Consider the following 56942-nt stretch of genomic DNA (forward strand, 5'->3'; position numbering starts at 1 on the left):
TCATGATGGTACGTGTATAAGCCAAACCAGTAGCAAAACGATAACACTATCAGATACAGATCATATGGCGCGCATCGGCCGGGATCGCCAGCCCGCGGGCGCCACACTCAATAACCAAGATTTACAAAAATGTCATCCCAATTGCCATCAAACTGGGTCACTCAGCACTGTCCCACGCCAAACCCTACCCCCAATCGCGCGCTTGATCTTGCGTGCGGCAAGGGACGGCACAGCTTCTGGCTGGCGGATCAGGGTTGGCAGGTGACGGCAATTGATCGCGACCTTTCACAAACCGATACCGATACGAACCATGCAATCACTTGGATCGAAGCCGACCTTGAAACCGGCAGCTGGTCATTGGGCGATAAACAGTTCGATCTGATTGTTGTTGCCAATTACCTGCATCGGCCGCTGTTTGAATATCTGCGCAACGCCGTCCGACCGGGCGGCACCCTGATTTATGAAACGTTCATGGTCGGGAACGAGGCATATGGCCGTCCGCGATCACCGGATTTCCTGCTGCGCACCGATGAATTGGCAGATACGTTTGCCGACTGGACGATCACAGCCCATCAGCAAGGACCGATCACAGCGAAACCGGGTGATGAAATTACAGCGATAAAACAATCTATTGTGGCGCAAAAGCCTGAATGAGGCTGATTAGCTGAACGGCATGGATGATTGAAACAAATCCGTAACATATTGTTTTTGCAAAAAGAAACACAACTTTCATAATTAAAACGTGTCGTTTCTGGCATCTTCCCTGCTGCTGTTTCAGGCATAGGCGTTAAGAGAGAAAAGCCATGAACGATAAATACGAAATCATCGAAGATAGCGACGACATCCCGTCCAACCCGACCAACAATCCGTGCATCGACGATCTGATCAATGCACGCTTTTCCCGCCGCGGCTTTTTCAAAGGCCTGATGGCGACGTCGGCAGTTGTGGGCGCAGGCATTGCGACCAGAGGCGTTGCCAAGGCGCAGTCACCTTCGACCCTGACCTTCAAATCCATCCCGCAGAAAATCACCGAAACCCACGCAGTTGCTGATGGCTATGACGCCAGCGTCCTGATCCGTTGGGGCGACAAGGTTGTCGCCGATGCACCGGCATTCGTTCCGGGTCAGGTCGATGCCAACGCGCAGAACAAGCAGTTCGGTTATAACTGCGACTATGTCGGCTATATGCCGCTTCCGGTTGGTTCGCAGAATTCCGACCATGGCCTGCTGTGCGTCAGCCACGAATACACCAATGCCGAACTGATGTGGTCGGGCCTTAAGGACGCGATGGATGCATCCGAAGAACAGGCACTCCATGAAATTGCTGCCCACGGTCATTCGGTCATCGAAGTCAAGAAAACCGGTGGCAAATGGCAAGTTGTTGACGGGTCCGATTATGCCCGCCGCATTTCCCCGATCGACACCGAAATGCAGATTACCGGCCCGGCTGCTGGTCATGACCGCCTTAAAACCAACACCGATCCCACCGGCACCCGTGTTATCGGGACGCTGAACAACTGTGCGGGTGGCAAAACCCCGTGGGGCACGGTTCTGATCGCCGAAGAAAACTTCAACGGATACTTTGGCGGCGATATCGCCAAAACCAGCGAAGAACGCAACTACAAGCGTCTGGGCATCAGCCAGGACAGCTGGTACTCGTGGGTTAAATATTTCGACCGCTTCAATGTTGAAAAAGACCCGAACGAGCCGAACAAATTTGGCTGGATGGTTGAAATCGATCCGTACGATCCGACCTCGATGCCGAAAAAGCGCACCGCCCTTGGCCGCTTCAAGCACGAAGGTGCCACCGTCATCATCAACAAGGACAACTCCGTTGTTGCCTATTCCGGTGATGATCAGCGCTTTGACTATCTCTACAAATTCATTGCGGCAAACAAATACAATCCGAATGATCGCGCCGCGAACATGGACCTTCTGGAAAACGGCACGCTCTTTGTCGCCCAGTTCCACGAAGATGGCAGCCTTGACTGGATGCCGCTGATCTTTGGCGAAGGCCCGCTGACCGCTGAAAACGACTTCCACAGCCAGGCTGATGTTCTGATCGAAGCACGCCGTGCGGCCGACCTTCTGGGCGCAACCCAGATGGACCGCCCGGAAGACGTCGAACCGAACCCGGTCAACGGCAAGGTCTATGTCATGCTGACCAACAACTCCAAGCGCAAGGAAGGTAACGCAGCAAACCCGCGTGCGGCCAACCCGCATGGTCACGTGCTGGAACTCACCCCTCCGGGTGGTCGCGGCAAGGATGCCGATCACACCGCTTCGCGCTTTACCTGGGACATCATGATTGCTGCGGGTAACCCGGCGGTTGCAGATGACAAGGCGGTTTACCATCCGGCGGCAGAATCTTGGGTTTCCTGCCCGGACAACATGGCAATCGACCATCGTGGTCGTCTGTGGATTTCAACTGACGGCGCACCGAAGTCCGACATTCCTGATGGCATGCACGCCACCGATGTCGATGGTCCGGGCCGTGCGCTGACCAAATTCTTCTTTGCGTGCCCGGTTGGTGCGGAAATGTGCGGTCCGGAATTCACCCCGGATGGAAAGACGCTGTTCCTTGCCGTTCAGCACCCGGCAGACGGTTCATCCTATGACGCGCCAAGCACCCGCTGGCCGGACTTCCAGGCAGCAATGCCGCCGCGTCCGTCGGTTGTGGCTGTGACCAAAAATGACGGCGGTGAAATCGCGGGCTAACCGCCTGCTTCACTGTCCTGAAATGCAAAACGCACCGGCCAGTTTGCCGGTGCGTTTTTGTTTGTCTGCGCGCCACCAATATTACTTGATCGGGGCTGCCATATCATAGGTGCCGTCATTATCTGAAATCGCCATCCAGCTTTTGTCCGACGCGGACTTGCTTTCAAGGTCGGTCCAGTTGCCTTTGGCCGCACTGATGTTGCCTGAAATATCTTCGTTCCAGAAACCAACGACGGCCGGCGTTATATTCAGATAAAGTTTCCCGTCGACAATCCGCCACAGGTTCGGGTTGGCCGGCACTTTGCCGCCCTTTACAACCCCGTATGCACAATGCCCATCAAAGGCCGGCGCGTATTTCGCCGGATCGGCCAGAAACATGTCGCGGTTTTCCTCGGACGCAAATGCCCAGGTCGCGCCGTTATATTCGGCGGTAATGTCGGCCCGGCCCGGAACGGCATGGGGCTGCATCATGCCGACATCCTTTTGCGGCAAGTTGAAATAAGCCACCGCGTCATAGCCACTGATCGCAAAGCCAGTTTCATCGACATATTGCTCGCCCGCAAGGGCGGCACCCGAAAGGCTAAAAACAAATGCCGTACCGATCAAAAACTTTTTGAACATCATCCCTGTTCCTCCGTTTGAAAATCCCTGATGAACCGAGTTTGCCCGGGAAGGGCTTCAAAGCGAAATGACGTTGCGACACTGTTTCGTGAGATCGCGTGAGCCTGTGAAAAACCGCTCAACGCTTCCTATATCAATCAAAGAGAATTACCCCTTGACCTCAACTATAGTTGAGGAATTACCAAGAAGGGAAACCGGAAAACAGACACACCAAAACAAGGATAAGCCATGACTGCTGCATTTCTCGAACACGTGAATTTTACGGTCGCCGATCCGGCGAAAACCGCCCAGAACCTGCATAACTGGTTTGGCTGGCACACCCGCTGGCATGGGGAAGCCATCCATGGCGGGCTGTCCTATCATGTTGGCAACGACACAAGTTATGTCGCGATCTATGCCCTTGGCACACCAAAGGACGGCCAGGAAAACTCCTATGCCACCATCGGCGGGCTGAACCATATCGGGATTGTCGTCGATGACCTTGATGCGACCGAGGCAAAGATCAAGGCCGACGGCATTGAAACCTTCAACCATGCCGATTACGAACCCGGCCGCCGGTTCTATTTCCGGGACGAAAACAACATCGAATTCGAAGTGGTCAGTTACGCCTGACCACTTCGATCAAAGATGACTAGCAGGGTTTATATTCCCGATCATTGCCAAGTGATGGCACCATCCGGCGGATTTCATCAACGCGCGTCAGATCAATCTCGGCGGTGATGAAACCCGGATCGGTGCCACCATCGGCCAAAACCTGTCCCCACGGATCAATGATCAGGGAATGACCAAATGTCTGGCGGTCGCCCGGATGATCACCGCACTGGGCCGCCGCAATCACAAAGCATCCGTTTTCAATCGCACGCGCCTTCAAAAGCGTATGCCAGTGCGCCTGCCCGGTGGTGCGGGTAAAGGCCGCCGGGATGCTGAGGATCTTTGCCCCCGCCTTGGCGTAATCGCGAAACAGATGCGGGAACCGCACGTCATAACAGATCGATATTCCGACCTTGCCAAACTCGGTGTCGGCCAGTCGGGCCGCATTGCCGGGACGGAATGTTTTGCTTTCGCGGTAACTTTCGCCATTGGCCAGATCGACGTCAAACATGTGGATCTTGTCATAGGACGTGATGACCTTGCCATCCGGACCAATCACAAAACACCGGTTCGCAACACGGTCTTCATCCGGCACTTTGACATGCAGCGATCCGACAATCAGCGTTGATCTCAGTTCTTCGGCCAGGTCGCAAAAGAAAACCAGACCGGGATGCTCATTCTCGGGAAAGGCAGCGGCACGGACATTTTCGCCGCCAAACGACATCATCGACACGTTTTCAGGAAAGGCGATCAATCTGGCCCCGGCCGCATGGGCATCGCGGGCATAGGTTGCCGCCCGTGCAAGGTTATCAGACATCACATCGCGCGAATTGACCTGCACGCAGGCCGCAATGAAACGGGTCATGACGCAGTCTCCTTTTTATCATTATCCGTCTTCATGATGCGTCTCATCCCAGCCTGCCGCAATAGACAATTGGGATAGCGCAGCCGCGAACAAGGCCCGCAAAAAGACCCGCGCCTTAACGCACACATTGCTCATTTCCGCATCAACAACCGACATCACGCACATCCCAAATTCGGTCTTTTCATCCTCAAAATTAGTGTATACAGTATTCCGTACACCTAACGAGGATCGAAGATGGAACCTCTTTCCGGCCGAAAAAGTCTGACTGACGAAGTGCATGACCGTTTGGTTGATGCCTTGTGTTCCGGTGCTCTCCCTCCCGGGACACCTTTGCGTCAGGAAGCTATTGCCGAGGAACTCAATGTCTCGCGGCAACCAGTGTTGCAAGCTCTGGGGTTGCTGCGTCGTGACGGACTGGTCGAACCGATGGGACGGCGCGGATATCGCGTTGCGCCTGTCGACAGCGACCTTGTCCGTCACGTTTATGACCTGAGAGAAGCATTTGACGGGCTTGCGGCCCGCCTTGCTGCTGAAACCAAGGCACCGGATCGGGAACCGGCTTTGCGGGCTGCCATTATACAGGGACACCACGCTCTGGGCAGCGGCGACACCGCAAACCTTGTTGCAGCCGACGTCGCATTCCATCAAACGATCTACCGTTTGTCGGGTAACCCCCTGTTGCCCGAAGCATCAGCCGCAGTTTGGCTTCAGATCAGACGCGTGATGCATGCCTACCTGCAGATCGGGTACCCCCGTGATCCGATCTGGACGGAACATCAGGCCATCGCCGATGCAATCTGTGTCGGCGATGGTCCTCTTGCCGAAAAACTGGCGCGCGATCATGGCCGCAATGCACGTGATCGCCTGATTTCCCGAATGGAAAAGCCAAGCTGACCTTCCCCTCGCTGCCACCAACAGCCCGCCTTTTCGTCGCCCTTCGCACCAACAATCCCCATCGACTTCAAAAAATCTGCCAATGACCCGTCCGCGTTGCCAAAGGCAGAACCATATAAGAACGACAAGTTTCCTGTCTGGGAGGAACGCCAATGAACCTTGATACAAAGCTCCGCAAACGGGCTGATGAAGGCAATCCCGTCCGGGTTGGCATTATCGGTGCTGGCAAGTTCGGATCGATGTTTTTAAGTCAGGCCGGCCATCATCCGGGCTATCACGTTTTGGGTATTGCCGATCTTAGCATTGATCGTACCAAGGCCGCCCTGCGCCGTGTTGGATGGTCGGATGACCAGTTTGCCGCAAAGGACGCTGCATCGGCCTATCGCGACGGCACCACATGGCTGACCGAAGATGCCGACGCCCTGATTGCTGCCGACGGGCTTGAAGTCATCATTGATGCCACCGGAAGCCCCGCGGCCGGTATACGCTTTGCGCTTAAGGCCATCGAACATGGCCGTCATATCGTCATGGTCAATGTCGAGGCCGATGTGCTTGCCGGACCGCTGCTTGCCAAACGCGCCGAGGCCGCAGGCCTTGTCTATTCCATGGCCTACGGCGATCAACCGGCGCTGATTTCGGAAATGGTTGATTGGGCACGCGCGATTGGCCTGCCGGTAACGTGTGCTGGCAAGGGCACCAAATATCTTCCGATCTATCACCATGTCACGCCCGATGATGTCTGGCATCACTATGGCCTGACACCCGAACAGGCACAGGCCGGCGGCATGAACCCGCAAATTTTCAACAGCTTCCTGGACGGCACCAAATCGGCCATTGAAATGGCGGCCGTGTCCAATGCCTGTGATCTTGTGCCACAGGATTGCGGATTGCAGTTCCCGGCCTGTGGCGTTGACGATTTGCCCCGCCTGCTTTGCCCGCGTGAAAGTGGTGGCATATTGGATCGCAAAGGCACGGTCGAGGTGGTTTCAAGCCTTGAACGTGACACCCGTCCTGTGTTCCGCGATCTGCGCTGGGGCGTTTATGTGACCTTTGAGGCCCCCAGCGAATATGTTGCGCGCTGCTTTAACGAATATGGCCTTCTGACCGATCCAAGCGGACAATACTCCACCATGTACAAGCCCTATCACCTGATCGGGTTGGAACTTGGCATTTCGGTGGCCTCAGCCGCCCTGCGCGGGGAGGCCACCGGAACATCACGCGCATGGTCGGGCGATGCGGTTGCCACCGCCAAACGTGATCTTAAACCCGGTGAAATGCTGGATGGCGAAGGCGGCTATACGGTTTACGGTAAACTGATGCCTGCCCTGACGTCAAAGTCGCGCAATGCCCTTCCGATCGGGCTTGCGCACCATTTGAAAATCAAGCGCACCGTCGCGATGGACCAAACCCTGACCTGGGACGATGTCGAATTTGATGCCAAGGACCCGGCGATTGCCTTCCGCAAGGAAATGGAAGCCACCTTCGGCTAAGATTGCAATCATCAGACAAATAAAAACCCCGGCCAAACTGGCCGGGGTTTTGTATGACAATTGCCGTTAATCAGCTAATTGGCGATCAGGCAGACAGCTTGGCTTCGAGCTTGTCGGCAGCTTCCAGCGCCATCAGCTCGTCACAGCCGCCAATATGTTCGTCATTGATGAAGATCTGCGGCACGGTATGACGGCCATTGGCACGGTCCATCATTTCCTTTTTGCGACGCGGTTCCATCATCACATCGATCAGCTGGTATTTGGCACCCTTTTCCTCAAGCAGCTTGCGCGCACGCTTGCAATACGGGCACCATTCGGTGGCATAGACTTCAACTTTTGCCATGAGGCAGTCATCCTTTCTTTGGCAACCGATCATCGCGAATGCCCCGGATTATCGGGTCCACTGCGTCTGATACGGTGCGGAATTTCAGTCCGATGACGGCTATATAACAGAAATCTTGCAGCGCGTCATCGCACGACACGTGCAACGGTGATCACAGATACGTGCATAACGCCTGATTGCTTTAACGCCCGAACACAGGCATTGGCCGTCGCCCCGGTGGTCAGAACATCGTCAACCAACACCACCCGCGCCCCGGCAAGATTGCGTTTCTCAGCGCGGACTTCATCGACAACAAATGCCCCGCCAACTTCGCGTTTGCGCGAAGACGGGCCAAGCCCGCCAAGGCTTCTTGTATTGCGCTGCCGCCCCAAAACCAGCCCGTCCCAAGGCACGCCTGTCATCTGCGAAAGCTTTGCCGCTAAAAGGCCCGACTGGTTATAGCGCCGTTTCAAAAGCCGTCTTCGATGCAAGGGCACCGGCACGATCAGATCGGCCTGATCCCAGATCCCCCTGCCCGCCTGATAGACCCAGCGCGCAAGAAGCGGCGTCAGATCACCGCGATCCGCATGCTTGAACCGCAACAGGTATTCGCGGCTGTGATCGTCATACACCAGTGCCGCCCGTGCCTGATCAAAGGCCGGTTTCTTTTGCAGGCAATTGCCACACAAAATCTGTCCGCTTTCATCAGGATCACCGCCGATGTTAGCGCTATCATCAAGTTCGAACGGATAGCCGCAACAAGCACATTGCGGGGCCGTGATAAACCTTAAACCCGCCCAACACGCGGCACAGACCGCATGGGTGGTATCGGTCACATCGCCACAGCCCCCGCACCGCGGTGGTAAAATGGCGTTAACGCCCATGGTTGCGACGGTGCGGACCCATTCGATCATCTGCGATGCTACCCACGATCACCTTAAGGAAAAGGCAGCATAGCACACGCAGGGATTGAATTAGCCAAAATCAAATAACGGATTTTTCCGTAAGGTATCCGCCGCCAGATCAATAAAGGCCCGGACCTTTGCCGGGGCATGGCGGCCTTCGGGATGGACTAGATGGATTGGCACCGGATCGGGATCATATTCGCCAAGCACGGCCACCAATCGCCCGTCCGCAAGATAGGGGGCCGCCTGATAGGACAGCATGCGCACAATCCCCCAACCATCAAGGGCGGTATTTCGTGCGGCCTCAATCGAATTGGTTTGCCATCTGGCATCCGGGGAAAAGCCGATCTTGCGCCCGCCATCCGGGGATCTGAATTGCCAATCAAGCCGCGCGGACGATCCGGTGGTGGCAATGAGGCGATGGGCACCAAGATCAACGGGTGTTTGCGGCGCTCCAAACCTCGCAACGTAACCCGATGATGCGCAAAGGATCTGGCTGACCTCTCCGACCCGGACGGCAGTTAATGATGAGTCGGCAAGATCACCGATGCGCACCGCAAGGTCGATGCCCTCCTCGACAATATTGACGATGCGATCAAACAGCAAAAGACGTGCACGCATGTCGGGATATTCATCCAGATACGCGCCAACAATCGGGGCGACATGCATCTGGCCGAACTGAACCGGTGCGGTGATGGTCAGCATCCCGCTTGGTTTGGCATAGGCCCCGCCGGCGGCGGCCTCGACCTCTTTAAGGTCGGCGAGCAATCTTTTGCAGTCTGCATAATACCGTGCACCGGCCTCTGTCACCGTGACCGAACGGGTTGTGCGCGTCAGAAGGCGTGCGCCTGTTACATCCTCCAGATACGCGACCGCGCGGGTCACGGCAGGTGGACTTTGACGCAATGTGCGGGCAGCGGCGGCGAAGCTGCGCGCCTCTACCACATGCACAAACACATTCATTGCTTCGAAACGGTCCATCTTGCGCCATATGATTATTCCACTTATCGGAATACTAAATTTCCAATAAACGGAATTCCATCATTAAATAGAAATAATCACAATATCCTCCGTTTTCGCCCCATGCGAACCAGTAACTCGGAGGATGTTTCATGAAATTGTATTATTTCGCGCTGTCGGGACACGCCCATCGCGCACACCTTTTCCTTAGCCTGCTTGGCATTGATCACGAACTGGTTCATGTCGACATGGTCAATGGCGAACATAAATCCCCGGAATTCCTTGAACTGAACCCGTTCGGGCAGGTTCCCGTGCTTGAAGATGGCGACCTTGTCATCGCGGATTCCATCGCAATCATGGTCTATGCCGCCAGAAAGGCCGGTGCGACCAGCTGGCTCCCCGAAGATGCAGCGGATCTGGCACAGGTTCAGCGATGGCTTTCGGTTGCAGCGGGTGAAATTGCCTACGGCCCGTGTGCGGCACGTCTGTTGACGTTGTTTGGCGCCAAGTTTGATGCAAACGATGTTATTGCCCGTGCGCATGGCGTTCTGAAACTGATCGATGATCGCCTGTCAAACCGCGAATGGATTGCGCTTGATCATCCGACCGCCGCCGATATCGCACTTTACAGCTACATCGCCAACGCCCCCGAAGGCAATGTCGAGCTTAGCACCTACACGCATGTCCTTGCTTGGCTCAAACGTATTGAAGCACTGCCGGGCTTTGTCCCGTTTGAAACGTCGTCGGTCGGTCTTCGGGCGGCTTCGTGACGATATGGGCCGGTCGTTGATCCCTGCGCGTAGCGTGCAAGAACTCAAAGCACCGGCCCCACCGGATTTGCCCCGCCTCGATACCGTCTTTCCTATGGACAGGAGCACGAGATGAACACGGCCAACACCTCAACATCCACACCAGTGATGCCGCCAAAAGACAGTGAGGCCTGGCACCAAGGTGAAATCGAGATGCAGGAACGCGTCGGTGTCCGTCAACAAATGGCGGATGTCGGCAAACGTGTTCTGCGTGATCACCTGATCGATCAACATCGCCAGTTTTATCCGCAACTGCCCTTTGCCGTGTTCGGAACTGTCGACGAGAACGATGATGTCTGGGCGACATTGCGCGCCAATCATCCCGGGTTCCTGTCGGCATCTGATCCCTATCACCTGTCCGTCAACTTGCCGCGCGACGCCGATGACCCGGCCGATGCCGGGATGGGCGACGGCAAGCCGATTGGCATGATCGGCATCGAATTGCATACGCGCCGCCGCAACCGGTTGAATGGGCGCATTACCGCACAGACTGATACGAAATTTGACATTCGGGTCGGGCACAGCTTTGGCAATTGCCCGCAATATATCCGCCTGCGTGATTTCGAATTTGTCCGCGCCCCGATGTCTGCGCCGACATCCAAACCCGAAATATCCGGCAAACTTGATGACCGGGCGCGAAACCTGATTGCTAAGGCCGATACCTTTTTCGTTGCGACCTATGTTGATCGTGACGGCGGGCATCGCGAAGTTGATGCATCCCATCGTGGCGGCAAACCGGGCTTTGTTCATGTTGATGCCGATGGCACGCTGACAATTCCTGACTTCGCCGGAAACCAGTTTTTCAATACGCTGGGCAATATCCTGTGCAATCCCAAGGCAGGGCTTGTCTTTACCGATTTTGCGACCGGTGATGTCTTGCAAATTACCGGTGACGCAGAAGTCATCACCGAAGGCCCGGAAATCAGTGCTTTCAAAGGTGCCGAACGGCTGTGGCGTGTTTTTCCGCGCAAAACAGTCTGGCGGGCATCGGTATTGCCAATTCGCTGGCGCCCGCAGGAAGAAGGCATGTCCCCCAACAGCCTTCTGACCGGGGACTGGGAAAGTGCCGAGAAGAAGCTCGCCGCGATGAGCGCCGCGCAACAATGGCGCTCGTTCAAAGTGGTGCGGATTACAGAAGAAAACCATCTGATCAAATCCTTCCACCTCGAACCGGCTGATCAGGGTGGTGTGGTGTCATTCAACCCCGGTCAGCATTTGCCAATCCGGGTGAATGTGGCGGGCCATGACAAACCGTTGATCCGAACCTATACACTTTCAAGCGCACCGTCAGATGCGCACTATCGGATCAGTGTCAAACGCGAAGGCGTCGTATCCGGCCATCTTCATGACAACTTGAATGTTGGCGATACCCTTGAGGCACGCGCCCCTGCTGGTGATTTTTCCCTGCTGCCGGATATCAAACGGCCGATGGTTTTGATGGCAGGCGGGATTGGCATCACGCCCATGATGTCGATGATGCGCCATGCGGTTTACGAGGGATTGCGCACACGCAATTTCCGCCAGATCTGGCTGTTTTATGCAGCGCGGAGCCTTGCTGACCGTGCCTTTGATGCGGAAATTATCGAACTGGTCAAAGCCGCCCAGGGCAATATCCGGATCATCCGGGTTCTTGGTGATCCCGATGGTGCAACACCGCGCAAGGATTACGAAGCAGCGGGTTATATCGACATGAACCTATTGCGGGCCGTTTTGCCGTTTGATGATTTTGACTTCTACCTGTGCGGCCCGCCGCCCTTCATGCAAGGCCTTTATGACGGGCTGCGCGGGCTGAACATCGCCGACAAACGCATTCACGCAGAGGCATTTGGCCCCGCGTCATTAACCCGCAGCCGGGACAGCGATGACGACGTTCCCGAATTGCCTCGCGCAAGCAGCAAGCCCACCAAGGTCGTGTTTGCCCAATCGAACCGGTCGGCCGTCTGGCAACCGGATGCAAACAAGACGTTGCTCGAACTGGCCGAGGATGCCGGTCTCACGCCTGAGGCAAGTTGTCGGGGTGGGAATTGCGGCACATGTCGCACCAAAATCACCCAGGGCAGCGTGACCTATAAAAACCGGCCCAGCGCAAAAGTCGGCCCGGACGAAGCCTTGATCTGTTGCGCTGTCCCTGCCGAACCGGAAGATGGCGAACCAACGCCACTGGTTCTGTCGATATAGGCTGAATGGATTTCAGGTTCTTCGATTGCAAGGGCGGGATCAAAGCTCTATCTAGATCGTAACTTTTACAACGATTTTAGCCGGAGCTTCCCGCCCCATGGCCGATCCGATCACCGTCTTTGATCGAGACATCCTGAAACTGCGCCGCGACCGCGCGGCGACCAAGGCGCAGGATTATAATTTCCTGTTTGCCGAAACCGCCGAACGCCTTGCCGATCGCCTTGATGACACCACCCGTAAATTCCCGCTGGCGGTCGATCTTGGCTGCCATAGCGGTGAGCTGGGCCAGATCATCGGCACCCGCGGCGGCATTGAAACGCTGTATCAAAGTGACATTTCGCGGGGCTATGCCAAGGCCGCACAGGCCAAGAACGGCAAAGGCACGCTGGTGGCCGACGAGGAATTCCTGCCCTTTGCCGAAGGATCGCTTGATCTGATCCTGTCCAACCTGTCGCTTCACTGGGTCAATGACCTGCCCGGCATGTTGCTTCAGGCGCGTCGTGCGTTGAAACCCGATGGGCTGTTTCTGGCCTGCTTGCTGGGTGGTGAGACGCTTAAGGACTTGCGCGAAGCTCTGATGACGGCGGAGGCCGAGGAAGAAGGCGGCGTATCCCCGCGCGTTTCACCGTTCGTCGACGTCAAGGATGCCGGGGCGCTTTTGCAGCGCAGCGGCTTTGCCCTGCCGGTGGTCGATGCCGATGATATCTATATCGACTATCCCGATGCGCTGAAACTGATGCGCGATCTGTCAGGGATGGGTGAAAGCAACCTGATTGCCAAACGATCCAAAAAGTTCACCAAACGCAGCACCCTTGCGCGGGCGGCAGCAATTTATCACGAACGCCATGCGCGTACTGATGGCCGCATCCATGCCAAGTTTCAGGTGATATATCTGACCGCCTGGGCCCCGGATGAAAGCCAGCCCAAACCGCTGCGCCGTGGGACGGGTCAGGTCAGCCTTGTTGATTTCCTCGGTGATGACGCGAAAAAGCAATAAAGCCGGATCAAGCCGGGATCACTTCCCGGCTGAAACCATCTCGCGGATTTTGGTCGCCTTTTCAAAGTGGTCAAGTTCGTGGGTTTTGATCCACCAGGTTGCGGCCTCCATCAGTGTTTCCGGGTCATCATTGCGATTGGCAAAGAACGCATAGAAGGACAGCCCAACTTCCGGCCCCTTTTGCGCGATTTTCCGATCGCAAACGGCAATGATTTTATCGCGCAGGCTTTGACGCATGATGGCTCCGCTAAAGGGTTGAGGCTGCAAGGGGTTGATGTATGACCTGTTTGCCGCGAAATTGGCAGTCTGATAACGCCCGTCACACGACAGTTTCTGTCAGGATAGAATTCCCGAAAGGTCGACATGCAACTTCCCCAACCGCTGATCCACGGCAAGCTGATCAAACGTTACAAACGGTTTCTCGCCGATGTCGAACTTGATAATGGCGAAGTGATTACCGCCCATTGCGCCAATCCGGGCGGGATGATCGGACTGAAGGAGCCGGGCATTGATGTCTGGCTGTCGCAATCAGACAATCCCGAACGCAAACTGAAATATAGCTGGGAGCTTTGCCAGATCGGCGATGCGTGGGTCGGCATCAATACCGCGCACCCGAATGCCATTGTCGAAGAAGCAATCCTTGCCGGGAAAATTCCCGAACTGGCGGGCTATGAAAGCCTCAAGCGCGAGGTCAAATACGGCAAGAATTCCCGTATTGATATCCTGCTATCCGATCCTGAGCTCGGGCTTTGTTACGTCGAGGTCAAGAACGTTCACCTCAAACGCGACGAAGACGTTCCAGGTTTTGCCGAATTCCCCGATGCCGTCACCGCACGCGGGGCAAAGCATCTGGATGAAATGGCCGATATGGTTGCCGACGGCCACCGGGCGGTGATGTTTTATCTGATCCAGCGCACCGATTGTGACCGCTTTACCTTGGCCACCGACATTGACCCGCATTACGGTGAACGGTTCAAGGCAGCCCGCGCGAACGGGGTTGAGGCGATTGCCTATGATTGTTCGATTGATACCAGTGCGGTGACGGTGCGCGACACATTACCGATCACCGGCTTATAAGCATCAAACCCCGCGCATATCAGCCAATCCTTGCCAATTCTGGCCGGTGGCTTTATGTCATTGGGCTATACATCGAATATAGATATTGCCGAGTTTAAGGAGATTTTCGGGTGGCGAACGGAACAGTCAAAATTCACGGCCCCGAAGCTTTTGAAGGCATGCGCGCCGCTGGCAAGCTGGCAGCAGAAGTGCTTGATATGATTACCCCGCACGTGGTTCCGGGTGTCACCACCGGTGAGCTTGATCGCCTGTGCGATGAATATATCCGCGATCATAATGCGATCTCGGCCTGCCTTGGATATCGCGGTTTTCCGAAATCGACCTGCACGTCGATCAACCATGTGGTCTGCCATGGTATTCCGGGCGACAAGAAACTCGCCAATGGCGACATCATGAATATTGATGTCACCGTGATCCTTGATGGCTGGTATGGCGATACGTCGCGCATGTATATCGCTGGCACGCCCAAAGTCATGGCGCAGCGTCTGGTGGATGTGACCTATGAGGCGCTTTGGCGCGGAATCAATGCCGTCAAGCCGGGCGCAACCCTTGGCGATATCGGCCATGCCATCCAGTCCTATGCCGAAAGTGAACGTTTTTCGGTGGTGCGTGATTTCTGTGGTCACGGGCTTGGTCAGGTATTCCACGATGCACCAAATATTCTGCATTACGGCAAGCCAGGCGAAGGTATGGTGCTTGAGCCCGGCATGATCTTTACGATTGAGCCGATGATCAATCAGGGAACCTATGCGTGTAAAATTTTGCCCGATGGCTGGACAGCCGTGACGCGAGACCGCAAACTGTCTGCACAGTTTGAACATTCGCTCGGCGTGACGGATGACGGGTTTGAAATCTTTACCCGATCCCCGGCCGGTCTGGAAAAGCCGCCTTACGATCTCAGCAAAGCTGCCGAGTAACGGGCACCTAACAAGGGGAAGCAGATTTGAGCGAAAAACAGGATCGCAAAGCTGCTTCCACTCCTGCCCAAAAAACCTCATCAGAAATCGATGATGGCACGCGGGTCTTTTTCGATCAGGCCCGGACAGTGCATGCATCGGGCACGCTTGGCGCATCCGGCACCGACGCAGTGGACGCCGAAAAATCCAAATCCGCAAAACCCCATTATCACGGGCATCGCCAACGGCTGCGCGATCGGTTTATCAAGGGGGGGGCCACCGCCCTTGCCGATTACGAGTTGCTTGAACTGATGCTGTGCATGGCGATGCCGCGTGGGGATGTCAAACCACTGGCAAAATCGCTGATCGCGCAATTTGGCAGCTTTGCCAGTGTCCTGGCCGCCCGCCCCGAAGACCTCAAAACCGCCAAGGGACTTGGCGAAGCCGGGATTGCCGCGATCAAGATTGCCGAGGCAAGTGCCCTACATCTATCACGTGAACGGGCCATGGAATTGCCGGTTATCGCCAGCTGGGAACAGCTGATTGATTATTGCCGGGCCCGGATCGGGCACCTTAAGAACGAGGAACTGCATCTGCTGTTTCTTGATCGCAAGAACCGGCTGATTGCCGATGAATGCCATCAACGCGGTACCGTCGATCACACACCGGTTTACCCGCGCGAAGTCATCAAGCGTGCGCTTGAACTGCATGCCTCGGCCCTCATTCTGGTGCATAACCATCCAAGCGGCGATGCCACCCCGTCAAAGGGTGACATCGACATGACCCGCAAGATTGTTGATGCCGCCAAGGCGATGGACATCACCGTTCATGATCACATCATCATCAGCCGGGCGGGATATAATTCCTTTAAGACGCTTGGCCTGATATAGCTGCCACCCCTGATCCATTTCCCACCATGAGATAACCATGCCCCATATCGGTTTGTTCGCCCTTGTCGTGCGCGACTATGACGAAGCCATCGCATTTTACACCGAAAAAGTCGGCTTTGAGTTGATTGAAGATACCGACATGGGCTGTGGGAAACGGTGGGTGGTGGTCTCCCCGAAGGGAGCTCGTGAAACACGTGTTTTGCTGGCGAAGGCAGGCAATGACGACCAAGTCAGCGCGATTGGCAATCAAACCGGCGGTCGCGTTGGCTTTTTCCTGAACACAGATGACTTTGAGCGCGATCACAAACGCATGGTTGATGCAGGGGTTCATTTTCTTGAAGCTCCCCGCGATGAGCCCTATGGCATGGTCGCCGTGTTCGAGGACCTCTATGGCAACAAATGGGATTTGCTGCAACTGAAGGTATCAGGGTGAAACTGGCTGCTATCCCGATACCCGCCACCGATCAGGAACGAAATCGCGCCAAAAGGTAACGGACCGGCAGTTGGTTGCAATAGTGGGGGATGCCGGTCCGTCTCGTCGGCAAAGCCTGATTGCTTACCGACAAGTTCGAGGTAAGATGATGACAGGGAGACGGTTCAGGGTCAGAAGGTGTAGACCAGCACCAGACCAGCACTGAGCACATAGTCCTCATCAATGATCGGACTGTCGGTATATTCATCAAGCAGGAATTTAACGTCAGTGGTCCCGACGACGGCAAAACTTTCGGTCACCGGATAGGTCACACTGAAATCAAGATGCGGGATAAAGGTGGCGTCGGGGGAATAGAAGCCACGATCACTGCGCACTTCATTGCGACGTACGCCGACGTTGTAATCAACCAGGTCTTCGCTTTGCCAGGTCACACCACCGCCGACATTGAAGCTGAACTTTTCGTATTCGGTTGGGAGGTAATAAGCAACATCCACCTCATGCCCGCCATGAGCATTGTTGAGATCAGTCTGATAGCTTGCCTGAAGCTCGCCGTGCCAAACACGCAACGATCCGCCGATACCGGCCTCGTATGCCATATCGCGTTTTTCAAGCCCGCTCAGATAGCTTGAGTCACCCGGGTCAAACGGCTCCATCCGAAGGCCACCGATGATCGAAACGCTGGCAAAGTCATTCATCCAGACTTTGGCATCAATGCCGTCAATACCAATACGAAGACGTTCGGCATCATAGGCCAATACCGGAAGCGCGTCTAAATCTGTACTATCGGCCCCGCGATAGGGATTGCTGCTGATCTGGCCGAAGGCACCGATCTGCCAATTGCCACCAAGCCAGGGTTTAAGTGGGTCTTCGGTCTGCGGATTTACCTGTTCGCGGATAATTTCCCTTTGTCCAGGCGTTGCAGTCTGGGCGTGTGCGCTGCTGGCAAGCATGATGATGATGGCTGCCGTACAGATGCCAAGTCCGCCCAGCACCATTGCATCCCCCAAACGACGAGAACAAAAATGCGATACCATAATGTCTAAACATCCCAATTATGTTGTTGATGTCGCGACATTGCCCGAGCGTACGAAGGAAGGCGTCCGGTTTTATAGCCTTGTACCTACAATCCGCACCAAACAGGTACGAATGCGCATTCATACGCCCTAACTATCTGATTTTGCGAAATTGTTCTGACGATAGTTACTTGGTGTATGACCGGTGATTTTCTTGAAAGCCTGATTGAAGGTCGATTTCGAATTGAAGCCGACCTCAGTTGCGATATCGAGGATCGTGCGATTTGGTTCCTCGATCAGCAGGCGAGAAGCCTCGTCAACCCGGACTTCATTAACGAAATCAAAGAAGCTTTTGCCCAGATGCTGGTTCAAGACAAAGGAAAGCTGATTGGGCGTTGCCCCGACAGCAGAAGCCAGTTTCGGCATGGTGAGCAATGGATCAAGCATCACTTCACGGTCTGCGACGATCCTTGCAAGGCGGGTGCGAATACGGGCGATGCCGGGATCATCAACAATTGCACGCAACATCGGGGTCTGTTGGGCGTCGGTCCCTTGGCCGGTTTCCTGACGTTCAGGCAGATTGTCCTGGGCGCCGTCTTCGGTTTCCGCTTGCACAAAGATCGCCGGGTTCTGGGCGATAACCTGGCACATGCGGAAGAACACAACCACAAACCCCACCTTGACACCAAGCGACAGCCATTCCGCGTGAAAGACAAACAGATCCAGCAAATTGGTCAGGGTGAAGACCGTAAACAACACAGTCATCCCGACAAGAAGCTCGATAATCCAGCGACGCATTCGTTCACTGTCGGCCTGGAGTTGCCAATTGGCTTGTCGCAAATAACGCCGCGCGAGCCGCCATATCCCGGCCATGTAACCGACAAACGACACGCAAAACAGGATGACAATTGCCAGGAGCACCAAATTGGCAAGCCCTTGCGATGAAAACGCAATCTGCAACCCGACATCACGCACATGATCCTGATTGGCGACCATCCGCGTGCTTTTTAGGTAAACCATAAGCCCGATCGCTGCGGTCACCGGGATTAATACCAGAAAATGCCGATAGGGCCGGGAAACCGGGCTGCCGGAAACTTCCCGAAAATACAAATATATCGACGGTATAAAGGCAAAAAAGAAAGGCGCAAAAACCGGCACAAGATACAGGTTCACAATCGGACTGATGAACGGGTCGAACGTATCGTCGATAAAACTCATACCGACCGAAAACCCGAACACCATGAGCCAGCGATTGGCGCGAAAAGAACGCTTTCCTTCGTCCATCAACAGGACAATCAGGAAAATCGCCTGCGATACGCCAAGAACCGAAACGATCAAAAAAAGAATGTCGAATGTTTCAATCATTCCTGCGCCTTCAGTGGCGGTTTCTGTTGGTGGGATATGCTTGGCCGAGCAGAACGCAAGGGCCGCAACGAACTCTACGGAAATACGCGACTATCAGGCACGCTGCAACCAAGACTTACTTGAAGGGCCTCAGCAAGATGGATGCAGGCACTTCGATCCAAACAGCCCGATTTATGCAATATCGCCTTGATCGCACTATTCTTCACGCACTTATTTTCACCCATATTCTTGATAGGTTCCACGCGTTCGTAAAATCACGATCAGATCGCCACAAGGCCTGCAAAAGAGTTCGCTGTCCAATATCTGCTGTTTTCAAACCCGTCCTGTGACCACCATATGGGCCGGGTTTCTTGCGATTCGGTCGCATCTTGTGATGTGCGAGACGGTCGAATGGGAACGATGCCAGCGCAGATCACCACTTTTGCGCGATCATCCACCGAAACCATACCGTCCTGACGGTTTTCGGACGATTGGTGTTAAGAATGCCAAACACCGTAATAAATTCGACACAATTCGTAATGTGCACAACAATTAACGATTGAAAACGTTTTCCCGCGCAAGCATTAATCTATCTGCCCCGTTGTGTAGAATCTGCCTTGCAGTAAGCGCATACCCGGATCAGTATTTTCACGTACGTACTTTCTGGGAGGTACGTAACGAAAAATCAAAATGACAAGGGAGACATTTTAGATGTCAGACAACGCGATGACTGCAAAAGGTCTCGTGAACGGGTTGCTAAAATCCTCACGTGCTTTTGTATTGGGTACCGCCTTGATTGCCGGTTCGATGACGATGTTGTCGACCAGCCATGCGCAGGCCGAAAAGATCCTGCGAATTGGTAACGACGGCGAACCGCAGTCAATGGATCCGCATTTCATCTCTACCGTTCAGACCAGCCGCATCTCCGATGATATGTCGCTGGGTCTTCTGACATATGGCCCGGATGGCCAACCGGTTCCCGGTGCAGCCGAAAGCTGGACCGTTTCCGAAGACGGGATGACTTACACCTTCAAAATCCGCGACCATAACTGGTCGGATGGTACCCCGGTTACGGCGCAGGACTTTATCGCCGGCTGGGAACGTCTTCTTGATCCGGCACTGGGCGCGGAATACGCATCCCTGCTTTACATCATCGAAGGCGCTGAGGAAGTTAACACTGGCAAGGATGGCGCGAAACTCGCAGCCAAGGCTATTGATGACCATACCCTCGAAGTTAAACTGACCGCACCTGCGCCCTATTTCCTGGCGCAGCTGACCCACCAGACCGCCTTCGCCATTCCACGTCATGTCGTTGAAAAATATGGCAAGGATTGGGTAAAGCCGGAAAATATCGTTGTGAACGGCGCTTATAAACTTGTCGAATGGGTGCCAAACGTTCACACCAAACTGGTCAAGAACGAAGAATTCTATGACGCTGCAAACGTTCCGATCGACGAGGTGATCTATTACACCTACGAAGATCGCACGGCGATGCAGAACCGTTTCCGTGCCGAAGAACTGGACGTTGCGCGCGACATCGCATCCGAACAGATTTCCTGGCTGCGTGACAATTTGGCCGACAGCCTGCGCATCGCGCCCTATGCCGGGATTTATTACTACGCCGTGCGTAGCGACAAAGAGAAATTCCAGGATCCGAACGTCCGCAAGGCACTGTCGCTTGCGATCAACCGCGAAGCAATCACCGACGCGGTTCTGAAAACCGGCGAACTTCCGGCTTATTCCTTTGTTCCGCCGGGAACCGGTAACTATACCGAGCCTGCATATGTTTCATGGAAAGACCTTTCGTATGGTGACAAGGTTGCCGAAGCCAAGAAACTGATGAAAGCAGCCGGTTATACTGCTGAAAACCCGCTTAAATTCACGCTGCGTTACAACACATCTGAAAACCACAAACGCATTGCGATTGCGGTTCAGAACATGTGGAAACAGATCGGCGTCGATGCAGAGCTGTTTAACACCGAAGGTAAAATCCACTATGCCGACCTGAAAGTCGGTGACTTTGAAGTCGCCCGTGCTGGCTGGATTGCCGATTACAACGACGCGCAGAACTTCCTGTTCCTCGGCGAGGAACGCACCGGCCCGCTGAACTATGCAGCATTTGATAACCCGCGCTACAACGAATTGATGCTGGCCGCCGAGAATGAAGGCGACCTGAAAAAGCGTGCAGAACTGATGCATAGCGCAGAAGCCATCATGATGGAGGCACAGCCCTACATCCCGATTTACTACTATGTCTCGAAACAGCTGGTCTCACCAAAGATCAAGGGCTGGATCGATAATGCCCCGGATCGTCACCTGACCCGCTGGCTCGACATCGCCGAGTAAATCCTGCCTTCGTGTCGCAGGCTGTGTGGTGTTCCTCCCGCCCGCAGCCTGTGACCACCCCGACGGGGATGAGAGAAAATGTTATCTTACGCCATTCGGCGCCTGCTGATCGCGATCCCGACATTGTTCATCGTGATCACAGTCGCCTTCTTCATGATGCGTATCGCACCGGGCGGCCCGTTCGATCAGGAACGCGCATTGCCGCCGGAAATCGAAAAGAACATCAAGGCTGCCTATGACCTTGATAAGCCGCTGGTCGAACAATACGCGATCTATATCGGCAAGCTTTTCCAGGGCGATTTCGGACCATCAATTAAAATCCGCGACTTTTCGGTTGCCGAACTGATCATGGCAGGCGCCCCTGCCTCGATGCAGCTGGGCCTGAGCGCGATTGCCATTGCACTTTTGTTTGGTGTCGCGTTTGGCACCTACGCCGCCATTCGACAAAACAGTGCGGTTGATTTCGTTGTCATGGGTGTCGCGATGATTGGCATCGCCATTCCGAACTTTGTCATGGCGCCGCTATTGTCGCTGGTATTTGGGCTTTATCTGTCGATCCTGCCGACCGCTGGCTGGGGGGACGGGGAACTTGAATATAAAATCCTTCCGATCATCGCACTTGCCCTGCCCCAGATTGCCTATATCGCACGTCTGACCCGCGGGTCGATGGTCGAGGTTCTGCATTCGAATTACATCCGAACCGCACGCGCCAAGGGCCTTCGCGAAACGCTTGTCGTCAATCGCCACGCCATCAAGGGCGCGCTGCTACCGGTTGTTTCCTATCTTGGTCCGGCAACGGCGGCCGTCATGACCGGCTCGGTCGTGATCGAAAGCATCTTTGGCGTGCCTGGTATCGGCACCTATTTCATCAAGGCAGCGCTGAACCGCGACTACCCGCTCGTGATGGGGGTGGTGATTGTCTATGCGGTGATGATCATTCTGCTGAACTTCCTGGTCGATATGATTTACGGCCTTCTTGATCCCAAACTGAAGTCACGCTGATGATGAATAAATCTGAAAAAACAGCTCTGCTGCAATCAGCCGGCGCGGCCGAAGAAATCGAAGGTCGCAGCCTGTGGCGCGATGCCCGTATCCGGTTGTTCCGCAACAAGGCCGCTGTCGGCTCCATGATCATTCTGGGCATTATTACGTTACTCGCAATCTTTGCCCCGCTTCTGAGCCCCTATGCCTATGACCAGATCGACTGGGGCTATATCCAGGAAGGTCCGAACTGGGAAAACGGCCATATCTTTGGCACAGATGGCAATGGTCGCGATCTGTTTATCCGGGTGCTTTATGGCGCGCGTGTATCGCTTGCGGTCGGGCTTCTGGCAACCACGGTGTCGCTGATCATCGGCGTTACGTACGGCGCAGTTGCCGGATATTTCGGCGGCAAGATCGACAGCATCATGATGCGGTTTGTCGATGTGCTTTATTCCCTGCCCTTCATGTTCTTTGTCATCATGTTGATGGTGGTGTTTGGCCGAAACATCTTCCTGATCTTTGTCGCCCTTGGCGCGGTTGAATGGTTGACCATGGCACGTATTGTCCGCGGTCAGACATTGTCGCTACGTCGGCGCGAATTTATCGAAGCCGCCCACGCAACGGGTGTTTCGAACTTCAAGATCATTTTCCGCCACATCATTCCCAACGTTCTGGGCCCGGTCATTGTCTATATGACGCTGACCATCCCCCAGGTGATCCTGACCGAGAGCTTCCTGTCCTTCCTTGGACTGGGCGTGCAGGAGCCGCTGACAAGTTGGGGCGTTCTGATTTCCGAAGGGGCCAAGGTGATCGAGGCATCGACATGGATGCTGATCTATCCGGCTGTGTTCCTGGCGCTCACCCTGTTCTGTTTTAACTTCATCGGTGACGGTCTGCGCGATGCGCTTGATCCGAAAGACAGGTAAGGGAGGGCAAGGAAAAACCATGACAACAAATCATATTCTGACTGTCGAAAACCTGACCACGCGCTTTCAGACCCCTGATGGCGAGGTCGAGGCCGTCAATAACGTCAACTTCCATATCGATCCGGGTGAAACGCTTGGTGTTGTCGGGGAGTCTGGGTCCGGCAAGACACAGATTTTCCTGTCGCTGATGGGATTGCTTGCCAAAAACGGCGCATCTACCGGATCGGTCCGATACAAGGACAAGGAAATCCTCAATCTGCAGCCCCGCGAATTGAACAAAATTCGTGGTGTGTCGATGTCGATGATCTTTCAGGATCCGATGACATCACTGAACCCGTTTCTGAAAATCTCCCGGCAGATGACGGAAGTTCTGGTCGAACATCGTGGCATGTCTGAAAGCGATGCCTTGGCGCGCGCAATCACCATGCTTGATCGTGTCGGAATTCCCGGCGCGGCCCAGCGCGTTCACATGTATCCGCATGAGTTTTCCGGCGGCATGCGCCAGCGTGTCATGATCGCCATGGCACTGTTATGTGACCCGGAAGTTCTGATTGCCGACGAACCGACCACCGCCCTTGATGTAACGGTACAGGCACAGATTCTTGATCTGTTGCGCGATCTGCAAACGGATTTCAACACAGCCACCGTCATGATCACCCATGATCTGGGCGTGGTGGCGGGTCTTTGTGACCGGGTGATGGTGATGTATGGCGGGCGTGTTGTCGAAACCGGATCGGTCCGCGACATCTATTACGACAGTCATCATCCCTATACCGAAGGCCTTCTGAAATCGATGCCACGGATTGATCGCGCCGACGAAGAAAGCCTGTTTGCCATTCCGGGCCAGCCGCCCAACTTGCAAAACCTTCCAAAAGGCTGCGCCTATCAGGAACGTTGCGAATATGTGTTTGATCGCTGCTGTGCGGAACGCCCGCTTTTGAGGGAATTTGGCAATGGCCGGGCCAGCGCCTGTTTCCGGGAGGATGACCAATGAGCGTGATGAACAAATCCGCAAAAAAAGATGCTTCACCAATCCTGTCGGTCCGCGATCTCAAGGTTCATTTCCCGATCCCGTCCAAGGGGTTGTTTGCCCCTGACCGGCAACTCAAGGCCGTGGATGGTGTCAATTTCGATCTGTATCCCGGCGAGACGCTTGGTGTTGTCGGGGAGTCCGGTTGTGGCAAATCGACGCTTGGCCGTGCGATCCTGCAATTGATCCCGCCAACCGATGGCCAAGTTGCCTGGCTTGGCAAGAACATTGTCGGCGCGCCACATCGTGACATGCAGCCATTGCGTCGGGACCTGCAGATCATTTTTCAGGATCCGTTGGCAAGCCTGAACCCGCGCATGACGATTGGCGAAATCATTGCCGAACCGCTGGTCACCCATAAGCCGGAACTCGGCAAGGAAGAGATCAAGGCACGGGTCAAACGCATGATGGCGCGCGTTGGCCTGTTGCCGCAAATGATCAACCGGTACCCGCATGAGTTTTCCGGTGGTCAGTGCCAGCGCATCGGCATTGCGCGTGCAATGATCCTGGAACCCAAACTGATTGTCTGTGACGAGCCGGTATCGGCCCTTGATGTTTCCATTCAGGCCCAGATCGTCAATCTTTTGCAGGAATTGCAGCGGGAATTTGACCTGTCGCTGATTTTCATCAGTCATGACCTGTCGATTGTCCGCCACATCTGTCACCGCATCATGGTGCTGTATCTTGGCAATGTCGCCGAACTCGCAGACCGTGACAGCATCTATGCCACACCACGACATCCCTATACCAAAGCCCTGATTTCCGCCGTTCCGATCCCCGATCCCGAGATCGAACGCAACAAGGAACGCATTGTTCTGACCGGTGACTTGCCAAGCCCTCTGTCACCGCCATCTGGATGCGTGTTCCGGACCCGCTGCCCATTTGCCAAGGATAAATGCGCACAGAAGCCACCGGTACTGGAACGCGTTTCAGACAGTCAGGAAGTCGCCTGTCACTTCCATGACAGCATCTAGTTCAACAAGAGCCTCCCAAGAAACTGCACCCGAACTTGTAAGACCGTCCTTGTGGCGGTCTTTTTTTTTGATCCGTGCGCGGAGAGCTGACTAGTCAGGATTGGAGATGATGAACTGTGCGATATCGACCTCGTCGCGCTGGTCTTCACGCAAATACTTGCGCCCGTATTCGTGATAGGTGCCGCTTGTCAGGAAAAGCTCGAACAGATCGCTATCGATCTGCCCCTTGTCGCGCATATCGGCCAGGATCGAGATACATTCAGACAATGTTTTTGGCCGTTTATAGGGGCGATCCACTGCTGTTAGCGCCTCGAACACATCGGCAATCACCATGACCTTTTCGAGGATCCCCATATCATCGCCCGTCAGGCCACGCGGATACCCGGATCCGTCCATTTTTTCATGATGGTTGCCTGCAATATCGGGAATGCGTTGCAGCTCCTTGGGATACGGCAATTGGGCCAGCATATCCTGGGTAATGACGACATGATCGTTGATCACCTGGCGTTCTTCGGATGTCAGGGTGCCGTGCGGGATCGACAGGTTATAAAGCTCGCCGCGGTTAAAACCGTTATAGATGTCAGTTTCACGATCCATCAGAAGCTTTTCAGTGCCGGTTGCACGCAGTTCGGCCAGTTTCGCATCATCAAGGCGCTGTTGTTCCGACCAGGACAAGCCGATTGTGCGATCAAAATACCGCGTCCATTCCTGCTCTGCGATGTCATGCAGGCCAAAGATGGTGTCGGTATCTAGTTCGGTATCGCCAATATTGGCATCCGCGACCATGGCAAACTGGGTTTCAAGTTCGGTCACCCGGCGCGCAAAATCGGCCTCGCACTGAAGTGCGTCTTCGCCATCAAGCTTGCGTTTGAGCATCTCGATCTCGGCATCACGACGCAGGACTTCAAAGCGCGTGCGGACTTCGTGAATACGGTTATGGATGGTTTCAAGCTTGGTGGCTTTTTCCATGACATGATCAGGGGTGACGATCTTGCCGCAATCATGCAGCCAAGCCGACAGGTCAAGCTCGTACCATTCCATATCTGTCAGATAGAAATTGGAGAATGTGCCATCCCGGTCATCCACAGCCGCCTGCGCCAGCATGCGGGCTATGATCGGAACCCGCGAACAGTGGCCTGCGGTGTGCGGTGATTTGGCATCAATCGCCTGACCCAGCACACGGACGAAACTTTCCATCAGGTCGCGCTGAGCCACCAGCAACCGGCTGTTTTCAATGGCAACCGCCGCCTGACTTGCCAGCGCATTGATGATTGGTTCAATCGTCGGATCAAAGGAAATCACATTGCCCGCATCGTCACGCGCATTGATCAGCTGCAAAACGCCGATCACAACGCCGCTGGTATTTTTAAGCGGCACGGTCAGGAAGGATTTCGACCGATACCCTGTTTTGGCATCAAATGCCCGGGTGCCGGTAAAATCAAATCCCTCGGCACTGTAGGCATCATCAATATTGATCGCCTTGCCGGTCAGCGCGACATAGGTCGCGATATTGGCGTAGTTCGGGCGGCCTTCGTCGTCATAAAGTGGCAAGGGTGGGAATGGTTTTTCGGTCTCCCGGCCCGAGACAAAGAACGTCTCAAGCGTATCATTAACCATGATACGGAAATGAAGCTCGCTTTCGTCCTGATTGACGACATAAAGCGATCCACCATCGGCGTTGGTGAAGTTGCGCGCGGCCATCAGGATTTTCTGGTTAAGCTCTTCGCGCCCCTGCTGTGCCGACAGGGCGATACCCAGTTCAACCAGTTCCGCCAGATAGTTTGCGTCTGTATTGCGGACCTGTGTCACATCTTTCTGATGATTGTTGGCCCCGTCGCGTTCACGCGCCATAAAAATTCTGCCCACTTCGCATTCGGATTAACCGTGCCGTCGAAGATACATCCTGCCTGCTTACACGATATATTCTCAATAAGTTGCTATTTTTCTAAGATTAGGCTCAGGACAGACCCTAAACAAGTTTCTCGGTGGCAAAATCGCCTTCACAATCCTGCTATACCCGTCTGCAGGGTTGCCAATTTGCCCGGAATGGACTATCCGACCCCGTGAAAGCGTGCCGGCGCCGTGATCGTGCAATCAACTACGCATTCCGATCATCGAGATCTATTTCCGGCACCCAACCATCTTGCCCGGAGGCGACCGCATGATCCCCCGTTATTCCCGTCCGCAGATGACATCCATCTGGGAACCGGCGAACAAGTTCCGTATCTGGTTCGAAATCGAAGCCCACGCTGCAGACAAACTGGCCGAACTGGGTGTTATCCCGGCCGAGTCCGCCAAGCTTGTCTGGGAAAAAGGCGACAAGCCGTATACTCAAGACCGCATCGACCGCATTGATGCCGTCGAAGCCGAAGTCAAACACGATGTCATCGCGTTTCTGACCGAACTGGCCGAACAGGTCGGCGAAGAAGCCCGTTTCGTTCATCAGGGCATGACCAGCTCCGACGTGCTTGATACCTGCTTTAACGTCCAGCTTGCCCAGGCAACCGACATCCTGCTTGAAGATATGGACAAGCTTCTGGCTGCGCTTAAAAAGCGCGCCTATGAAACCAAAGATGTCCCTTGCATGGGGCGTTCGCACGGCATCCACGCAGAGCCGGTGACCTTTGGTCTGAAGCTTGCGACCTTCTATGCGGAATTCAAACGTAACCGTGATCGCCTTGTTGCCGCACGTGATGAAATCGCGACCTGCGCAATTTCCGGCGCGGTCGGCACGTTTGCCAACATCGATCCGAGTGTTGAAGAACACGTTGCCGCCAAGCTTGGCCTGAAACCGGAACCGGTTTCGACCCAGGTGATCCCGCGCGACCGTCATGCCGCCTATTTCGCAGCCCTTGGTGTGATCGCATCGTCGATCGAACATCTGGCAACCGAAATCCGTCACCTGCAGCGCACCGAAGTTCGCGAAGTTGAAGAATTCTTCTCCAAGGGGCAGAAAGGCTCCTCGGCGATGCCGCACAAGCGTAACCCGGTTCTGACCGAAAACCTGACCGGTCTTGCCCGTCTGGTGCGTTCAATGGCCATCCCGGCAATGGAAAACGTTGCCCTGTGGCACGAGCGCGACATTTCGCACAGCTCGGTCGAACGTAACATCGGCCCGGATGCGACCGTCACGCTTGATTTCGCCCTGATGCGTTTGACCAACGTTGTTGAAAACCTGGTTGTCTATCCGGAACGCATGGACGAGATCCTGAACCAGATGGGTGGTCTGGTCTTCTCGCAGCGTGTTCTGCTGACCCTGACCCAGTATGGTGTTTCGCGCGAAGATTCGTATCGTATCGTTCAGCGCAACGCGATGAAGGTCTGGAACCGCGAAGGCGATCTTCTGTCGCTTCTGAAAACCGACGAAGACGTCACCAACCGCATTCCGATGGATAAGCTCGAAGCGCTGTTTGACCTTGGCTACCACACCAAGCATGTCGACACGATCTTTGCCCGCGTCTTTGCCGACTAAGCAAAACACGGCAATCTGCGATTAAAGCCCCGGTCCATTGGCCGGGGCTTTTTTCGTTGTAACCTGCGGCAATACAGGCCTTTGACATTGCGCATCATTGATGCTGAGCTATATCGGACACAGCTAACACATCAAAAAATGTCAATTACAGGAAAGGCATAGCAATGAAACTGAGCATCAAAGGATGGGAAGACGGCGCGCCGATCCCGGCCAAGTTCGCGTTCGGTAAAATCCCGGCAGAGGGCCGGTTTGAAATATCGGACAATATCAGTCCCGCCATTTCCTGGAGCGACATTCCCGAAGGCACCAAATCCTTCGCCCTGATCTGTCATGACCCGGATGTCCCGTCATCGGGTGAGGACGTCAATATCGAAGGCAAGCAAGTCCCGGCAAGCCTGCCTCGTGTTGATTTCTACCACTGGGTTCTGGTCAATATCCCGACCAGCATCACAATGCTTGAAGAAGGTGTCGCGTCCAATGGTGTGACGCCAAAGGGCAAGATGCCCGGCACCAAGCCATATGGAACGGCGGGCCTGAACAACTATACCGACTGGTTTGCCGGCGATACCGATATGGGGGGTGATTACGGCGACTATGACGGTCCCTGCCCGCCATGGAATGACTCGATCATTCACCACTATCATTTCACGGTCTATGCGCTTGATACCGACAAGATCGACCTGCCAGAACCCTTTACCGGCCCGGATGCCCTTGCCGTGATCGAAGGCCATGTCCTGGACAAGGCAAGCTATATGGGCACCTACACCATGAACCGCGATCTGTAATCCGCGCCGTAATTCTTTTACAACCCCGGTCGAAACCTTTCGGCCGGGGTTTGTTATTTGATGGCAAGGTCGCTGGCTTCTGCCAACAGCCAGTCGCGGAATTCCTTGACCGGTGCACGCAGATCACGGTTCTTCGGCCAGACCAGATAATAGCCTGACGGCACTTTCACGACCTGATCTGGAAACAGGTGGATCAGCTTACCTTCGGAAATGTCTTCCTCGGCCAGAAGCGGGTTGGCCAGAACGACGCCCTGCCCATGAATGGCCGCCTCAATCGCCATGGATGTCTGGTCGATCTCCACGCGTTTTATGGCGCTAATTTCGGGCGCCGTCAGGGTTGAAAACCGGCCCAACCATTCTTCCCACCACGGATGCAGGATATCATTAAGCAACGTCGCCCGCGCAAGGTCATCGGGGCGATCCAACTCCAACCCGTCGCGATAGGACGGCGCGCAAAAGGCTGCGGCCTGCCCTTGATACAGCAATATGGTTTCGAGGCTTTCATCGACGCCATCGAAATAGCGCACCGCCAAATCGACCGGATCATGTTCAAAATCCAAAAGGACCGATGATGATCCGACATGAAGCGACGTCTCAGGATGGGCGATCAAAAACCGTGACATCCGTTTGGAGAACCATTTTGCCGCGAAGCTTGGTGGCATAACGAACCGCACCGCATGATTTGACTGATCACGCAACTGATGGCTGGCATCACGGATCTGCTGCAAGGCCGGGGCAATGCGCGCAGCATAAGCCAGACCATCCGCCGTTGGCGTGATCTGACGGACCGTGCGCGTGAACAGTTCAACGCCAAGCCAGTCTTCAAGCTTGCGGATTTGCTGCCCCACCGCACCGGGCGTGACATTCAATTCATCCGCCGCCAGCGCAAAGCTTTTCAGGCGCATGGATGCCTCGAACGCTGGCAATGATTTAAGTGGCGGATATGATCCCATAGCGCAGTTTTTCTATTTCATGATCCAGATAGTATGATTTGTGAAAACTACCGGGAATTATGACAATGGGCCATGATTTTTCCAAACTGGTCCGCCACCATGAAAAACAAAGCCTATATCGTGTTCGGGTTTTTGGCCCTTGCCTGGGGCATGACGTTTCTGTTTAACAAAAGTGCTAGCACCCTGATCACCCCGACACAGATTGCCGCCGTTCGCGTGTTTATGGGGTTCCTGCCGGTTTTTGCCGCAGCCCTGATCGGGCGAAAACTTAAATGGCGGCACTTGCGCTTTACCCACCATTTTATCGTGATGTCGGTTCTGGCGGGCAGTCTTTACTATTTCAGCTTTGCCAAGGGCATTCAGCTTTTGCCATCAAGCCTTGCCGGGATGCTGAGTGGCGCCATTCCGATGATTTCCTTTATCACCGCTGCGGCCTTTTTGCGCGATGAGCCTGTTAATCGTCGTTCCCTCGTTGGATTGGGGGTTGGCTTTATCGGGGTTGCGATGATTGCGCGGCCCTGGGACGCAAGCGTTTCGGCAAGCGATCTTGCCGGGGTTGGCTATATCGGACTGGGGTCCCTATGCGTTGGCCTGTCCTTTGTCTATGCCCGCCGGTTCTTAAGCCCGCTTGGCATTTCGCCCCTTGCACTTTGCACCTATCAATTGGGTATTGCCGCGCTGACATTGCTTATTACCACCGACTTTGACGGCGCCAGCGCGATCTTTGACAATGGCTGGATCGCCCTTGGCCTGTTCTTTGGGCTTGGCCTGTTTGGCACCGGCTTTGCGTATTTGTGCTATTACTTCGTTGTCGAAAATCTTGGTGCGGTCAAAGCGGCAAGCGTGACCTATATCCCGCCGATAATCGCCGTTCTGACCGGCTCGCTGATTTTAGGGGAAAGCGTTCAACTGCTTGATCTGATTGCACTGGTGGCAATCCTAACCGGGGTTGTCGTAATGCAATCGGGACGCACCCCACCGATGCAACGCTGTCTGACAAATATGCCATCACAGCAAAGCTGATAAATCAGTCCCCCGCACACATCACGTGCGCAGGGGGCATTTAAAAAAGATTGTTAGCCCGCAGCTGCACGGACGAATGCGTTGATCATTGGATGGTCTTCCCCACGCAGTGCGGCACGTTCGGGCTGAAACGCGGTTCCGATGAAGAACGGATGACCGCGAAGCTCAACCGCGCGCGGATCGCGATCCTGATCCCAGGCCACAATCCGAAGATCCCGACCATCAAGCAGATGGGCATATTCCGGATTAAACCCGAATGAGCAGCGATAGGTTTCCGTCAGATGCGCAGTCGCGCAGACGTCACGGATCACACTGTTTTCCGCAAGGTCAATCCCACCATCCTGATCAATCAACGCACAGCTAAGCGGCGCGATCAGGGGCAATGAAGCATTCGGGTCGATTTCCGCATTTGCCGCATCGGCAAGACCAAGAACATTACGGGCATATTCCAGAATCGCGTGTTGATACCCGCCACAGGTTCCCAGAAAAGCAATCCGGTTTTCACGGGCAAGCCGAATGGCGGCAAGCGCACCGTCAAAACTTTGATACGGGCTGGCAGGCACGCACCATATCCCGTTATAGCCATCAAGGGCTTGGGCATCAGGGCAATCAATGTCGGATGTCGCGACCCAGTCAAATGTGACGATACGTCCAAGATTTTTTGCCGCCAGCTCCAGGGCCTTCGGGATGGCCTGATGGGCGGTGACGTTCGGATTGTAATCGCCGACAAGTGCGATGGTGACGGTCATATGTTTTTCCTCGTTTCGTTTTCAATGACGAGGGAGAAAAGCCGGTTCAGGCAACAAAAAACGGCCCGTGAAATCACGAGCCGGGATTTGAGCGTCAAACTGAGCTGCCTTTGTCGAACCTACTACAAAGTTCCGGACCGCGCCATATCTTCAAGAGCCATTTTCACGGCCTGCGCACGGTTCGAGACGTTCAGTTTGCGATAGATGTTTTTCAGATGGTACTTCACCGTGATTTCGCGCAGATCAAGGTGACGGGCAATGTCCTTGTTCGGACGTCCTTCTGACAGCAGTGCAAGAACTTCACGTTCACGCGGTGTCAGACGGCCAAAATCGCCCTCACTGCCAAAACCGCCGGCAAGGCGGCCTTCGCCATCCCCCCCGCCTGACATGTTGTCATTCATGTCGTTCAGAATCGACGACGGCAGGTATTTGTCACCAGCCAGAACCAGCTGCACAGCATTTGCCAAGGCCTGCCCACGCAGGGTCTTGGGAATAAAGCCATGCGCGCCGGCCTCAAGCGCCTTGCGGACATCTTCACTTCGATATGCGCCAGAAAGCAGAACCACAAAGGTCTTGTCTGCCACCTTCTCCAAGGTGCGCTTCAAACCTTCAAGTCCATTCATCCCCGGCATGCGCAGATCAAGCAGCACCAGATCGAATGTGTTATTGGCTGCTATCAGCTCGAGTGCGGGGTCCAATGCCCCTGCTTCGGCCACTTCACAGTCATCGAAATACTGTTGGAACAGTAGCGAGATTGCCTCACGAACAAGATCGTGATCGTCCGCCAAAAGGATACGCAATGCTGTCGCCTTTCATCTACCTAATCGGCTCCTTCACCTACCTGCGAAGGATACCACACCAAAAGGTTGCACCTACTCAATTTTTCGGTCTGGGGAGCTCAGGATACGTAAGGCTGCACATATTAGCAAACGAGAAGTTTTCCAAGCAGATGCACTAGCGCGCAATCACGACAGTACTTCTGCACGCGCAACCGGACGTAGTTCTTCGAGCTTTACATTCAATGCAGAGGCTGTGACGTCGATATTTTTGCGTCCAAAATCGGCCAGCAACAGGGCAACAACACCGTTTTCACGCGGGTTGGCAACAACCTCGCCAATGATCTTGCGCGTGTAATCCTGACATTCTTCGGGGGACATGCCCATCTGTTCGCCGGCCCACTGGATCAGCATTTTATAAAGATGGGTTTCGACGCGAAAATCCTGTTCAAGATCAAAGCTGTATTTTGCTTCAAACCCGCGTTCACGATCATTAAAGCTGCTCATAATCGATTCCTTCTGTAAGCTGGTCACATTGTCATCGGAGCCAAACCGGTCAAGCCATTGTCTGTCATAGCATTTTATATGACAATAAACGACACCGATTTCACCCCGTTGCCTGATACTTTTGAATTTGACAAAGTGCGGTTCCGCACGCTTTGATCTGGCTCATGTGTACAGTCATTATTTTACGCCGCCCCGACCATGACTGGCCGGTGATCATTGGCGCCAATCGCGATGAAATGAATAACCGTCCCTGGAAGGCGCCTGCGCGCCACTGGGAAGACCGCCCTGATGTCATTGCAGGCCTGGACGAAACCGCCGGGGGAACCTGGCTTGGTGTCAATGAGGACGGGGTGGTTGCCGCCGTGCTCAACCGCTATGGCACGCTGGGCCCTGCCGATGGCAAACGATCACGCGGCGAGCTGCCGCTTGAGGCACTTGACCATGCCGACGCGATTGACGCCGCACAGGCCCTTGCCGAACTGGATGGCGATGCCTATCGCCCGTTTAACATGGTGATCGCCGATAACCGCGATGCCTATTGGCTGGCAAATCGCGGCACGGGCAAGATCGAAATCACTGAAATCCCCGAAGGTCTTTCGATTCTGACCGCCCATGATCTGAATGACACGCAAAACAGTGCGCGAACCAAACGCAATCTGCCACGCTTTATCAGTGCCCCGGCCCCGCACCCCGAAGCCGACGACTGGTTTGCCTGGCAGGCGCTTCTGGCTGATACCGGAACAGAGGCCCCGGACCCGGATCATCATGACATCCGTGCTGATGCCATGCTGGTGCGCAGCAATATCGGATTTGAGACCATCTGTTCGTCGCTGATCGGGCTTCCGGCGATTCCCACAAGCGAACATGAACTGCCGAGGCGCCCGGTCTGGCTGTTTGCCGAAGGCCAGCCCGACAAAACACCGTTCCATCCGGTCGACGTTTAACGCCGGATGGCGCGGAACGCCCTCCAGTTCAATAGGTTACCGCCAAAATCTGGGCCCTCTGCGATACAGACGCTGACGGTTGCAAATTTCGATTATCAAGTTTGCATAAATAGAGCTTAAGCGACAATTGAGTTTCTCGCCAAGCACTGCTATACGGAGGGCGCGAATTTCAGGGTGCCTGCTGCGTCGGACGGCGGGCCTAGATGTGAAAGATCCCGCCAATGTCCAGAAAGCAGCCCATCTACGAGGGTAAAGCCAAGGTTCTTTACGAAGGTACAGAGCCCGGAACGATCATTCAGTATTTCAAGGACGACGCCACGGCGTTCAACGCCCAGAAGCGCGGCACCATTGCCGGCAAGGGTGTCCTGAACAACATGATCACCGAATTCGTCATGACCCGTCTGGCAGAAATCGGCATTCCGACTCACTTCATTCGCCGCCTGAACATGCGCGAACAGCTTTGCAAGAAATGCGAAATTGTTCCGATCGAAGTCGTGGTCCGCAACATCGTTGCCGGTTCGATGGCCAAACGTCTTGGCCTCGAAGAAGGCGAACGCCTGCCGCGCCCGATTGTCGAGTTCTATTACAAGGACGATGCGCTGGGTGATCCGCTGGTGTCGGATGAACACATCCTCGCTCTGGGATGGGCAGGTGCTGAAGAGCTTGAGGAAATTGTCGGCATGACCCTTCGCGTCAATGACTACCTGTGTGGTCTGATGCGCGGCATTGGTCTGAAACTGGTTGATTTCAAGCTTGAGTTCGGCCGCGTCTGGGAAGGCGACTTCCCGCAGTTGGTCCTGGCCGATGAATTCAGCCCGGATAACTGCCGTCTTTGGGATGCGATCACCAACGAAAAGATGGACAAGGACCGCTTCCGCCGCGATCTCGGCGGTGTCGAAGAGGCCTATCAGGAAGTCGCACGCCGTCTTGGTGTCCTCCCTGAGTCCGCCGAAATAGAGCAGCTTAAAAAAGACGAAACCAAATAACACCCCTAGGCCGCGCTCGCGCGGCCTTTTCTTATGGCTGGTCGGCCATGTGTGTCGGACAGCGTTTTGTTTGCAAACAGAACCTCGCGCGAGACCCGCGCATGCGAACTTAAAGGAGCTTCTCGTGAAAGCACGTGTTCATGTCACCCTGAAGAACGGCGTTCTCGACCCGCAGGGCAAAGCCGTTCACCACGCCCTTCAGGGCCTGGGTTTTGATGGCGTCAATGACGTCCGTCAGGGCAAATTCATCGAACTCGAACTGGATGGCACCGATGCCGCCAAGGCCGAAGCCGAGGTCAAGGAAATGTGCGAGAAGCTTCTCGCCAATACCGTGATCGAAGATTACAGCATCGAGCTGGCCTGATCGCCCGTGGCGGGCGGGGTCTTGCCGCAGCAGGGCCTTTGTCTATCGGGATTAAGTAACCGACACTAATCAAGAGACGGTATTTCATGAAATCCGCTGTCATCCTGTTTCCCGGCATCAACCGGGAGAATGACGCCATCGCAGCACTGAAACAGGCCACCGGCACCGAGCCCACCCTGGTCTGGCATGGCGACACCGAGCTGCCAAAGACCGACATCATCATGGTCCCGGGTGGCTTTTCCTATGGCGACTATTTGCGTTGTGGCGCCATGGCGGCCAAGTCGCCGATCATGCGCGCGGTTGCCGAGCGTGCCAAACAGGGTGTAACCACCATTGGCGTTTGCAACGGCTTCCAGATCCTGACCGAGGCTGGCCTTCTGCCCGGTGCACTGATGCGCAATGCCAGCCTGAAATTCATCTGCAAGAACACGCATCTGAAAGTCGAAAACGCCGATACGCGCTTTACCAATCTTTATGGCGCGGGCGAGATTGTCGAATATCCGGTCGCCCATCACGACGGCAACTATTTTGCCGACAGCGACACGCTTGACCGCCTTGAAGGCGAAGGTCGCGTTGTTCTGCGTTACTGCGATGTGGATGGCAAAGTCGATCCGGCGACCAACCTCAATGGTTCCCAGCGCAATATCGCTGGCATCATCAACGAGGCGGGCAACGTCCTTGGCATGATGCCCCACCCCGAGAATGCAATCGATCCGCTGCATGGTGGCACCGATGGCCGCAATCTGTTCAAAAGCATGGTGGAGGCAGCATCGTGAGCTCCAACGATTTCAACAGCACCCCGATCACGCCGGAACTGGTCAAGGAACACGGCCTGAACGAAGATGAATACAAACTCGTTCTCGAAATCATGGGGCGCGAACCCAACATCAACGAGCTTGGCATTTTCTCGGTCATGTGGTCTGAGCACTGCTCCTACAAGTCTTCGAAAAAATGGCTGAAAACCCTTCCGACCAAGGCCGACTGGGTCATTCAGGGTCCGGGCGAAAACGCCGGTGTGATTGACATTGGCGATGGTCAGGCTGCCGTCTTCAAGATGGAAAGCCACAACCACCCGTCCTTTATCGAACCCTATCAGGGGGCGGCAACCGGTGTTGGCGGTATCATGCGTGACGTGTTCACCATGGGTGCACGTCCGGTCGCGAACCTCAATGCGCTTCGTTTCGGCGAGCCTGATCATCCGAAAACCCGCCATCTTCTGAGCGGTGTGGTCGAAGGCATCGGTGGGTATGGCAACTGCATGGGCGTTCCGACCATCGGCGGCGAAACCAACTTCCATGCCTCGTATAACGGTAACATCCTGGTCAATGCGATGACCGTGGGTCTGGCCGATACCGATAACATCTTCTATTCGGCTGCGGCTGGCATCGGGAACCCGGTTGTTTATGTCGGCTCGAAAACCGGCCGTGACGGCATCCATGGCGCGACCATGGCATCGGCCGAGTTTGATGATGACAGCGAAGAAAAGCGTCCTACCGTTCAGGTCGGTGACCCGTTCACCGAAAAGCTTCTGCTGGAAGCCTGCCTTGAGCTGATGGCAACTGACATGATCGTTGCCATTCAGGATATGGGGGCGGCTGGCCTGACCTCGTCCTCGTTCGAAATGGCGTCCAAGGGCGGCGTTGGTGTTGAGCTGTGGCTTGATAAAGTGCCGATGCGCGAAGAAGGCATGACGCCCTACGAGCTGATGCTTTCAGAGTCGCAGGAACGCATGCTGATGGTTCTGAAACCCGGTTGCGAAGACGCCGCCAAGGCGATCTTTGACAAATGGGAACTCGACTTTGCCGTTATCGGTACGCTCACCGATACCAAGCGCATGGTTCTGAAATGGCATGGTGAAGTTGCCGGTGATCTTCCGATTGATCCGCTGGCCGAAGCATCGCCGGAATATGATCGTCCATGGGAACCGACCCCGAAACAGGATCGCATCGATCCCAACAGCATTTCGGCCAAGGTCAGCCATGTTGACGCGCTGAAAACCCTGATCGCATCGCCCGACCTCGCGTCGCGTCGCTGGATCTGGGAACAGTATGACCATCTGGTCCGTGGCAACACGATTGTCCGTCCAGGCGGTGATGCCGGCGTCGTCCGCGTCGAAGGTACGAACAAGGGCCTTGCCGCGACCACCGACTGCACCCCGCGCTATGTCATGGCCGATCCGGTCGAAGGCGGCAAACAGGCCGTAGCCGAAGCATACCGCAACCTGGTTGCCACCGGCGCCAAGCCGCTTGCCATCACGGACAACATGAACTTCGGCAACCCGGAACGCCCGCGCATCATGGGTCAGTTCGTTGGCGCCTGCCAGGGCATTGGCGAAGCCTGCATCGCACTGGACTTCCCGGTCGTGTCGGGGAACGTGTCGCTTTACAACGAAACCAATGGCGTTGGCATCATGCCGACCCCGGCCATTGGCGGTGTTGGCCTGATTTCCGATCTCGGTCACCATGCGACGATTGGCATCAAACGCGATGACAGCGCGTTGATCATGATCGGTGCGGCCACCGGTGAACTGGGTCAGTCGCTGTATCTCAAGACCATCGAAGGTCGCGAAGAAGGCGCCCCGCCACCGGTCGATCTGGGGGCTGAAAAGCGTGCCGGTACGCTGGTGCGTGAACTGATCGAACTGGGTCTGGTGCGGACTTGCCACGATATCGCCGATGGCGGCCTGCTGGTCACCGTTGCCGAAATGTGCCTTGCGGGCAATATCGGTGCAGACCTGCATCTGCCAGAAACAGGCAGCGAAGTCGCATGGCTGTTTGGCGAAGATCAAGGCCGCTACGTGATCGCAACCCGCGATCCGGACAAGGTTCTGAACGCGGCAGGCAGTGCGAATGTCGCAGCCGTGATTATCGGTCAGGCCGGCGGAGATTCCGTCGTCATTGATGGCGGCGACAAAGTATCGCTTTCCGAACTGCGCGAGCTTAATGAAGGCTGGATGCCATCCTTCATGGCCGAAGCCGTTTAATCAGGCCGCAGGCAAAACCAATAAAAAACCCCGCCGGAGCAATCTGGCGGGGTTTTGTGATTTCGGCTTAGCCGCCACCACAACTCCGTTGTCGGATCAGATGAATAGCCCCATATGAGTTTTCAGGGGCTTCGACGAGGGTAAGATGCAAGGTCACTGCAAGGTCATTCTTTGGGCTTTTATGTTCTGCGTTCTTCTGGGCGTTGTCGCAGTGTTGCCTGTAAGTAAAGCGCAGGCCCTGACCATCTATGTTGATGAGGCCAATCCACCTTTCATGTATCGCGCTGAAGAACATGCTGCGGGCATCTACCCTGATATCGTGCGCGCAATCTCTGCCCGTGCTGGACTCAATGTTGAAATTGTCCCCGTGCCGTGGCGTCGCGCATTGTTTCATCTGGATAATGGCGATGGTGCTGTTGCCGGAATATACAAAAACCTTGAGCGTCAGAAGAAGTATGCGTTCAGCGAGCCGATTCACCGCGAACGTTTGATGATCTATCGGCTCAAAGGCAACTTTGACCGTGAAACCAAAATCGAAGACCTGTCAGGCATGAATGTCGGCGTTATTCGCGGATGGAGTTACGGTGACGCGTTCGATAGCGCCCGTACGTCCGGCCTGTTCGAAGCATCCGAAGCCGCCGGAGACGACCAGAACTTTGCAATGCTGACCAGCAAGCGTATTGATGCGATGATTGCGGTGCGCGAAGCGGGCGATATCTGGATAAAAAAACTCGAACTCGACGACCAGATCGTTCGCGCCCAACGTCCAATTTACGAGAATCAGACTTTCATTGCCATCAACAGAATGTCAAAGGACATCGCGACGCTGGCACTGATTAATCGCGCAATCACCGAGTTAATTGAAGACGGCACAATCGAAATCATAATTTCTAATGCCGTAAATCAGGCTATCGGTTTAGGTTTTCACTGATCACGCGGCGGGGCTTTGCGCCAAGCACCGTATACACGGGCTCGCTCAGCGCTTGGTAAAGCCGTGATTGCAGTTAGATAATACCAATAAAAAAGGCCGCAGGCGAAGCGGCCTTTTTTGTATGACTATTTGAAGCTGATCTTGGGAAACAGGCCTTTTTTCTTCGGCGCTTCGGCCGGGCCAACGCGCTCTTCGATGGCGGCGGCAATCTTGTCGGCAATCAGGCCGTAGGCCTTGCTATGTTCGCCTTCGGACTCTGTCTGGACAATTGGTTTGCCCTCGTCTGCGCCCAAGCGAATTTTAAGATCGAGCGGGATTTCACCGAGGAACGGCACGCCCAGTTCATCCGCCGCCTTGTGCGCCCCGCCGTGATCAAAAATGTGATCGACATGGCCGCATTCCGGACATTTGTAATAGGACATGTTTTCGATCAGGCCGAACACCGGCACATTGACCTTGCGGAACATGTTCAACCCCTTGCGCGCATCCAGAAGGGCGATGTCCTGCGGCGTTGAAACAATCACGGCCCCGGTCACCGGTACGCGTTGCGCCATCGAAAGCTGAATGTCGCCCGTGCCCGGTGGCATATCAACCACCAGCACATCAAGATCGCCCCAGTCGGTATCGCGCAGAAGCTGTTCAAGCGCGCCCATCGCCATCGGGCCACGCCAGATGACCGGTTGTTCTTCTTCGATCATGAAACCGATCGACATGATCCGCATGCCAAAGGCCGATGGCGGGATCATTTTGCCCTGATGTTGTTTCGACGGGACCGGCTTGGCATCGCGAAGGCCCATCATGCGCGGCAGGCTCGGCCCATAGATATCGGCATCCAGCAGGCCAACCTTGAGCCCCTTGGCTACCAGCGACAATGCAAGGTTGACCGAGGTGGTGGATTTCCCCACCCCGCCCTTGCCGGACGCCACGGTGACGATGCTGCGCACCGTTGGCAATTCCAGCGGCATCTGACCACCACCCTGCGGGCGCTGACCCGGTTGAGCCGGGCGGCTTGGCTGTGATGGCTGCGACGGCTGTGTGCTTTGCTGAGCGGCGGCTTTGGGACGCTCTGCCGTAAGCGCCACACGGGCAGTTGTGACCCCGTTCACAGCAGCCACCGCTTTTTCTGCCGCTTGGCGCAAATCTTCGAGGGCGGGGCCGCGTTCGGGATCGACGGCGATCATAACATTGACAGTTTCGTCATGAATATCAATACCTTGCACCATGCCCTTGGCTGTGATTGATTGGCCGTCGACTGGGTCGATTACGCTATCGAGCGCGGCAGTAATCTGTTCACGGTTGAGGGAAGTCATATTGCGGTCTCCAAATTTCGGCTTAAGTCCGTGGTCACACAGAACTTGCAGGCGCGTATCATTGTTTTGCAAGGCAACCTGTCATATAAGGCCTAAGGGCATGCTCCGTCCAACAAGATTTCGTGAGTTTGCATTTGGCTGCAATCTGTTGCAGTACCAACCGGCGTATCACAGGTTGGGTACAAAACTGGTGAGAAAGAAGTCTGATTTTCCCGGCATGTCCGGGCTGTATCAGGGAATTTGATCTTGTTGGACGGAGCATGCATTGGGGCTTACCCCAAGCTCGGTAAACAAAGATAAACACCGAACGGCAAGAAGAGGAAGAAACTCGATGCCTTGGAATAATCAAGGGGGCGGTGGCCCCTGGGGCGGCGGCGGAAACAAAGGTGGCGGCCAGAACCCGTGGGGACAGCGTCCTTCCGGTGGTGGCGGCGGCGGAAATACGCCCCCCGACTTTGATGAAATGATTCGTAAAGGCCAGGAACGTCTTAAACGGCTGTTCCCCGGTGGTGGCGGATACAAGGGCTTTGTCCTGATCGGTATCGCCGTAATCGGGTTGTGGCTTTTGACCGGTTTCTACCGTGTCCAGCCAGGCGAACAGGGTGTAACGCTTCTGTTCGGCAAATGGGTTGGCACCACGGGTCCGGGTCTGAACTACTTCCTTCCGGCCCCGATTGGCGAGGTCATCAAGCCGAACGTCGAACGGACCAACCAGATTGAGGTTGGCTATCGCGGTGCGGGCACAGTGACATCCAACGGTTCGCGTGATGTGCCTGAAGAAAGCCTGATGCTGACCGGTGACCAGAACATCATCGACATTGACTATGTTGTTCAGTGGCGCATCAGCGATGCAGGTTCCTACCTGTTTAACGTGCGTGACCCTGAAAACACCATCAAGCTGGCATCTGAAAGTGCGATCCGTGAGGTCATCGGTAAAACCGACCTTGAAGAAGCACTGACTGTTGGCCGTGTCCGGGTTGAAGAACAGACCCGAACCCTGCTTCAGGAAATCATGGACGGTTATGAGTCCGGTATTTTCATTGCCGAAGTGAAAATGCAGAAAGTGGACCCGCCGCGCGACGTTATCGATGCCTTTAACGATGTGCAGCGTGCCCGTCAGGACCGTGATCGTTCCCAGAACGAAGCACTGGCCTATCGTAACGACATCATCCCGCGTGCAAAGGGTGAAGCAGAACGTCAGGTTCTTCAGGCCCGCGCATACAAGGATCGTGTCACCAAGGAAGCAGAGGGTGAAGCAGAACGCTTTAACTCCATCTACAATTCCTTCCTGACGGCCAAGGATGTGACGACCCGTCGTCTGTATCTGGAGACCATGCAGGAGATCCTGAGCAAGTCTGACAAGATCATCATGGAACAGAACGGCGAAGGTAACGGTGTTGTCCCGTATCTTCCGCTTCCGGAAGTTCAGAAACGTGCGAATGCAGGAGGCAACAACTAATGGCAAGTCCTAAACTTATTGCCGCTGGCGTCGTCCTGGTTATTGCTGCTGTCGTTGGTTCCATGTGCGTGTTTACCGTACGTCAGGATCAGCAGGCACTCGTTCTTCAGTTTGGTAATCCGGTCCATGCGGTTTCCGAACCGGGTCTGCATTTCAAACTGCCGATCCAGAACGTTGAATATTACGAACGTCGTATTCTCGAACTTGATCCGCCGGTTCAGCAGGTTCTTCTGTCTGACCAGAAGCGTGTCAATGTTGACAGCTTTGCACGTTGGAAAATCATCGATCCGTTGATCTTCCGTCAGCGCGCAACCAACTCTGCCAACTTTGTGCAGCTGTTTGGTCAGCGTCTGAACTCGGTTATCCGTGGTGAGTTGGCACAGGCCCCGCTTGTGACGCTTCTTTCGGACAACCGTGCGCAGATCATGGAGAAAATCCAGTCGACCCTGATCAAACCGGCAGAAGAGTTCGGTGTAGAACTGATTGACGTTCGTATCGGTCGTACCGACCTTCCGCAGGAAACGTCGCAGGCGGTGTATAACCGTATGCGTTCTTCGCGTATTGCCGAAGCCGCACAGCTTCGCGCAGAAGGTGAAGAGCTCAAGGCGAAGATCCAGGCAGAAGCTGATCGTGAACGTATCGGCATCATCGCCGAAGCCAACCGTCAGGCCGAAGTCCTGCGTGGTGAAGGCGATGGGCAGCGGAACGTCATCCTGGGTAAAGCGTATGGCAAGGACGCGGAATTCTTCGAATTCTATCGTTCGCTCGAAGCCTACAAAATTGCGCTTGATAACGGCTCGACCATGGTGCTTTCACCAGACAGCGAGTTTTTCCAGTACTTTAATAAGTCTGGCCCAGCGACAAGCCGCTAGACAAAACATAAGGGCGACCTGCATATTGGGCTGGTCGCCCTTTTTGTTTTTATAAATTCGATTTGTCGGGCGACCGTCTGACAGATCACAAAGAAACGCCGGAACGTCCCTGATCATGAAGGAACTTGCAACAGCCATACTTCTGGCCATCGCGTTGGAAGGTATGCTTTACACGCTGTTTCCCGGCGGCCTGAAAAGGGTGATGGAGCTTGTTCAGGAAATTCCTGAATCGCAGTTGCGCATTGGCGGATTGATCGCCGCTGTCGTCGCGATTGGTGGAATATGGGCAGTACGGACCTGGCTTTAGCAACCGGGCTCAGGATCAGGGGAACTGCCGCGCAATCGGTCCTCGTCACGATATTGTGCTTACATTTCCTTGATTTTTCCCAGTGCCGCCCAAATTCTGCCAAAGTCGGGGTTAAGTTGATTACTTAAGCGACGGGTGAAATACAGTCCCGCCGCGCGCTGCTCAATGAGAATGACACATACCGTGAACGCGGCAACGAACAGGATCAGACACATGCTAGACGCATTATACAACCCGGTGCGGGCGAAGGTAACCGCCGCACTGGTGATTGTTCTCCTTGGCGTGACCAGTGTTTCGCAGATCGCGAATGCCCGCCCCGCTCCTGAGAGTTTCGCAGACTTGGCCGAAAAGCTTCTGCCGACTGTTGTAAACATTTCCACAAGCCAGATGGTCGCCGAACGACAGGGACCGGACTTCCAGTTCCCTCCCGGCTCGCCATTTGAAGACCTTTTCCGTGATTTTATGGACCGCAACGGTCAGGGTGGCCAGGGCGGACCGGCTCCGCAACGCCGCCGTGCGACCGCACTTGGTTCGGGCTTTATCATCTCGGCTGATGGTTACATTGTCACCAACAACCACGTGATTGACGGTGCCGATGAAATCACCGTGCGCCTGCATGATGGCGACACGCTTGACGCCGAACTTATCGGTCGTGACCCGAAAACCGACGTCGCCCTGCTTAAGGTCGAACCGAAAGAAGATCTGCCCTTCGTCAAATGGGGCGATTCTGACAGTTCACGTATCGGTGACTGGGCCATGGCAATCGGTAACCCGTTCGGCCTTGGCGGTACGGTAACCGCCGGGATTATTTCTGCACGTAACCGCGACATCAATCAGGGCCCGTATGATGACTTCATTCAGACAGATGCCTCGATCAACCGTGGTAACTCTGGCGGTCCGCTGTTTAACCTTGATGGTGACGTGATCGGCATTAACAGCGCGATCTATTCGCCGTCGGGTGGTTCGGTCGGTATCGGCTTTGCCATTCCGGCAGGCATCGCACAAAGCGTTGTCGAACAGCTTAAGGAATACGGCCGTACCCGTCGTGGCTGGTTGGGTGTTCACATCCAGACCGTGACTGAAGACATCGCGGACTCGGTTGGTCTTGATGAAGCAACCGGTGCCATGGTTGCCGGCGTCTCCGAAGATGGCCCGGCGAAGGAAGCCGGTATCAAACAGGGTGACGTCATCCTGACCTTTGATGGCAAAACGGTTGAGTCGATGCGTCGTCTGCCGCGCATTGTCGCAGAAACCAAGATCGGCAAGGATGTCGATGTTGTGATCTGGCGCGACGGCGAAAAGCAGACCGTCCAGGTCGAGCTTGGCGAACTTGAGGAAGAAGTCGTCGCGACAAGCGCAGACAGCTCCCAGGAAGAGCAAGCACCCGCTGTTGCCGAGGCCAGCATCGATGAACTTGGCATCAAGATCGCCAATGTCGATGAAAGCCTGCGTCAGAGTTACAACCTTGCCGAAGGCACCGAAGGTGTGATCGTCACCGAAGTTTCCGGCGACAGCTACGCCGCCGAAAAGGGTGTTCGCCCGGGTGACATTATCATCGAAGCGTCGCACAGCTCGGTTGATTCGGTCGACGACGTCGTCGATGCGGTCAAAGCGGCCGTTGACGATGACAAACGCACCATCCTGATGCTGATCGAAACATCGGCTGGCCCGCGTTACTTCGGCCTGACGCTTTCGACCGAGGAATAAGCCATCCGGCTTAAGTTGATATCAAAAAAGGGCGGCCTGATCATCAGGCCGCCCTTTTTGTTTAAACCGTTCGTACCTTACGAAACGAAGTCCGACTTCGCGTAGCCCTGCAAATACAAAAGTGCGGTCAGATCACCGTGATTGATGCAAATGCGCGCCTGTTCCTGAACCGATGGTTTGGCGTGGAAGGCAACGCCAGTCCCGGCAAGCGAGATCATCTGAAGATCATTCGCACCATCACCAACCGCAATCGCATCATCAACCGTGATGCCTTGCTGGGCGGACAGGTTTTCAAGCGCATCGACCTTGGCCTGACGGTCCAGAACCGGTTTCTGAACCTTGCCGGTCAGCTTGCCATCCTTTTCAATCAGGACATTGGCCTGATCGTAATCAAAGCCAAGCTCGGCGCGAACCGCACCGGTAAAGAAATCAAACCCACCCGATACCAGGGCAACAAAGCCGCCATTGGCCTTCATGGTCCCGACCAGTTGGTTTGCCCCGCCGGTATATTCGACCGTTTTCCAGGCTTCTTTCAGCATCTCGGTCGACATGCCTTCAAGAAGACCGACGCGTTCATCAAGGGCGGCTTCGAAATCAAGTTCACCATTCATCGCACGTGCAGTGATCGCCGCCACCCGGTCCTTGACCCCGGCAAACTCGGCCAGTTCATCAAGGGTTTCACCGGTGACAATCGTGCTGTCCATATCGGCAATCAAAAGCTTCTTGCGACGTGTGGCGACCTTCTGGGTGATGGCATCGACCGGAAGCTCTGCCTCGGAAAGCGTCGTGTCGGCAACATCAAGCGGGATCCCGTCAAAAGTAAGATCGCAGGCTTCGCCCTCGGCAAGCCAGGTCACATCCCCGACCAGTGCGCCTGCCCCGGTCAGCGCGATTGCCGCGTTATCAATCACGGCCTTGGTCAACGCATTCGAATTCGGGGCGGCAATCAGGGTGAGAACCAATTTCATGATCGAGAGGGCTCCTTGGCGGGAAAGGCATAAAACATCGTTGTCGCCTTTATCCGAATTGCGCGGCAGAATATCAACAACGCAGTTCATGAATCGCTAGTTTGCTGAATTTTCTGCAGTGCCTCACATACTTCGTACACTCCTTCTAGGAAGTTGAGCATCTCAATCGAAACATTCCACTCCTGTTTATTTTGCGCTCCCAATAACTCTATGCTGCCTCTTAGAAACCACGCGCCAGATTCATCAGATTGTGAGTAAACGGGTCTCACATCTAGGGCATGAATCAGTTTATTGCAGCATGATCTCAGTGAGAGCTTACAACCTTTTTCATAGTCCACACCGATATCCCCTCGAAGGTCTACTTTCTCAAGAGCGCCTAAGTAGTCTTCATTTCCTAACAAGCGCCCAAGTACATCATCTACGGTGCGCACATACATCCCGATTTCCAGCAAGCCACGCACCAAGTCTTCCTCTACATGCTTCCTGTTCTCGGCAAGTAAATTTGGAGCAACATGATAAATTGGAACGTCGGCGTCATCCCGTTCAGTGTAGTTGTAATCATTCATGCCTGACAAAAGCGTTCTAAGCACATCTACACACCGTCTCTTCAAAAACTTTGCATCGACGGGATGGGGCTTAAAGTAAGGGTCGTGATAGGGGTTCGACTCAAGCACAGCTTTCACCAAGACATTATAAATGAGAAACAGCGTCAAATTTGATATTCATCTGCAAATGCAACAAGTCCAAAGTTCAAATGGTAAAGTCTTAATCGTCGCTGGCCCGACCGCCAGTGGCAAGTCGGCGCTGGCCCTTGATCTGGCGGAGGCCTTTGACGGGGTGGTGATCAATGCTGATAGCATGCAGGTCTATAAGGAACTGCGTGTACTTTCTGCGCGCCCTGATGACAGTGAAATCGCGCGTGCGCCGCATCGGTTGTATGGGGTGTTGTCCGGGCGGGAGGCCTGTTCGGCCGGTAAATGGCGTGAAATGGCGATGGCCGAGATTGCAGATTGTCATGCCAGTGGCAAACTTCCCATCATCACCGGTGGCACGGGCATGTATCTGAATGCCCTGACCGAGGGGATTGCCCCGATCCCCGATATTCCAGCGCGGATTCGCGATCAGGTCACAAACGAGCTTGAAGAACTTGGTCACGCAGCATTTTTTGCCAAACTGCAGAGCCAAGACCCGGAAACCGCCGCCAACCTTGATGGCAGCAATACCCAGCGGCTGATTCGCGCCGCCGAGGTTTTTGCCCATACCGAGCGCGGACTGGCAAGCTGGCACAAGGAACCGGTAATCACGCCCCCCGAGAACATGAAATTCAAGAAACTTTGTTACATGCCACCGCGCGACATTCTGTATGACCGTTGCAACCGGCGTTTTGATCTGATGATCGAACAGGGGGCGATTGACGAGGTCAAAGGGCTTCTTGCCTTGGAATTGCCTGAAACAGCACCGGTTATGAAGGCTGTCGGCGTGCGCGAGATCGCAGCATATCTTGCCGGGGAAATTGATCTGACGACGGCCAAAGAGAAATCCCAACGCGAAACCAGACGTTATGCCAAGCGGCAATTAACCTGGTTCAGGCATCAAATGTTAGCCAAGGAAATCATCGGCGCGCAATATTCGGAAAGTTTGGCAGCAAAAATGCGTCATGATATTAACCAATTTCTGTTGACCACGCCAAAGTGAGGCGATAGGTTGGCCCTTCCGCCGCCGGAATGGCGGAAAACCGCCGTTTCGGCGGATTTTTCAACTCCAATTCGAGGATAATTGGATCATGTTTCAATCACGCGGTTATCACGCGACACGCTGTTGTCGTTAAGTAAAGAGGCTCGAAAATCATGGCAGAACGTATTTTAAGCGGTTCGGAAGTAGTGTTGCAGGCCCTTGCAGATCAGGGTGTGGAAGTCGTGTTCGGCTATCCCGGCGGCGCTGTCCTACCGCTATATGACGAGATATTTAAACAGAACCGGATTCGTCACGTTCTCGTGCGCCATGAACAGGCTGCTGTCCACGCTGCTGAAGGTTACGCCCGCTCGACCGGCAAGGTCGGCGTTGTGCTGGTGACCTCGGGACCGGGTGCGACAAACGCTGTTACGGGCCTTACCGACGCGTTGATGGATTCCATTCCAGTTGTCTGCCTGACAGGTCAGGTCCCGACCCATCTGATCGGGAATGATGCCTTCCAGGAAGCCGACACCACCGGCATCACCCGCCCGTGCACCAAGCATAACTATCTGGTGAAAAATCCGGATCGTCTGGCACGCACGATGCACGAAGCCTTCCACGTCGCGTCCAGCGGCCGTCCGGGCCCGGTTGTTATTGACCTCCCCAAGGACATTCTGGTTGGCAAGGCACCGTATCTGGAACCGGCACAGGTTCAGCACCGCACCTATAACCCGGTGGTCAAGGGCGAACGCAGCCAGATCGAAGAAGCCATGGAAATGCTGGCATCGGCGAAAAAGCCGATCCTGTATTGCGGCGGAGGCGTGATCAATTCCGGCATGCAGGCTTGCAAGCTTCTGACCGAGTTCACCCGCATGACCGGTACGCCGATCACACTGACCCTGATGGGGCTGGGTGCTTATCCGGCGTCCGACAAACAGTATCTTGGCATGCTGGGCATGCATGGCACCTACGAAGCAAACATGTCGATGCATGATTGCGATGTCATGGTCGCCATCGGTGCGCGTTTCGATGACCGTGTCACCGGCAACCTCGATTTCTTTGCGCCGAACTCGCAGAAAATCCAGGTCGACATTGATCAGAGCTCGATCAACAAGAACGTTCCGGTCGATATCGGGATCGTTGGCGATGTTGGCCATGTTCTTGAAGACATGATCAAGATCTGGAAAGCCAAGCAGTACAAGATCGAAGCCAATGCACTTGATAGCTGGTGGCAAGAAATTGAAGGCTGGCGTGGCAAACACTGCCTGTCCTACAAACAGCCGACCGACGTTATCAAGCCGCAGCACGTTATCCGCCGTGTTCATGCGCTGACCCGTGATCGCAAGACCTATATCACCACCGATGTTGGTCAGCACCAGATGTGGGCGGCCCAGCATTTCGGGTTTGAACACCCGTATGAATGGATGACCTCCGGTGGTCTGGGCACTATGGGCTATGGCATGCCGGCCGCCCTTGGCGTTCAGGTAGCCCACCCGGATGCGACCGTGGTTTGCTTTACCGGTGACGCGTCGATCATGATGAATATTCAGGAATGCGCGACGATGACGCAGTATCGTCTGCCGATCAAAACCGTCATCCTGAACAACCGTTATATGGGCATGGTCCGCCAGTGGCAGCAGCTTCTGCACGGGTCGCGCTATTCCGAAAGTTATAGCGAAACCCTGCCCGACTTCGTCAAACTGTCCGAGGCCTTTGGCTTCACCGGCATGACCTGTGACAAACCAGCGGATCTTGATGATGCCATCAAGAAGATGCTGGAAATTGATGGTCCGGTGATTTTGGACGTTGCTGTTGATGACAAGGAAAACTGCTATCCGATGATTCCGTCGGGCAAGCCGCATAATGAAATGCTGCTTGGGCAGGAAACCAACGGCAATGAGGCCATTGATTCCGACGAAGGGATGGTTCTGGTCTGATTCGCACAAACAATCTGTGCGAATTGATCCCATCACATCAAAATGAAAAGGCCGGCGCGGGCGGCACGTTCTGCCCCGACCGAGCCCTAGCGGAGCGAAACCGTGAAAGAAACCGAAATTTCGAAACACACCATATCCGTTCTGGTGGATAACGAGTCCGGCGTTCTGGCCCGTGTAATCGGGCTGTTTTCCGGTCGTGGCTATAACATTGAAAGCCTGACCGTTGCCGAAGTCGACGCCGATGCCCACCAGTCGCGCATCACCGTGGTTACCTCGGGCACCCCGATGGTAATCGAACAGATCAAGGCACAGCTTTCGCGTCTTGTTCCGGTGCACAAGGTCAGTGACCTGACCCTGGCCGGGCCAAGTGTCGAGCGCGAGCTTGCCCTGGTCAAAGTGATCGCAACGGGTGAAAAACGTGTGGAATCCCTGCGCATTGCCGACATTTTCAAAGCGCGCGCAGTGGATGCGACCAACAATTCCTTCGTGTATGAAATCATCGGCAGCCCTGAAAAAATCGACGCCTTCATCAAATTGATGGAGCCGCTTGGGCTTTCGGAAATTTCGCGTACCGGTGTGGCAGCGATTTCGCGCGGCACACTGACGATGTGAGTTTGCCCTGCCCGGTGATCCGCATCGGGTACGGCATTGGGGCCTGCCCCATAATAATTATTACCATCCGCCACGCATGAAAATCAGCGTGGTCCAACGTCCAGAGGTATCGAAAGATGCGTGTTTATTACGACCGCGATGCAGATGTTAATCTGATCAAATCCAAAAAAGTTGCCATCATTGGTTACGGTTCGCAGGGCCACGCCCATGCGCTGAACCTCCATGATTCCGGCGTTAAGGAAGTTGTTGTTGGTCTTCGTGAAGGCTCCAGCTCGCGCAAGAAAGCCGAAGCTGCCGGTCTGAAAACCATGACCCCGGCCGAAGCTGCTGCTTGGGCTGACGTTGTCATGATGCTGACCCCGGATGAGCATCAGGCTGCGATCTATGCGGATGAGCTGCGCGACAACCTGAAACAGGGTGCTGCCCTTCTGTTCGCACACGGTCTGAACGTTCATTTCGGCCTGATCGAGCCGCGCGCTGATCTTGACGTCATGATGATCGCACCGAAGGGTCCTGGCCACACGGTTCGTTCCGAATACAAGCGTGGCGGCGGTGTTCCGTGCCTTGTTGCTATTGAACAGAACGCATCTGGCAACGCGCTTGAAGTTGCTCTGTCCTATGCATCGGCAATCGGTGGCGGTCGTTCGGGCGTTATCGAAACCACCTTCCGTGAAGAGTGCGAAACCGACCTGTTCGGCGAACAGGCTGTTCTTTGCGGCGGTCTGACCCAGCTGATCAAATACGGCTTCGAAACCCTTACAGAAGCTGGCTATGCACCGGAAATGGCATATTTCGAGTGCCTGCATGAAGTTAAGTTGATCGTTGACCTGATGTATGAAGGCGGTATGGCCAACATGCGTTACTCGATCTCGAACACCGCAGAATACGGCGACTATGTCACCGGCCCGCGCGTGATCGATCCGTCTGTCAAAGAACGCATGAAAGAAGTTCTTACTGACATTCAGGAAGGCAAGTTCGTTCGTGACTTCGTTCAGGAAATGCATTGTGGTCAGCCGATGTTCAAGGCAACCCGTCGTCTGCATGCTGAACATGAAATCGAAGAAGTTGGTACCAAACTGCGCGCGATGATGCCGTGGATTGCTGCAAACCAGCTCGTCGACAAAGAAAAGAACTAAGCACAGCTTAGCTTGTTCTTACGCAAACGGCCGTCCCGATGGGGCGGCCGTTTTGCTTTGGGCATTTCGGGTTTGGCTTATCCGCCGTGTTTCATCTGGCTGACCGGAAAGCGCAACTCGGTTCCGGCCCAGATCACAACACACAAGACCGACACCCCGGCCCCAAGAACCACCACAGCAGGCCAGCCCCCCATGCCATAGGCAATGGCCGAACTGGCGGAGCCACAGGCACCCCCGAGAAAATAACTGGCCATATAGCCCGTGGTCAGGCGGCTGCGGGCCTCGGGATTCAGGCGATAGACCTCGCTTTGATTGGAAATATGCGCGCCCTGAATGCCCAGATCGATCAGCACCACACCAAGCGCAAAGGCAATCAGCGACCATTGCCCCCAATACAGCAGTCCCCAGCTTGAAACCGTGGTCATCAGAAAAGCACCGGTGCTGAGCCGCGCCCATCCCTTGTCGGCAAGCTTTCCGGCAATGCGGGCAGCCAAAATGCCGATTGCACCAATCAGGCCATAAAGCCCGATCACCGCTTCGGACATGCCATATTGGCGCACCAGCATGAAGGCCATCGACGTCCAGAAAATCCCGAACACGGCATATTGCAACCCGCCAATCAGGCTGCGGCGGCGCAGGACCGGTTCATCACGAAACAGATGCAGGATCGAAAGATACAGCGTGCGGTAGCTGGTATGCGAGGTCGGCGGGATATGCGGAATAATCCGGTAACAGGCCACCGCATAAATCGCCATCAGGACAGAGGCCGCGATAAACACCGACCGCCATCCGGCAAGCTCCGCCATAATGCCCGAAAACGTCCGGGCCAGTAGAATGCCCAGCAACAAGCCACTCATCACCGCCCCCACCGCAGACCCGCGTTTATCATCGGTCGCCAGGTGGGCAGCCAGCGGCACAAGGATTTGCGCGGTCACACAGGTGATCCCGACCGAAATACTAAACACCACCAACATCAAAAATGACGGTGCCAGCCCCATTGCCAGCAACCCGACCGCCGTCAGGGCCGAGGTCACGGTCAGCAATTTGCGCCGTTCATGATGATCACCCAGTGGTACCACCGCAATCAACCCGGTCAGATAGCCAAGCTGCGCCACCGTCACCAGAAAACCGGCACTGGTTTCACTCAGCCCATATTCACGGGCCAGCAGTTCCAGCAATGGCTGAACATAATAAAGACTGGCAACGGACAGGCCGCTTCCGACCGCCATAAAGATCAGAAGGCCGGTGGTCAGGGTGGGCTTGGAATGCATTCTCAGATGGGCCTTGAACGGGTTGGTGGTAGGTTTACGATAGCCGCCAAATCAGCGACTTACAATGCAGTGCCTGACACAGGTGCCATGCCGCGATGGCATCGACGGATCCCGCAACGCACAGCAGCCATTCGTAAAACACCCTGCTTTGCGCTGGATTTCAAAGGCCGATCTGTTTAATTCTGGCCTAAGGATCAGAACCCGTTAATTTGATTGGAATGGCAGCCGTTATATTCGCGAAATCCAAGAAACAGGTTGCAGGACGGGTTGGATCCCGGCCAAAACCTGTGACGCAGGAGGTTGCCAATATAACGGCTGTCCTACGGATCAATCGGATTTGCACGGGCTATTTTGTCGCAAAACCTTGAAAGATTTATATCTTCCTACGGTTATGCTCCGCATATCTGCACAAATCTGATTGACCATTCCAACCAAGTTAACGGGTTCTGATCCTGAACTTTAAACCAGATATGAGCATATCGGAATGTCGGACTATATTGATATCGCCCCCGAGGTCGCAGAGGCCTTTGCCGCAGGCAAGCCTGTTGTTGCCCTTGAATCAACCATCATTTCCCATGGCATGCCCTATCCGCAGAACCTTGAAACCGCGCGTGCGGTTGAACAGGATGTGCGCGATAACGGTGCGATCCCGGCCACCATCGCCGTTATTGGCGGTCGTTGCAAAATCGGGCTTTCCCCCGAGGAACTGGAATATTTCGCCAAGGGAACCGACATTCTTAAATTGTCGCGCCGTGATATCCCCTATTGCCTCGCCAAGAAACGTGACGGCGCCACCACCGTATCGGCAACCATGATCCTGGCAGAAAAGGCCGGCATTCGCGTTTTTGCCACCGGTGGCATTGGCGGGGTACATCGTGACCTTGCCGGTAATTTCGATGTGTCGGCCGATTTGACCGAACTTGGCAAAACCAGTGTTGCGGTTGTCTGCGCCGGGGCCAAGGCGATCCTTGATATCCCCAAAACGCTCGAACATCTTGAAACGCTTGGCGTGCCGGTTATTGCCTATGGCACCGATGAATTCCCGGCATTCTATTCGGTCGAAAGCGGTCAGAAGGCGCCGCTGCGCCTTGATACCCCCGAAGAACTCGCAGCTTTCCTGAATTCGAAATGGGAATTCGGCCTTGAAGGTGGCGCCGTTATTGGCAACCCGCCAGAAGCCGACAAGGCACTGGCGCGCGAAGCCATCGAAGGGGCAATTGAAGATGCCCTGATCGAGGCCAAGGAAAAAGGCATTCAGGGACGCAATGTGACCCCGTTCCTTCTGGCCCGCGTGACCGAGTTGACCAAGGGCAAAAGCCTTGAAGCCAACATCGCCCTTGTGCGCAACAATGCCCGCCTGGGAGCGAAAATTGCCGCTGCCATGGTCGACTGATCGGCACAGGGCATCCCTTAAAGACCAAAAGAAACAGGCTGGCACATCTGCCAGCCTGTTTTGCGTTTACCTGCGCTGATACCCTTTGCCTTCGAACCCGGGCTTGATGCGCGCATCGTCCACAGGCGCGCCCCACGTCGTTGTGCAGGGCAGAACACCGGCCCAGACAGACCAGTCATAGTCTTCTTCGTCATCGACCGGATCGCCAGCACGGATCTTTGCCGATACCTGGTCCAGATCAAAGCCCAGGAACATGGTCGCCTTGAGTTCCTGTTTGTTGGGATGACGGATGTGGTCCCACCGACCCGGTTCCAGCTTTTCGGTAAACAGCCGGGAATGTTCCATCTTTTCGGCGTCATCACTCACCACTGTTCCTTTGCCGTAAATAACGACCGAACGGTAATTGGCCGAATGGTGAAAGGCCGAACGGGCCATCACCAGACCATCCAGATGTGTGATGCACAGACAGGTTTCGGCCCCGTCTGCGATCGCGGCCAGAATGCGGTTCTTTGACGCGCCATGGATATAGATCCGCTCCCCCACCCGCCAATGGGCGGTCGGGATCATGGCGGGGCGCCCATTGACCAGGGTTCCGACATGGCAAATCAGCGCATCATCAATAATGCCATGCACCTGATCGCGGTCATAACTAGCGCGATTAGGGCCCCGGACGACTTTGGTGTGGGGATGGATTTCGTATTGATCAGACATGGCGGGACCTCTTCGTCAAAAAATCAGGCGTCGAATTTGGCCCGATCATGGATCAAATTGGACTTTTCAAAAGGTCCATTATAATAAAAGTGACAGAACCAATTTTCACCGGGGTCGCGATGGTGCGCAGTGATTACAGCTGGATTTATCCAAGCCAGTCGGGAAATTCCGCCGATGATGGCGGCATCACCGCCTATCGTCGACTTTATCACGGGATCAGATCGGCCATTCTGGATGGCCGGTTGCATCCGGGCGAACGCCTGCCGGCCAGTCGGGATTTGGCCAAATCACTTGGTATTTCGCGCAACACGGTGGTGACCAGTTTCGATCTGCTGACCTCGGAAGGCTATCTTGAAACCCGGGTCGGCGCCGGAAGCTTTGTTGCCAGCACCCTGCCCGACCGGGACATGCAAACAGGCGACCACGGCCCGAATAAAAGATCCCGCACGGCAAATGACCGCCCCATAAGGCTTAGTCAAAGTGCCACGCGCATGCTGACCTATCAGCGACGCTTTCCGCGCTTTCGCATTGCCCGCCCGTTTAACCCGGCGACACCCGATCTTGACGGTTTTCCGTTCGATCTTTGGGCACGATTGTTGCGCCGGTCCTGGCGGGCGCCGGCTTTTGATCTGACCATTCCTGATGATCCGCTTGGATTGCCGCTGCTGCGTTCTGAAATTGCCAAATGGCTTCGGCAATCGCGCGGGGTGAATTGCACTGCCGATCAGGTGATGATCGTTTCGGGCGCGCAGCAGGCGCTTGACCTTGCCGCACGCGCCCTTGTCGATCCCGGCGATATCATCGCCACCGAAGACCCCGGCTATGAGGGCATTCGGGGCGTGCTGGCGGCAAGTGGTGCTGTGGTACAGCCGATTACGGTTGATGAGGATGGGCTCGACATCGAAGGCCTTGCTCAAACGCCCTCCCCGGCCCGGATTGTGGTCACCACGCCATCACGGAACTATCCGTTGGGTACGACGCTTTCGCTTGCCCGGCGCCTCGCCCTTTTGCAGTGGGCGCAGGATAATGATGCCTGGATTGTCGAGGATGATTATGACAGCGAGTATCGCTATGACGGGCCGCCGCTGTCATCCCTGCAGGGCTTGGATACCGACAATCGGGTGATCTATGTCGGCACGTTTTCGCGCGTACTGTTCCCTGGCATCCGGCTTGGCTACCTTGTGTTGCCACCGGCGCTGGTTCCGGCCTTTCGCGGCATTCGCGGTTTTGCCGATGGGGTCCCCGCACCGACAACACAGGCCGCCCTTGGTGCCTTTTTCGCCGAGGGGCATTTTGGCAGCCACGTCCGGAAAATGCGCCTGCGATACGGCGAACGGCGTTCGCACCTTAAAAACCTGATCACGTCCGATGCGTCCGATATTCTGTCGGTGATGCCTTCGGACGGGGGATTGCACCTTTGTGCCCGTTTGATCGGCGATCAGGACGATATTAAAATGCAGGAAGCCTTGGTGAAGGCGGACCTTGATTGTCGTGCACTGTCTTCGTATTTCCACGATCCACGGTCAAAAAGTGGGCCGGAACCCGTGCGCGGTCTTGTGCTTGGTTTCGCCGGATGGAAAAAAGATGTGCTTTCGGAAAGTTTCAGTGAACTGGTCAGAACCATCAGACGTAAGTCTTGATGTACCCCGAGCCAGAGAGAGCGGCACGACTTCCCTCTAGATGCTGTCACAGTCGTGACGCTCTCTCCCCTCCGGCTTACAATCCCCCCGAAATGCACTAAAAATACAGGAAGACAGATGACCGAACGCCCGATCGCCGTGATGTGGTTTCGAAACGACCTGCGACTGGCGGACAATCCGGCCCTTTTGGCAGCGGTCAAATGTGCCAAG

Annotated in this window: 57 protein-coding genes (2 of these 57 cut by a window edge); 37 read left to right on the forward strand and 20 right to left on the reverse strand. The window is 55.0% G+C overall.

Translation table 11 applies throughout. From position 1 onward, the window contains the following. Positions 1–4, reverse strand: the start of a protein-coding gene (locus AC5Q5A_RS16865) for a DUF1178 family protein (RefSeq protein ID WP_063088954.1). 431 nt of this gene lie to the left of the window's left edge; only the first 4 of its 435 coding nucleotides appear in the window; the start codon lies at positions 2–4; the stop codon falls past the left edge of the window. Positions 5–129: 125 nt separating this feature from the next. Between AC5Q5A_RS16865 and AC5Q5A_RS16870 the strand changes: the two genes are divergently transcribed. Continuing rightward, a complete protein-coding gene (locus AC5Q5A_RS16870) occupies positions 130–654 on the forward strand; it encodes a class I SAM-dependent methyltransferase (protein WP_493895973.1) in 525 nt (174 codons plus the stop codon). 149 nt (positions 655–803) lie between these two features. Beyond that, positions 804–2717, forward strand: coding sequence for a PhoX family protein (locus tag AC5Q5A_RS16875; protein WP_008891703.1), 1914 nt, complete (start codon positions 804–806; stop codon positions 2715–2717). 81 nt (positions 2718–2798) lie between these two features. Here AC5Q5A_RS16875 and AC5Q5A_RS16880 read toward each other — a convergent pair whose 3' ends face one another. Beyond that, a complete protein-coding gene (locus AC5Q5A_RS16880) occupies positions 2799–3341 on the reverse strand; it encodes a YHS domain-containing (seleno)protein (RefSeq protein ID WP_493895974.1) in 543 nt (180 codons plus the stop codon). A gap of 225 nt (positions 3342–3566) precedes the next feature. Between AC5Q5A_RS16880 and AC5Q5A_RS16885 the strand changes: the two genes are divergently transcribed. Further along, on the forward strand, positions 3567–3950 hold the full coding sequence (locus AC5Q5A_RS16885; RefSeq protein WP_493895975.1) for a VOC family protein: 384 nt from the start codon (positions 3567–3569) through the stop codon (positions 3948–3950). Between the two features lie 19 nt (positions 3951–3969). On the opposite strand, the gene AC5Q5A_RS16890 is transcribed toward AC5Q5A_RS16885, so the two are convergent. Together AC5Q5A_RS16890 and AC5Q5A_RS16895 are read right to left on the reverse strand one after the other, a co-directional pair. Continuing rightward, positions 3970–4794 (reverse strand): carbon-nitrogen hydrolase family protein, encoded by an 825-nt coding sequence (locus AC5Q5A_RS16890; RefSeq protein WP_493895976.1) that lies wholly within the window; start codon positions 4792–4794, stop codon positions 3970–3972. A 21-nt stretch (positions 4795–4815) separates the two neighbouring features. Then, entirely contained in the window at positions 4816–4950 is a 135-nt protein-coding gene (locus AC5Q5A_RS16895) for a hypothetical protein (protein ID WP_493895977.1), read from the reverse strand. 78 nt (positions 4951–5028) lie between these two features. Between AC5Q5A_RS16895 and AC5Q5A_RS16900 the strand changes: the two genes are divergently transcribed. Then, complete coding sequence (locus AC5Q5A_RS16900) at positions 5029–5688, forward strand: GntR family transcriptional regulator (RefSeq protein WP_493895978.1); 660 nt, start codon at positions 5029–5031, stop codon at positions 5686–5688. 152 nt (positions 5689–5840) lie between these two features. Continuing rightward, positions 5841–7178: an NAD(P)H-dependent oxidoreductase gene (locus AC5Q5A_RS16905; protein ID WP_493895979.1), complete on the forward strand. Its 1338-nt coding sequence runs from the start codon at positions 5841–5843 to the stop codon at positions 7176–7178. Positions 7179–7263: 85 nt separating this feature from the next. On the opposite strand, the gene grxC is transcribed toward AC5Q5A_RS16905, so the two are convergent. The 3 genes from grxC to AC5Q5A_RS16920 form a co-directional block, all read right to left on the reverse strand. Next, positions 7264–7521, reverse strand: coding sequence for a glutaredoxin 3 (gene grxC / locus AC5Q5A_RS16910; RefSeq protein ID WP_008891709.1), 258 nt, complete (start codon positions 7519–7521; stop codon positions 7264–7266). Positions 7522–7646: 125 nt separating this feature from the next. Further along, entirely contained in the window at positions 7647–8414 is a 768-nt protein-coding gene (locus tag AC5Q5A_RS16915) for a ComF family protein (protein WP_338183084.1), read from the reverse strand. Positions 8415–8474: 60 nt separating this feature from the next. Continuing rightward, complete coding sequence (locus AC5Q5A_RS16920) at positions 8475–9386, reverse strand: LysR family transcriptional regulator (RefSeq protein ID WP_493895980.1); 912 nt, start codon at positions 9384–9386, stop codon at positions 8475–8477. A 131-nt stretch (positions 9387–9517) separates the two neighbouring features. Between AC5Q5A_RS16920 and AC5Q5A_RS16925 the strand changes: the two genes are divergently transcribed. From AC5Q5A_RS16925 to AC5Q5A_RS16935, 3 genes are all read left to right on the forward strand, one after another. Next, positions 9518–10135, forward strand: a complete 618-nt coding sequence (locus tag AC5Q5A_RS16925; protein ID WP_493895981.1) for a glutathione S-transferase family protein — start codon at positions 9518–9520, stop codon at positions 10133–10135. A gap of 111 nt (positions 10136–10246) precedes the next feature. Continuing rightward, positions 10247–12352, forward strand: coding sequence for a pyridoxamine 5'-phosphate oxidase family protein (locus AC5Q5A_RS16930; protein WP_493895982.1), 2106 nt, complete (start codon positions 10247–10249; stop codon positions 12350–12352). Positions 12353–12449: 97 nt separating this feature from the next. Further along, complete coding sequence (locus tag AC5Q5A_RS16935; protein WP_493895983.1) at positions 12450–13349, forward strand: methyltransferase domain-containing protein; 900 nt, start codon at positions 12450–12452, stop codon at positions 13347–13349. Between the two features lie 18 nt (positions 13350–13367). Here the strand turns inward: AC5Q5A_RS16935 and AC5Q5A_RS16940 are convergent, their stop codons facing one another. Next, the gene (locus tag AC5Q5A_RS16940) at positions 13368–13586 is read right to left on the reverse strand and encodes a DUF6500 family protein (protein WP_493895984.1); all 219 of its coding nucleotides are present in this window, start codon (positions 13584–13586) and stop codon (positions 13368–13370) included. Between the two features lie 126 nt (positions 13587–13712). Between AC5Q5A_RS16940 and sfsA the strand changes: the two genes are divergently transcribed. The 4 genes from sfsA (at position 13713) to AC5Q5A_RS16960 (ending at position 16645) form a co-directional block, all read left to right on the forward strand. Continuing rightward, positions 13713–14426: a DNA/RNA nuclease SfsA gene (gene sfsA / locus AC5Q5A_RS16945; RefSeq protein WP_493895985.1), complete on the forward strand. Its 714-nt coding sequence runs from the start codon at positions 13713–13715 to the stop codon at positions 14424–14426. A gap of 110 nt (positions 14427–14536) precedes the next feature. Beyond that, positions 14537–15343 carry a type I methionyl aminopeptidase gene (gene map, locus AC5Q5A_RS16950; protein ID WP_493895986.1) on the forward strand — a complete coding sequence of 269 codons (807 nt, stop codon included), beginning with the start codon at positions 14537–14539 and terminating at the stop codon, positions 15341–15343. A 26-nt stretch (positions 15344–15369) separates the two neighbouring features. Next, complete coding sequence (radC, locus tag AC5Q5A_RS16955) at positions 15370–16212, forward strand: RadC family protein (RefSeq protein ID WP_493895987.1); 843 nt, start codon at positions 15370–15372, stop codon at positions 16210–16212. A 37-nt stretch (positions 16213–16249) separates the two neighbouring features. Beyond that, positions 16250–16645, forward strand: coding sequence for a VOC family protein (locus AC5Q5A_RS16960; protein ID WP_120224569.1), 396 nt, complete (start codon positions 16250–16252; stop codon positions 16643–16645). Between the two features lie 170 nt (positions 16646–16815). On the opposite strand, the gene AC5Q5A_RS16965 is transcribed toward AC5Q5A_RS16960, so the two are convergent. After that, the gene (locus tag AC5Q5A_RS16965) at positions 16816–17679 is read right to left on the reverse strand and encodes a MipA/OmpV family protein (RefSeq protein ID WP_493895988.1); all 864 of its coding nucleotides are present in this window, start codon (positions 17677–17679) and stop codon (positions 16816–16818) included. Between the two features lie 129 nt (positions 17680–17808). After that, the gene (locus AC5Q5A_RS16970) at positions 17809–19023 is read right to left on the reverse strand and encodes an AraC family transcriptional regulator (protein ID WP_493895989.1); all 1215 of its coding nucleotides are present in this window, start codon (positions 19021–19023) and stop codon (positions 17809–17811) included. A gap of 690 nt (positions 19024–19713) precedes the next feature. Between AC5Q5A_RS16970 and AC5Q5A_RS16975 the strand changes: the two genes are divergently transcribed. The 5 genes from AC5Q5A_RS16975 to AC5Q5A_RS16995 all read left to right on the forward strand — a co-directional run bounded on the left by AC5Q5A_RS16975 (position 19714) and on the right by AC5Q5A_RS16995 (position 25262). After that, positions 19714–21348 (forward strand): peptide ABC transporter substrate-binding protein, encoded by a 1635-nt coding sequence (locus tag AC5Q5A_RS16975; RefSeq protein WP_493895990.1) that lies wholly within the window; start codon positions 19714–19716, stop codon positions 21346–21348. 78 nt (positions 21349–21426) lie between these two features. Then, positions 21427–22350, forward strand: coding sequence for an oligopeptide ABC transporter permease OppB (oppB, locus tag AC5Q5A_RS16980; RefSeq protein WP_493895991.1), 924 nt, complete (start codon positions 21427–21429; stop codon positions 22348–22350). After that, positions 22350–23258: an oligopeptide ABC transporter permease OppC gene (gene oppC / locus AC5Q5A_RS16985; protein ID WP_199679452.1), complete on the forward strand. Its 909-nt coding sequence runs from the start codon at positions 22350–22352 to the stop codon at positions 23256–23258. Before oppB ends, oppC begins: the two co-directional genes overlap by 1 nt. 19 nt (positions 23259–23277) lie before the next feature. After that, a complete protein-coding gene (locus AC5Q5A_RS16990; protein ID WP_493895992.1) occupies positions 23278–24252 on the forward strand; it encodes an ABC transporter ATP-binding protein in 975 nt (324 codons plus the stop codon). Beyond that, the gene (locus AC5Q5A_RS16995; protein WP_493895993.1) at positions 24249–25262 is read left to right on the forward strand and encodes an ABC transporter ATP-binding protein; all 1014 of its coding nucleotides are present in this window, start codon (positions 24249–24251) and stop codon (positions 25260–25262) included. Before AC5Q5A_RS16990 ends, AC5Q5A_RS16995 begins: the two co-directional genes overlap by 4 nt. 90 nt (positions 25263–25352) lie before the next feature. Here AC5Q5A_RS16995 and AC5Q5A_RS17000 read toward each other — a convergent pair whose 3' ends face one another. Next, complete coding sequence (locus tag AC5Q5A_RS17000; protein WP_493895994.1) at positions 25353–27113, reverse strand: HD domain-containing phosphohydrolase; 1761 nt, start codon at positions 27111–27113, stop codon at positions 25353–25355. A gap of 310 nt (positions 27114–27423) precedes the next feature. Between AC5Q5A_RS17000 and purB the strand changes: the two genes are divergently transcribed. After that, positions 27424–28734 (forward strand): adenylosuccinate lyase, encoded by a 1311-nt coding sequence (gene purB / locus AC5Q5A_RS17005; protein WP_008891722.1) that lies wholly within the window; start codon positions 27424–27426, stop codon positions 28732–28734. A 164-nt stretch (positions 28735–28898) separates the two neighbouring features. Then, positions 28899–29519 carry a YbhB/YbcL family Raf kinase inhibitor-like protein gene (locus AC5Q5A_RS17010; RefSeq protein ID WP_493895995.1) on the forward strand — a complete coding sequence of 207 codons (621 nt, stop codon included), beginning with the start codon at positions 28899–28901 and terminating at the stop codon, positions 29517–29519. Positions 29520–29572: 53 nt separating this feature from the next. Here AC5Q5A_RS17010 and AC5Q5A_RS17015 read toward each other — a convergent pair whose 3' ends face one another. Further along, positions 29573–30472, reverse strand: a complete 900-nt coding sequence (locus tag AC5Q5A_RS17015) for a LysR substrate-binding domain-containing protein (protein ID WP_493895996.1) — start codon at positions 30470–30472, stop codon at positions 29573–29575. Positions 30473–30571: 99 nt separating this feature from the next. Here AC5Q5A_RS17015 and AC5Q5A_RS17020 point away from each other — a divergent pair, with 99 nt between their 5' ends. Further along, positions 30572–31495: a DMT family transporter gene (locus AC5Q5A_RS17020; protein ID WP_493895997.1), complete on the forward strand. Its 924-nt coding sequence runs from the start codon at positions 30572–30574 to the stop codon at positions 31493–31495. Between the two features lie 53 nt (positions 31496–31548). On the opposite strand, the gene AC5Q5A_RS17025 is transcribed toward AC5Q5A_RS17020, so the two are convergent. The 3 genes from AC5Q5A_RS17025 to AC5Q5A_RS17035 form a co-directional block, all read right to left on the reverse strand. Then, the gene (locus tag AC5Q5A_RS17025) at positions 31549–32244 is read right to left on the reverse strand and encodes a CTP synthase C-terminal region-related (seleno)protein (RefSeq protein ID WP_493895998.1); all 696 of its coding nucleotides are present in this window, start codon (positions 32242–32244) and stop codon (positions 31549–31551) included. Between the two features lie 122 nt (positions 32245–32366). Beyond that, entirely contained in the window at positions 32367–33044 is a 678-nt protein-coding gene (locus AC5Q5A_RS17030) for a response regulator (protein WP_287445503.1), read from the reverse strand. A gap of 165 nt (positions 33045–33209) precedes the next feature. Then, entirely contained in the window at positions 33210–33527 is a 318-nt protein-coding gene (locus AC5Q5A_RS17035) for a DUF1476 domain-containing protein (protein WP_008891728.1), read from the reverse strand. 164 nt (positions 33528–33691) lie between these two features. Here AC5Q5A_RS17035 and AC5Q5A_RS17040 point away from each other — a divergent pair, with 164 nt between their 5' ends. From AC5Q5A_RS17040 to AC5Q5A_RS17065, 6 genes are all read left to right on the forward strand, one after another. Further along, on the forward strand, positions 33692–34471 hold the full coding sequence (locus tag AC5Q5A_RS17040; RefSeq protein WP_063088929.1) for an NRDE family protein: 780 nt from the start codon (positions 33692–33694) through the stop codon (positions 34469–34471). A 221-nt stretch (positions 34472–34692) separates the two neighbouring features. Continuing rightward, on the forward strand, positions 34693–35457 hold the full coding sequence (purC, locus tag AC5Q5A_RS17045) for a phosphoribosylaminoimidazolesuccinocarboxamide synthase (RefSeq protein WP_008891730.1): 765 nt from the start codon (positions 34693–34695) through the stop codon (positions 35455–35457). Between the two features lie 124 nt (positions 35458–35581). Continuing rightward, positions 35582–35821, forward strand: a complete 240-nt coding sequence (purS, locus tag AC5Q5A_RS17050; protein WP_008891731.1) for a phosphoribosylformylglycinamidine synthase subunit PurS — start codon at positions 35582–35584, stop codon at positions 35819–35821. 86 nt (positions 35822–35907) lie between these two features. Beyond that, positions 35908–36597 carry a phosphoribosylformylglycinamidine synthase subunit PurQ gene (gene purQ / locus AC5Q5A_RS17055; protein ID WP_008891732.1) on the forward strand — a complete coding sequence of 230 codons (690 nt, stop codon included), beginning with the start codon at positions 35908–35910 and terminating at the stop codon, positions 36595–36597. Then, positions 36594–38804: a phosphoribosylformylglycinamidine synthase subunit PurL gene (gene purL / locus AC5Q5A_RS17060; protein ID WP_493895999.1), complete on the forward strand. Its 2211-nt coding sequence runs from the start codon at positions 36594–36596 to the stop codon at positions 38802–38804. The genes purQ and purL overlap by 4 nt, the downstream gene beginning before the upstream one ends. 145 nt (positions 38805–38949) lie before the next feature. Beyond that, on the forward strand, positions 38950–39735 hold the full coding sequence (locus AC5Q5A_RS17065; RefSeq protein ID WP_493896000.1) for a substrate-binding periplasmic protein: 786 nt from the start codon (positions 38950–38952) through the stop codon (positions 39733–39735). A gap of 125 nt (positions 39736–39860) precedes the next feature. Here AC5Q5A_RS17065 and AC5Q5A_RS17070 read toward each other — a convergent pair whose 3' ends face one another. Beyond that, on the reverse strand, positions 39861–41045 hold the full coding sequence (locus AC5Q5A_RS17070; RefSeq protein ID WP_493896001.1) for an Mrp/NBP35 family ATP-binding protein: 1185 nt from the start codon (positions 41043–41045) through the stop codon (positions 39861–39863). A 331-nt stretch (positions 41046–41376) separates the two neighbouring features. Here AC5Q5A_RS17070 and hflK point away from each other — a divergent pair, with 331 nt between their 5' ends. The 4 genes from hflK (at position 41377) to AC5Q5A_RS17090 (ending at position 45390) form a co-directional block, all read left to right on the forward strand. Beyond that, positions 41377–42504, forward strand: coding sequence for an FtsH protease activity modulator HflK (gene hflK / locus AC5Q5A_RS17075; RefSeq protein WP_064779518.1), 1128 nt, complete (start codon positions 41377–41379; stop codon positions 42502–42504). Then, the gene (gene hflC / locus AC5Q5A_RS17080) at positions 42504–43376 is read left to right on the forward strand and encodes a protease modulator HflC (RefSeq protein WP_064779519.1); all 873 of its coding nucleotides are present in this window, start codon (positions 42504–42506) and stop codon (positions 43374–43376) included. The genes hflK and hflC overlap by 1 nt, the downstream gene beginning before the upstream one ends. A 115-nt stretch (positions 43377–43491) precedes the next feature. Further along, positions 43492–43683, forward strand: a complete 192-nt coding sequence (locus AC5Q5A_RS17085) for a DUF2065 domain-containing protein (protein WP_008891737.1) — start codon at positions 43492–43494, stop codon at positions 43681–43683. Positions 43684–43896: 213 nt separating this feature from the next. Next, a complete protein-coding gene (locus tag AC5Q5A_RS17090; protein WP_493896002.1) occupies positions 43897–45390 on the forward strand; it encodes a DegQ family serine endoprotease in 1494 nt (497 codons plus the stop codon). 77 nt (positions 45391–45467) lie between these two features. Here AC5Q5A_RS17090 and serB read toward each other — a convergent pair whose 3' ends face one another. After that, positions 45468–46358 carry a phosphoserine phosphatase SerB gene (gene serB / locus AC5Q5A_RS17095; protein ID WP_493896003.1) on the reverse strand — a complete coding sequence of 297 codons (891 nt, stop codon included), beginning with the start codon at positions 46356–46358 and terminating at the stop codon, positions 45468–45470. An 86-nt stretch (positions 46359–46444) separates the two neighbouring features. After that, the gene (locus tag AC5Q5A_RS17100) at positions 46445–47071 is read right to left on the reverse strand and encodes a hypothetical protein (protein WP_493896004.1); all 627 of its coding nucleotides are present in this window, start codon (positions 47069–47071) and stop codon (positions 46445–46447) included. Between AC5Q5A_RS17100 and miaA the strand changes: the two genes are divergently transcribed. From miaA to ilvC, 4 genes are all read left to right on the forward strand, one after another. Then, positions 47055–48053 (forward strand): tRNA (adenosine(37)-N6)-dimethylallyltransferase MiaA, encoded by a 999-nt coding sequence (gene miaA, locus AC5Q5A_RS17105; RefSeq protein ID WP_493896005.1) that lies wholly within the window; start codon positions 47055–47057, stop codon positions 48051–48053. The two genes, AC5Q5A_RS17100 and miaA, sit on opposite strands and share 17 nt — an antisense overlap. A 152-nt stretch (positions 48054–48205) precedes the next feature. Continuing rightward, positions 48206–49969, forward strand: a complete 1764-nt coding sequence (locus tag AC5Q5A_RS17110; RefSeq protein ID WP_493896006.1) for an acetolactate synthase 3 large subunit — start codon at positions 48206–48208, stop codon at positions 49967–49969. 102 nt (positions 49970–50071) lie between these two features. Beyond that, positions 50072–50581, forward strand: coding sequence for an acetolactate synthase small subunit (gene ilvN, locus AC5Q5A_RS17115; RefSeq protein ID WP_008891745.1), 510 nt, complete (start codon positions 50072–50074; stop codon positions 50579–50581). 116 nt (positions 50582–50697) lie between these two features. Next, the gene (ilvC, locus tag AC5Q5A_RS17120; RefSeq protein WP_008891746.1) at positions 50698–51717 is read left to right on the forward strand and encodes a ketol-acid reductoisomerase; all 1020 of its coding nucleotides are present in this window, start codon (positions 50698–50700) and stop codon (positions 51715–51717) included. A gap of 77 nt (positions 51718–51794) precedes the next feature. On the opposite strand, the gene AC5Q5A_RS17125 is transcribed toward ilvC, so the two are convergent. Beyond that, a complete protein-coding gene (locus AC5Q5A_RS17125) occupies positions 51795–52988 on the reverse strand; it encodes an MFS transporter (protein ID WP_493896007.1) in 1194 nt (397 codons plus the stop codon). A 484-nt stretch (positions 52989–53472) separates the two neighbouring features. Between AC5Q5A_RS17125 and AC5Q5A_RS17130 the strand changes: the two genes are divergently transcribed. Next, entirely contained in the window at positions 53473–54381 is a 909-nt protein-coding gene (locus AC5Q5A_RS17130; protein ID WP_493896008.1) for a pseudouridine-5'-phosphate glycosidase, read from the forward strand. Between the two features lie 66 nt (positions 54382–54447). On the opposite strand, the gene AC5Q5A_RS17135 is transcribed toward AC5Q5A_RS17130, so the two are convergent. Continuing rightward, entirely contained in the window at positions 54448–55092 is a 645-nt protein-coding gene (locus AC5Q5A_RS17135; protein ID WP_493896009.1) for a pyridoxamine 5'-phosphate oxidase family protein, read from the reverse strand. Positions 55093–55181: 89 nt separating this feature from the next. On the opposite strand from AC5Q5A_RS17135, the gene pdxR reads away from it, so the two are divergent. Then, on the forward strand, positions 55182–56732 hold the full coding sequence (gene pdxR, locus AC5Q5A_RS17140; RefSeq protein WP_493896010.1) for a MocR-like pyridoxine biosynthesis transcription factor PdxR: 1551 nt from the start codon (positions 55182–55184) through the stop codon (positions 56730–56732). A 117-nt stretch (positions 56733–56849) separates the two neighbouring features. Further along, positions 56850–56942, forward strand: the beginning of a protein-coding gene (locus AC5Q5A_RS17145; RefSeq protein ID WP_493896011.1) for a cryptochrome/photolyase family protein. 1386 nt of this gene lie beyond the right edge of the window; the window shows 93 of its 1479 coding nt (coding positions 1–93); its start codon is at positions 56850–56852; its stop codon lies off the right edge, out of view.

The sequence above is a fragment of the Thalassospira sp. CA1 genome (assembly GCF_059052855.1).

Excerpts from the sequence above, each read along its gene's own strand:
- AC5Q5A_RS17110 (WP_493896006.1), top strand. The coding sequence starts at position 48,206 with ATGGCAGAACGTATTTTAAGCGGTTCGGAAGTAGTGTTGCAGGCCCTT.
- AC5Q5A_RS16975 (WP_493895990.1), top strand. The coding sequence starts at position 19,714 with ATGTCAGACAACGCGATGACTGCAAAAGGTCTCGTGAACGGGTTGCTA.
- AC5Q5A_RS16890 (WP_493895976.1), bottom strand. The coding sequence starts at position 4,794 with ATGACCCGTTTCATTGCGGCCTGCGTGCAGGTCAATTCGCGCGATGTG.
- AC5Q5A_RS16900 (WP_493895978.1), top strand. The coding sequence starts at position 5,029 with ATGGAACCTCTTTCCGGCCGAAAAAGTCTGACTGACGAAGTGCATGAC.
- grxC (WP_008891709.1), bottom strand. The coding sequence starts at position 7,521 with ATGGCAAAAGTTGAAGTCTATGCCACCGAATGGTGCCCGTATTGCAAG.
- AC5Q5A_RS16965 (WP_493895988.1), bottom strand. The coding sequence starts at position 17,679 with ATGGTATCGCATTTTTGTTCTCGTCGTTTGGGGGATGCAATGGTGCTG.
- AC5Q5A_RS17035 (WP_008891728.1), bottom strand. The coding sequence starts at position 33,527 with ATGAGCAGCTTTAATGATCGTGAACGCGGGTTTGAAGCAAAATACAGC.
- AC5Q5A_RS17085 (WP_008891737.1), top strand. The coding sequence starts at position 43,492 with ATGAAGGAACTTGCAACAGCCATACTTCTGGCCATCGCGTTGGAAGGT.
- oppB (WP_493895991.1), top strand. The coding sequence starts at position 21,427 with ATGTTATCTTACGCCATTCGGCGCCTGCTGATCGCGATCCCGACATTG.
- AC5Q5A_RS16940 (WP_493895984.1), bottom strand. The coding sequence starts at position 13,586 with ATGCGTCAAAGCCTGCGCGATAAAATCATTGCCGTTTGCGATCGGAAA.
- AC5Q5A_RS16905 (WP_493895979.1), top strand. The coding sequence starts at position 5,841 with ATGAACCTTGATACAAAGCTCCGCAAACGGGCTGATGAAGGCAATCCC.
- AC5Q5A_RS16935 (WP_493895983.1), top strand. The coding sequence starts at position 12,450 with ATGGCCGATCCGATCACCGTCTTTGATCGAGACATCCTGAAACTGCGC.
- hflK (WP_064779518.1), top strand. The coding sequence starts at position 41,377 with ATGCCTTGGAATAATCAAGGGGGCGGTGGCCCCTGGGGCGGCGGCGGA.
- AC5Q5A_RS16895 (WP_493895977.1), bottom strand. The coding sequence starts at position 4,950 with ATGTCGGTTGTTGATGCGGAAATGAGCAATGTGTGCGTTAAGGCGCGG.
- AC5Q5A_RS17070 (WP_493896001.1), bottom strand. The coding sequence starts at position 41,045 with ATGACTTCCCTCAACCGTGAACAGATTACTGCCGCGCTCGATAGCGTA.
- purQ (WP_008891732.1), top strand. The coding sequence starts at position 35,908 with ATGAAATCCGCTGTCATCCTGTTTCCCGGCATCAACCGGGAGAATGAC.
- AC5Q5A_RS16920 (WP_493895980.1), bottom strand. The coding sequence starts at position 9,386 with ATGGACCGTTTCGAAGCAATGAATGTGTTTGTGCATGTGGTAGAGGCG.
- AC5Q5A_RS17025 (WP_493895998.1), bottom strand. The coding sequence starts at position 32,244 with ATGACCGTCACCATCGCACTTGTCGGCGATTACAATCCGAACGTCACC.
- AC5Q5A_RS16970 (WP_493895989.1), bottom strand. The coding sequence starts at position 19,023 with ATGATTGAAACATTCGACATTCTTTTTTTGATCGTTTCGGTTCTTGGC.
- AC5Q5A_RS16880 (WP_493895974.1), bottom strand. The coding sequence starts at position 3,341 with ATGATGTTCAAAAAGTTTTTGATCGGTACGGCATTTGTTTTTAGCCTT.
- miaA (WP_493896005.1), top strand. The coding sequence starts at position 47,055 with ATGAGAAACAGCGTCAAATTTGATATTCATCTGCAAATGCAACAAGTC.
- AC5Q5A_RS16875 (WP_008891703.1), top strand. The coding sequence starts at position 804 with ATGAACGATAAATACGAAATCATCGAAGATAGCGACGACATCCCGTCC.
- sfsA (WP_493895985.1), top strand. The coding sequence starts at position 13,713 with ATGCAACTTCCCCAACCGCTGATCCACGGCAAGCTGATCAAACGTTAC.
- AC5Q5A_RS16990 (WP_493895992.1), top strand. The coding sequence starts at position 23,278 with ATGACAACAAATCATATTCTGACTGTCGAAAACCTGACCACGCGCTTT.
- serB (WP_493896003.1), bottom strand. The coding sequence starts at position 46,358 with ATGAAATTGGTTCTCACCCTGATTGCCGCCCCGAATTCGAATGCGTTG.
- AC5Q5A_RS16960 (WP_120224569.1), top strand. The coding sequence starts at position 16,250 with ATGCCCCATATCGGTTTGTTCGCCCTTGTCGTGCGCGACTATGACGAA.
- AC5Q5A_RS17020 (WP_493895997.1), top strand. The coding sequence starts at position 30,572 with ATGAAAAACAAAGCCTATATCGTGTTCGGGTTTTTGGCCCTTGCCTGG.
- AC5Q5A_RS17130 (WP_493896008.1), top strand. The coding sequence starts at position 53,473 with ATGTCGGACTATATTGATATCGCCCCCGAGGTCGCAGAGGCCTTTGCC.
- AC5Q5A_RS16885 (WP_493895975.1), top strand. The coding sequence starts at position 3,567 with ATGACTGCTGCATTTCTCGAACACGTGAATTTTACGGTCGCCGATCCG.
- AC5Q5A_RS16995 (WP_493895993.1), top strand. The coding sequence starts at position 24,249 with ATGAGCGTGATGAACAAATCCGCAAAAAAAGATGCTTCACCAATCCTG.
- ilvC (WP_008891746.1), top strand. The coding sequence starts at position 50,698 with ATGCGTGTTTATTACGACCGCGATGCAGATGTTAATCTGATCAAATCC.
- purB (WP_008891722.1), top strand. The coding sequence starts at position 27,424 with ATGATCCCCCGTTATTCCCGTCCGCAGATGACATCCATCTGGGAACCG.
- AC5Q5A_RS17065 (WP_493896000.1), top strand. The coding sequence starts at position 38,950 with ATGCAAGGTCACTGCAAGGTCATTCTTTGGGCTTTTATGTTCTGCGTT.
- AC5Q5A_RS16930 (WP_493895982.1), top strand. The coding sequence starts at position 10,247 with ATGAACACGGCCAACACCTCAACATCCACACCAGTGATGCCGCCAAAA.
- AC5Q5A_RS17040 (WP_063088929.1), top strand. The coding sequence starts at position 33,692 with ATGTGTACAGTCATTATTTTACGCCGCCCCGACCATGACTGGCCGGTG.
- AC5Q5A_RS17000 (WP_493895994.1), bottom strand. The coding sequence starts at position 27,113 with ATGGCGCGTGAACGCGACGGGGCCAACAATCATCAGAAAGATGTGACA.
- AC5Q5A_RS17015 (WP_493895996.1), bottom strand. The coding sequence starts at position 30,472 with ATGGGATCATATCCGCCACTTAAATCATTGCCAGCGTTCGAGGCATCC.
- purC (WP_008891730.1), top strand. The coding sequence starts at position 34,693 with ATGTCCAGAAAGCAGCCCATCTACGAGGGTAAAGCCAAGGTTCTTTAC.
- AC5Q5A_RS17135 (WP_493896009.1), bottom strand. The coding sequence starts at position 55,092 with ATGTCTGATCAATACGAAATCCATCCCCACACCAAAGTCGTCCGGGGC.
- oppC (WP_199679452.1), top strand. The coding sequence starts at position 22,350 with ATGATGAATAAATCTGAAAAAACAGCTCTGCTGCAATCAGCCGGCGCG.
- AC5Q5A_RS17125 (WP_493896007.1), bottom strand. The coding sequence starts at position 52,988 with ATGCATTCCAAGCCCACCCTGACCACCGGCCTTCTGATCTTTATGGCG.
- AC5Q5A_RS16915 (WP_338183084.1), bottom strand. The coding sequence starts at position 8,414 with ATGATCGAATGGGTCCGCACCGTCGCAACCATGGGCGTTAACGCCATT.
- AC5Q5A_RS17090 (WP_493896002.1), top strand. The coding sequence starts at position 43,897 with ATGCTAGACGCATTATACAACCCGGTGCGGGCGAAGGTAACCGCCGCA.
- hflC (WP_064779519.1), top strand. The coding sequence starts at position 42,504 with ATGGCAAGTCCTAAACTTATTGCCGCTGGCGTCGTCCTGGTTATTGCT.
- AC5Q5A_RS16925 (WP_493895981.1), top strand. The coding sequence starts at position 9,518 with ATGAAATTGTATTATTTCGCGCTGTCGGGACACGCCCATCGCGCACAC.
- AC5Q5A_RS17010 (WP_493895995.1), top strand. The coding sequence starts at position 28,899 with ATGAAACTGAGCATCAAAGGATGGGAAGACGGCGCGCCGATCCCGGCC.
- AC5Q5A_RS16870 (WP_493895973.1), top strand. The coding sequence starts at position 130 with ATGTCATCCCAATTGCCATCAAACTGGGTCACTCAGCACTGTCCCACG.